Below are 55910 nucleotides of genomic sequence, written 5' to 3'. Positions count from 1 at the left end.
GCGCCGATGGGCGCCCTGGTCGACGAGGCGCAGACCGCGCGCGTGCTCGACTACATCGGCAAGGGCCGGGCCGAGGGCGCGCGCCTGGTCATCGGCGGCGAGCGGCTGCAGACGGTGGCCGGCGGCTGCTACGTGGCGCCGACCATCTTCGACGAGGTGGCGCACGGCAGCACGATCGCCCGCGAGGAGATCTTCGGACCGGTGCTGAGCGTGATCGCCTTCGATACCGAGGAGGAGGCGCTGCGCATCGCCAACGACACCGACTACGGCCTGGCCGCCGGCCTGTTCACGCGGGACATTTCCCGGGCGCACCGGGTGGCGAGGAAGCTGCGGGCCGGCAGCGTCTGGGTCAACTACTGGGACGGCGGCGACATGACCGCGCCCTTCGGCGGCTACAAGCAAAGCGGCAACGGCCGCGACAAGTCGCTGCACGCCTTCGACAAATACACCGAAATCAAGGCCACCTGGATCAACCTGGGCTGATCGCTGCGGGCGACAGCCTCGGTGGAGGCGGAGTGCCTGCAGCGCAGGCACTCACCAGAGCGCGTCGCGCAGCTTGTACCAGGCCATGGCAGCGACGAGCAGGGGCGTGCGGAAGGTGCGGCCGCCGGGGAAGTCGTGGTGGCGGATGCGCGCGAAGGCGTCCAGGCGGCCGGCCTGCCCGCGGATGGCCTCGGCGATGACCCGCCCCGCCAGGCCGGTGGTGGCGACGCCGTGCCCGCTGAACCCCTGGGCGAAATAGATGTTGTTCCCGAGCCGCCCCCAATGCGGCGCCCGGTTCCGGCTGATGTCGATCAGGCCACCCCAGATGTGCTCGAAACGCACCCCCTTGAGCTGCGGGAACACCCGCGCCATCCGCCGCATCATCACCCCCGGCAGGTTCGGCGGCGGCAGCGTGGAATAGCTGGCGCGGCCGCCGAACAGCAGCCGGTGGTCGGCGCTGAAGCGGAAATAGTCCAGCGCCCAGTTGATGTCGGCCACCGCCATGTCGTTGCGGATGAGCTGGCGCGCCAGTTCCTCGCCCAGCGGCGGCGTCGCCCCGACATAGGTGCCCACCGGCATGATCTTGTCGTCCAGCTCCGGCGCGATGCCATGGACGATGGCATTGCCGGCCAGCACCACGAAATCGGCCTGCACCTCGCCGTGGGCGGTGCGCAGCACCGGCTTGGCCCCGCGTTCCAGCTTCGTCACCTCGGTCCGCTCGAAGAGCAGGGCGCCGGCACGCTCGGCGGCGGCGGCAATGCCGAGGGTGTAGTTGAGCGGATGCAGGTGGCCCGAGCGCGGGTCGTAGAGGCCGCCCAGGTAGCGCGGGCTGTCCAGCACCTCGCGCAGCTGCTCGCGGTCCCACCACTGCAGCGGGTAGCCGTAGTTCTCCTCCAGGTCGCGCTGCCAGGCCTTGAGCTCGGTGATGTGCCGCGGCTTGATGGCGACGTGGGCGTGGCCGTCACGCCAGTCGGCGGCGATGCCATGGCGGGCGATGCGCTGGCGCACCAGGTCGACGGCCTCGATGGACCAGTCGAACATGCGCCTGGCGTCCTCGCGCCCCACCAGGGCCTCGATCTTCGCCTGGTCGCAGCTGTAGCCGAAGATCACCTGGCCGCCGTTGCGGCCGCTGGCGCCCCAGCCGATCCGCCGCGCTTCCAGCAGCACCACCCTGAGGCCGGCCTCGGCCAGCTCCAGGGCGGCGCTCAGGCCGGTCAGGCCACCGCCAAGGATGGCGACGTCGGCCGTGACCCGGCCTTCCAGCCGCGGCCGCTCCGGCGCCGGGACGGCGCTGCGGGCATACCAGGAATCGACGTGTTCGTCCGGCCTGCGCAGCGCCATGCCTCAGACCTGCCGCAGGTACCAGTCGATCTCGAGGGTGGTGACCTCGGTGTTGAAGCTGCGCATTTCCTTCAGCTTCTGCTGGCCGTAGATGTGGCGGAACTCGCTGCCGAAGTGGCGGGCGACGAAGTCGCTGGCCATGAAGTCGCGGATGGTGTCGCGCCAGTACAGCTCGCGGTGTTCGCTCTGCTCGTAGGCGTTGCCGACCGTCGGCGCGCCCGGATCGCCCGGGTGCTCCAGGCCGTCCAGGATGCCGGCCAGCACCGCCGCCGTGACCAGGTAGGGGTTGGCATCGGCGCCGGCGATGCGGTGCTCGATGCGCAGGTTGGCCGGGTCCGAATGCGGGATGCGCACGGCCACGGTGCGGTTGTTGAAGCCCCAGGCATCGTTCAGCGGCACGAAGGCGTTGAGCACGAAGCGCCGGTAGCTGTTCGCGTGCGGGGCGAACATCAGCATGCAGTCCTTGCTGGAGCGCTGCAGGCCGGCGATGGCGCGGCGCAGGGTCTCGGCCGGCGCGTCCGGGCTGCAGGCGAAGACATTGTTGCCGGCCTCGTCCAGCAGGCTGACATGGATGTGGGCGCCGCTGCCGGCCTGGTCCACGAAGGGCTTGGCCATGAAGCTGGCCAGCATGCCCTGGCGCTCGGCCACGGCCTTGATGACCCGCTTGAGCATGATGGCGTCGTCGCAGGCGCGCAGGGCGTCCTTGCGGTGGCGCAGGTTGATCTCGAACTGGCCGGGCGCGTATTCGGCCACGGCGGTGTCGGCCGGAATGTCCTGCAGCCGGCAGGCCTCGGAAACGGCATCGGTGAAGGCCTGATAGTCGTTCAGGTCCTCCATGTAGTAGACCTGCGTGGTGCGGTTGCGCTGGCCGGTGCGCGGGTTGATCGAGGTCTGCGGCCGGCCGTCGGGACCGAGCCGGGCGTCCAGCAGGTAGAACTCCAGCTCGACCGCCACCACCGGGGTCAGGCCGCGTTCGGCGAAGCGGGCCAGCACGCGCTTGAGCACTTCGCGCGGGTTGGCGGCGAACAGGCCGCCCTTGCCGTCTTCCATCTGCAGCAGCAGCTGGGCCATGGGCCGTTCCTGCCAGGGGACGGGACGCAGGCTGCCGGGCACCGGCCGGCAGATCCGGTCCTCGTCGCCGATGTCGTAGCCCAGGCCGGTTTCCTCGACCGTATTGCCGGTGATGTCGGTGGCGATCAGCGACATCGGCAGGCAGACGCCGTCACGGTAGACCTTGGCCAGCGTGTCGCCGGTGACGCGCTTGCCGCGCAGCAGGCCGTTCATGTCGGGCAGCAGCAGGTCGACGTGCTCCAGGGGCTGCAGGCGGTCGAGCAGGGCCGCGTCTTCGGCGGGCAGGGCGAGCTGGGTCATGGTGGCGGGTCCCTCGGGGCTGGCCGGAGTCTAGCACTGGCCTTGCGGCTGTAAAAAATACTCATCATCGGGTCGGGCGCGGGGGCAGGGCAGGCGGCCCGGAACTGGCGAAATCGGCCATTTTTCAGGCCCGAAGGGGCAGGGAGGGGCGGCGGGGTGTTCAGGGACGTCAAACGTGCGTTGATAAAATCAAACGCCGGGAGTAAGGTCGGGCGACTCCCCGCGAGGCCTTTATGCGTCGGACCCCGGTAGTCGGCCTGCCTTCGGACCGAAAGCAGATCGGACCCCACCCCTTCCAGGCGGTGGGCGAGAAGTATGTACGCGCCGTCGTGGACGGCGCCGGCTGCCTGCCGGTGTTGTTGCCCTCGCTGAATCCGCCCCTGGACCTGGAACAGTTGCTGGATGAGCTGGACGGCCTGCTGCTGACCGGCGCCTACAGCAATATCGAGCCGCACCACTACAGCGACGAGCCGAGCTGGGAAGGCAACGAGCACGACCCCGCCCGCGACGCCAACGCCCTGTCCCTGGTGAAGCTGGCCATCCGCAAGCAGGTGCCGGTGCTGGCCCTGTGCCGCGGCCTGCAGGAGGTGAACGTGGCCCTGGGCGGCAGCCTGCACCAGAAGCTCCACGAGATCTCCGGCTTTGACGAGCACCGCGAGGACAAGCGCGAGCCGCTGGGCGTGCAGTACGCGCCCTCGCATCCGGTGCGGCTGGCCGAGGGCGGGCTGCTGGCGCGCATCGCCGGGCAGCGCGAGGTGATGGTCAACTCCCTGCATGGGCAGGGCATCCGCGACCTGGGCAAGGGCCTGGTGGTGGAGGCCACGGCGCCCGACGGGCTGATCGAGGCGGTGCGGCTCGAGGATCCCGGGCCATTCCTGCTGGCGGTGCAATGGCATCCGGAGTGGCGGGTCACCGAGAATCCCTTCTACTTCGGCATCTTCCAGGCCTTCGCGGTCGCCTGTCGCGAACGCGCCCAGCAACGGAACCCCTAGTCATGGCCAGCAGGAAACGAGCGGCGCCGGCAAGCGCCGAACAGAAGGAAAGCACACTGCTCCGATGGTTGAAGGAGCGCCGCATCACCGAGGTCGAGTGCCTGGTGCCGGACTTCACCGGCAACGCCCGCGGCAAGATCATCCCGGCCGCCAAGTTCAGCCACGACTTCGGCACCCGCCTTCCGGAAGGCATCTTCGCCACCACCGTCACCGGCGACTATCCGGACGAATACGACGACCTGGTCAGCCCCTCCGATTCCGACATGGCCCTGCGCCCGGATCCGGAGACGGTGCGGATGGTGCCCTGGGCCACCGACCCCACCGCCCAGATCATCCACGACTGCTACACCAAGGATGGCCGGCCGCACGAGCTGGCCCCGCGCAATGTGTTGCGCCGGGTGCTGCGCCTGTACGAGGACCTCGGCCTGCGGCCGGTGATGGCGCCCGAGCTGGAGTTCTTCCTCGTCCAGCGCAACACCGACCCGGATTTTCCCCTGCAGCCGCCAGCCGGGCGCAACGGCAGGCCGGAAACCGCCCGTCAGTCCTATTCCATAGACGCGGTCAACGAATTCGACCCGATCCTGGACCTGATGTACGACTACTGCGAGGCCATGGAGCTGGACGTGGACACCCTGGTTCACGAGTCCGGTGCCGCCCAGCTGGAGGTCAATTTCATCCATGCCGACCCGCTGTCGCGCGCCGACCAGGTGTTCCTGTTCAAGCGGACCATGCGCGAGGCGGCGATGCGGCACGGCATCTACGCCACCTTTCTGGCCAAACCGATGGAGAACGAGCCGGGCAGCTCGATGCACATCCACCAGAGCCTGGTGGACGCCGGCAGCGGCCGCAACGTCTTCGCCGGCGGCAAGAACCGCCGCTACAGCGAAATCTTCCTGCACTACATCGGCGGCCTGCAGAAATACGTGCCGGCGGCCATGGCCTTTTTCGGGCCGAACGTGAACTCCTACCGGCGCCTGGCCTTCGGGGAGGTCTCGCCGAAGAACGTGCACTGGGGGTTCGACAATCGTACCTGTGGCTTGCGGGTGCCGCTGGACGACGCCGAGAACACCCGGGTGGAAAGCCGATTCGCCGGCTCGGACGTCAACCCCTACCTGGCCCTGGCGGCAACCCTTGCCTGCGGCTACCTGGGCATCAGGGAGCGTATCGAGCCGACCGAGCCCCTGGTCGGCAGCGCCCACGACAAGGGCTATGGCCTGCCGCGCTCGCTCGAACAGGCCCTGGAGGAGCTGCGCGCCTGCAAGCCCCTGCGCGACCTGCTCGGCGAGCGCTTCGTGCGCGCCTACACGGCGGTCAAGACCAAGGAGCACGAGACTTACCTGCGCGTGATCAGCAGCTGGGAGCGCGAGTTCCTGCTGCTCAACGTCTGAGAACCGGAGAGGCCATGGATTCGATAGACACCCGTACCCTGCAGCAGCTGGATGCCGCCCACCACCTGCATCCGTTCAACGACAATGCAGCCCTGGCCAGGCGCGGCACCCGCATCCTGGTGCGCGGCGAGGGCTGTTACGTCTGGGACGCCGAAGGCAACAAGCTGCTGGATGCCTTTGCCGGCCTGTGGTGCGTGAACATCGGCTACGGCCGCCGGGAGCTGGGCGAGGCGGCAAGGCGGCAGATGGACCGGCTTGCCTACTACAACACCTTTTTCCACTGCACCACTGAGCCGACGGTACACCTGGCGACCAAGTTGGCGGAACTGTGTCCGGGAGACCTCGACCACGCCTTCTTCACCAACTCCGGCTCCGAGGCCAACGACACGATCCTGCGTCTGGTCCGGCACTTCTGGGCGGTGCAGGACAAACCGGAAAAGAGCATCTTCATCGGCCGGCACAACGGCTATCACGGTTCCACCGTCGCCGGCGCCAGCCTGGGCGGCATGAAGGGCATGCACAAGCAGGGCGGGCTGCCCATACCGGGCATCGTGCACATCGACCCGCCGTACTGGTTCGGCGACGGCGGCGACCTGTCCGAGGAGGAGTACGGCCGGGTCTGCGCCAAGCGCCTGGAGGACAAGATTCTCGAGCTGGGTCCCGACAGGGTGGCCGCCTTCATCGGTGAACCGATCATGGGCGCGATCGGCGTGTACATTCCGCCGCGCAACTACTGGCAGGAGGTCGAGCGGATCTGCCGGCGTTACGACGTCCTGCTGGTCGCCGACGAAGTGATCTGCGGCTTCGGCCGCACCGGCCGCTGGTTCGCCAGTGAGTACTACGGTTTCCAGCCCGACGTGATGACCCTGGCCAAGGGCATCACCTCCGGCTACATCCCGCTGGGCGCGGTGATGTTCAACGACCGGGTCGCCGAGGTGCTGGCCACCAAGGGCGGCGAGTTGGCCCACGGCTATACCTATTCGGGGCATCCGGTCTGCGCGGCGGTGGCGCTGGAGAACATCCGTATCCTGGAGCAGGAGCGGATCGTCGACCGCGCCGGCGAGGAGATCGCCCCCTACCTGGCCGAACGCTGGCGCGCCCTGGGCGAACACCCGCTTGTTGGCGAGGCCCGCATCGCCGGCATGGTCGGTGCCCTGGAGCTGGTGCCGGCCAAGCCGAAAAGGGAGTTTTTCCCGGACCGGGGCAGGGTGGGCCAGCTGTGCCGGGACATCGCCCTGCGCAACGGCCTGATCCTGCGTGCCACCAACGACACCATGCTGCTTTCGCCGCCGCTGGTGCTCGAACGGGAGCAGGTGGACGAGCTGGCCGAAAAGGCCTGGAAGTCCCTGGACATGACGGCGAGGGAGCTGGGCATGGCCGTGGGTTGACCGGCTCCGGCCCCGGCTGCCGGGGTGGGCGCCTGTATGTACTATGCAGTTCGGGAAGCAAGCCGTCTCAACGTCAATCGCTTGGGGGGAACACCGATGAAACTCAGGATGTCCGCTTTGCTGCTTGCCCTGGCCGCCGCCGGATGCGCCCGGGAAGAACCCGCCGACCAGGCCGCCGATGCCGGTGCCCAGGCCGCACCGTCCAGGGTGCTCAACGTCTACAACTGGTCCGACTACATCGGCGAGGACACCATCGCCAATTTCGAGAAGGAAACCGGCATCAAGGTCACCTACGACGTGTTCGACTCCAACGAAGTGCTGGAGGCGAAGCTGATGGCCGGCAACACCGGCTACGACATAGTCGTGCCGTCGCTGACCTTCCTGGCCCGCCAGGTGCAGGCCGGGGTCTTCATGGAGCTGGACAAGTCACGCCTGAGCAACTACGGCAATCTCGACCCGGCCATGCTTGCCCAGCTGGCCCGCAACGACCCCGGCAACGCCCATTCCATTCCCTACCTCTGGGGCACCACCGGCATCGGCTACAACGTGCAGAAGGTGCGCGAGATCCTGGGAGAGGACGCCCCGGTTGACAGCTGGGCGCTGGTGTTCGAGCCGGCCAATCTGGCCAAGCTCAAGGCCTGCGGCGTTGCCTTCCTCGACACGCCGTCGGAGATCATCCCGCCGGTGCTGCAGTACCTGGGCGAGGAGCCCAACAGCTTCGACGAGGCGGTGATACAGAAGGCCGCCGACAGGCTCATGGAGCTGCGCCCGCACATCACCTATTTCCACAGTTCACAGTTCATCAACGACCTGGCCAACGGCGACATCTGCGTGGCGGTGGGCTGGTCCGGCGACATCATCCAGGCGCAGTCCCGCGCCGCCGAGGCGGCTGAGGCCAACCCGGACAAGCCGGCGGTCGAGGTGGCCTACTCCATCCCCAAGGAGGGCGCGCCGATGTGGTTCGACATGCTGGCGATCCCCAAGGACGCCAGGAACGTCGACAACGCCTATCTGTTCCTCGACTACCTGATGCGCCCGGACGTGATGGCGGGGATCCAGAACTACGTGATGTACGCCAGCGCCAACAGCGCGGCGCTGCCGCTGGTGGACGAGGAGGTGCTGAACGACCCGGGCATCTATCCGGATCCGGAGACGCAGGCCAAGCTGTTCACCCTGGCGGTGCTGCCGCCCGAGGTCGATCGGCTGTTCAACCGGCACTGGACGGCGATCAAGACCGGAAAGTGACCGACCCATGGCGCCGGGCGGGCTGCGGCCCGCCCCGCCTCGTCCAGGACAGCAGATGGCATCGAACGGTAACGGCGCCGCCGGCGCATCGAAGAACGAACGGCTCGGAGCGGAGGATTACCTGCGCATCGAGGCGGTACGCAAGGAATTCGACGGCTTCGTGGCCGTGGACGACGTCAGCCTGAAGATTCGGCAGGGCGAGATATTCGCATTGCTGGGCGCCTCCGGCTGCGGCAAGTCCACCCTGTTGCGCTGTCTGGCCGGTTTCGAGAAGCCGACCCGGGGGCGGATCGTCCTGGATGGCCAGGAAATGGATGGTCTGCCGCCCTACCAGCGGCCGATCAACATGATGTTCCAGTCCTATGCCCTGTTCCCGCACATGACCGTGGAGCAGAACATCGCCTTCGGTCTGAAGCAGGACGGCATGGCCAAGGCCGACGTGGCCAGGAAAGTCGAGGAGATGCTCGCCCTGGTGCAGATGGGCAAGTACGCCCGGCGCAAGCCGCATCAGCTCAGCGGCGGTCAGCAGCAGCGCGTGGCCCTTGCCCGCTCCTTGGCCAAGGGGCCGAAGCTGTTGTTGCTTGACGAACCCATGGGTGCCCTGGACAAGAAGCTGCGCTCGCAGATGCAGCTCGAGTTGGTCAACATCATCGAGCGCCTGGGCGTGACCTGCGTGATGGTCACCCACGACCAGGAAGAGGCCATGACCATGGCGCACCGGATCGCCATCATGGATGCCGGCTGGATCCGCCAGGTCGGCACGCCGGACGAGATTTACGAGCAACCCAACTGCCGTTTCACCGCCGAGTTCATCGGCTCGGTGAACCTGCTGGAAGGCCGGATCGAGGACGACGAGAAGGACTTCATCACCATTCGGGTGCCGGCGCTGGAGCACCTGGCCTACATCGGCCACGGCGTCACCGGCTTCGAGGGCCAGGAAGTGGCGCTGGCGCTGCGTCCGGAAAAGATCCACGTCTCGAAGGAGGAACCTGCGCAACCGCACAACAAGGCCCGCGGTTCGATCGAGGAGATCGCCTATTTCGGCAGTCATTCGGTCTTCCATGTCCGCCTGCCGAGCGGCATTCGCCTGATGGCTAACATGATCAACAGCCGGCGCTGGGCCAGCGAGCAGTTCACCTGGAACGACCAGGTCTGGCTGAGCTGGGACGACGAGGCAGGCGTGGTGCTGACCTCATGAGGCTGCTTCGCTCGATCCGCAAGCGTCTGCCTGGACCGCGCTGGCTGGTGATCGCGGTGCCCTACCTGTGGATGCTGTTGTTCTTCGCCATTCCGTTCCTGATCGCCCTGAAGATCAGCTTCGCCAGCGCCGCCATCGCCCAGCCGCCGTACACGCCGCTGCTGGCCTGGGAGGGCGACCTGCTGGAGCTGCGCCTGAACCTGGGCAACTACCTGTACCTGGTGCGCGACAGCCTGTACCTGAACGCCTATCTGAGCTCGCTCAAGATAGCGGTGATCTCGACGGTGTTGTGCCTGCTGGTTGGCTACCCGCTGGCCTACGGCATCGCCAGGATGGATCCGGCCAGCCGCAACGTCGCCCTGATGCTGGTGATCCTGCCGTCCTGGACCTCGTTCCTGATCCGCATCTACGCCTGGATCGGCATCCTCAAGAACAATGGTTTGATCAACAACGCGCTGATGGGCTTGGGCCTGATCGAGCAGCCACTGCCGATCCTGCATACCCCGGTGGCAGTCTACATCGGCATCGTCTATGCCTACCTGCCGTTCATGGTGTTGCCCCTGTATGCCAACCTGGTCAAGCACGATCATCGGCTGATCGAGGCGGCCAGCGACCTGGGCGCACCGCCGTGGAAGGCCTTCCTGACCATCACCCTGCCGCTTTCCAAGGCCGGCATCATCGCCGGTTCGATGCTGGTGCTGATCCCGGTGGTGGGCGAGTTCGTCATCCCCGAACTGCTCGGCGGACCGGACACGCTGATGATCGGCCGGGTGCTGTGGCAGGAGTTCTTCAACAACCGCGACTGGCCGGTGGCGTCGGCGGTGGCGACGGTGATGCTGGTGCTGCTGCTGGTGCCGATCATGATCTTCCACCGCTACCAGAGCAAGGAACTGGAGTCGAGGCTGACATGAGCGGCGCGCGCACATCACGCCTGACCAAACTGCTGCTGGCCGCGGGCTTCGTTTTCCTGTACGCCCCCATCCTCAGCCTGATGATCTACTCGTTCAACGAGTCGCGCCTGGTCACGGTCTGGTCGGGCTTTTCCGTGAAGTGGTACTACGAGTTGTTCCAGGACAAGCAGTTGGTCTCGGCGGCGTGGGTCAGTGTCCAGGTGGCGTTCTGGACCGCCTGCGCCGCGGTGGTGTTGGCCACGCTGGCGGCCATGGCCATGACCAGGATGCGGAACTTCCCTGGCAAGACCCTGTTCGGCGGCCTGATCACCGCGCCGCTGGTGATGCCGGAGGTGATCACCGGCTTGTCCATCCTGCTGCTGTTCGTGTCCATGGGGCCGGTGATCGGCATCGGCGAGCAGCGCGGGATGCTGACCATCTGGATCGCCCACGTCACCTTCACCATGGCCTACGTGACGGTGGTGATCAGCTCCCGCCTCGGCGAGCTGGACCGCTCGCTGGAGGAAGCGGCCATGGATCTTGGCGCGAACCGGCTCAAGGTGTTCTTCGTCATCACCTTGCCGATCATCGCTCCGGCCCTGGTGGCGGGATGGCTGCTGGCCTTCACCCTCAGCCTTGACGACCTGGTGATCGCCAGTTTTGCTTCCGGTCCCGCCTCGACCACATTGCCGATGAAGGTGTTCAGTTCGGTGCGCCTGGGTGTCAGCCCCAAGATCAACGCCCTGGCGACCCTGATGATCCTGGTGGTGATGCTGGCGGCCCTGATCGGCTGGTGGCTGATGAGCCGGGAGGAGAAACGCCGCCAGCGCGACATGCAGCTGGCGCTGCAGGAGGGTTGAGGCATGACCGTCGAAAACCGGAACCCCTGGACCGGAGAGGTGTATCGCTACTCGATGATGTCCCCGGCAGCGATCGAGGAAAGGCTGGCGGCTGCCGAGCGCGCCTTTCCCGTCTGGTCGGGCCTGAGCCTGGAGGCCAGGGGCGCATGTCTTCGCAAGGTTGCGGCCGGGCTGCGCCAGCGCAAGTCCGAGCTGGCGCACGTGGTCACGGCCGAGATGGGCAAACTGCACAAGGAAGCGCTGGCCGAGGTGGAGAAGTGCGCCGCGGCCTGCGACTACTACGCGGACAATGCCGCCCGCTACCTGCGGGAAGAGGACATCGCCACCGAGGCACGGCGCAGCTACGTCGCCTACGAGCCGATCGGCTGCGTGTTGGCGATCATGCCCTGGAACTTCCCGATCTGGCAGGTGTTCCGCTTCCTGGCCCCGACCTTGATGGCTGGCAACGTCGCCGTCCTGAAACACGCCACCAACGTGCCGCGCTGCGCTGACGCCATCGCCGCGGTACTGCGCGAAGCCGACCTGCCGGATGGCGTTTTCGGCGTGTTGCACATGGACAACGAACAAGCCGCGGCGGTGATCGGCGACCCGCGGATCAAGGCGGTCACCCTGACCGGCAGCGAGCGGGCGGGACGTTCGGTGGCGGCGACCGCGGGCCGGCATCTGAAAAAATGCGTGCTCGAGCTGGGCGGCTCGGATCCTTTCGTCGTGCTCGAGGACGCCGACCTGGACGAGACGGTGAAGGCGGCGGTGGCTTCGCGTTACGGCAACGCCGGCCAGACCTGCATCGCCGCCAAGCGCTTCATCCTGGTGGCGGGCATCGTCGAGCGCTTCACCGAGCGGTTCCTGGCCGAGGCCGGCAAACTGCTGCCGGGCGACCCGGAAGCCCGCGGCAGCAATCTGGCGCCGATGGCTCGGGCCGACCTGCGCGATGGCCTGCATCGGCAGGTGAGCGAAAGCCTGGCTAGGGGCGCTCGCCTGCTGCTGGGCGGCAAGCCCGGCGAAAAGGACACCGTCTACCCGGCGACGGTGTTGGCGGGTGTGGCTCCGGGCATGCCGGCCTGGGAAGAAGAACTATTCGGCCCGGTGGCAAGCCTGATCCGGGTGCGCGACGAAGACGAGGCCATGGAGGTCGCCAACGCCACCAGCTTCGGCCTCGGCGCCAGCGTCTGGACCGCCGACCCGGCCCGTGGCGAGGCGTTTGCCCGGCGCTTCGCGGCCGGCGCCTGTTTCGTCAACGCGCAGGTGCGCAGCGACGTCCGCCTGCCGTTCGGCGGCACCCGGAACTCGGGCTTCGGCCGCGAACTCGCCGGCCACGGTATCCACGAGTTCACCAACATCAAGACGCTCTACGTGGCCTGATCCTTTGCTGCCGGCCCGGCCGGCGGCGGTCGGTCGGCGAGGGGCATGGGCGCGATGCGCATGAGCAGCGAGCGCAGGGTGGCGGGGTCGCCGAGGGCCCTGTCCAGGGCGGCGTGGGCCTCGCACCAGAGCGGGTAGGCGCGGCTGAGCAGGGCATGGCCCTCGCCGCTCAGGCGCAGGCGGCGTTTGCGGCGGTCGCCGGCATCGGCCAGGACTTCGATCAGGCCGCGACGCTCCAGCGGCTTGACCAGGGCCGTCAGGGTGGTGCGATCCATGGCCAGGAACGGGGCCAACTGGCCGATGGTGGGCGGCTCGGGCCTGTTCAGCGACATCAGCAGGGAGAACTGGCCGTTGGTCAGGCCCAGTGGCCGGAACACCTCGTCGAAATGCCGGGCCAAGGCCCGTGCCGCCCGTTGCACGTGCAGACAGACGCAGGCCTGGGCGACCTCGAGCGTCTTGTCGCGCGGGAAGGCGGGTGTTGACATGGGGCTTATTATGTTGATATCAACTTAAAAAGTCCAGCCGGTCCGACCGGCAGGGTCCACAGCAAAGACAACGGGAGGGATGCGGCATGGCCTACGTCGACGGTTTCCTGATGCCGGTGAAGAAGGACAGGGTGGAGGATTACAAGAGGATGGCGCGCCTGGCCGAGCAGGTCTGGCGCGAGTACGGCGCCATCGGCTACGTCGAGTGCCTGCCCGACGACGTGCCCTACGGCGAGCTGACCTCGTTTCCGCGGGCGGTGCAGCTGCAGGAGGACGAGCTGGTGGTGTTCTCCTGGGTGGTCTACCCCTCGCGTGAGAAGCGCGACGAGGCCAACCGGAAGGTGATGAACGACCCGCGCTTCAAGGAATGGGAGAACGACATGCCCTTCGATCCGAAGCGCATGATCTGGGGCGGATTCGTTCCCTTCGTCGGGCTGTGAACATGAGCCGGATCAAGACCATCGTCCCGCACCTGTGGTTCGACCGCCAGGCGAGGGAAGCGGCGGAGTTCTATTGCTCCGTCTTTCCCGGATCGGGGCTGGACCACATCGGCCAGGTCCGCGACACGCCCTCGGGCGATTGCGAGGTGGTGAGCTTCCGCCTCGGCGGGCAGCCGTTCATGGCCATCTCCGCCGGCCCGCTGTTCCGCTTCAGTCCGGCGATCTCCTTCATCGTCAACTACGATCCCGGCCGCGACCCGCAGGCGCGGGCCTCGCTGGACGCCGCCTGGGCGGCGTTGAGCGAGGGCGGCGAGGTGCTGATGCCCTTGGACGCCTATCCGTTCAGCAAGCGCTATGGCTGGGTACAGGACCGCCATGGCCTGTCCTGGCAGCTGATCCTTTCCGACCCGGAGGGTGAGCCGAGGCCGTTCATGACGCCGGCGCTACTGTTCACCGGCGAGGTCTGCGGCAGGGCCGAGGAGGCGGGAGCCTTCTACCGGTCGGTGTTCGATGGCTCGCGCGAAGGCCAGTTGCTGCGTTGGCCGGCCGGCATGGCGCCTGAGCGCGAGGGCACGGTGATGTTCAGCGATTTCCGTCTCGGCGATACCTGGTTCGCGGCCATGGACAGCGGCCGCGAGCATCGCTTCGGCTTCAACGAAGCGGTTTCCTTCATGGTCCGCTGCGAAAATCAGGCGGAAATCGATCGCTACTGGTCCCGGCTTTCGGCCGTACCCGAAGCCGAGCAGTGCGGCTGGTGCAAGGACCGCTTCGGGATCTCCTGGCAGGTCGTGCCGGCCGTGCTCGACCGGATGATGCGCAGCGGCGAGCGCGAACGCGTCGATCGCATCACCCGTGCGTTCCTGGAGATGAGGAAGTTCGACCTGGCGGCGCTGCAACGGGCCTTCGATGGCGCGGCCTGAACTGGGCGTATGCCTGCTGGCGATGCTGGCCTGGGCCGCCTGCGCCCGGGCCGATGACGGCGAGCGATGCATTGGAGCGGAAGGAATGGCGGAGACACGCGTCCACGCCGGTCATGCGGCGATCAACGGCGTCAACCTGTACTACGAGGACCATGGCCCGCGGGAGGGCATGCCGCTGGTTCTGCTCAACGGCGGCGGCTCGACCATCGAGACCACCTGGGGACGGGCGCTGCCGCTGCTGGCGCGTACGCGCCGGGTGATCGCCCTGGACGAGGAAGGGCATGGGCGCAGTTCCTTCCGGGACGGGCCGTCCAGTTTCGAGGCTTCGGCGGATGATGTGGCGGCGCTGCTGGAGCACCTGCAGGTGGAGCGGGCCGACCTGATGGGCTTCAGCAATGGCGCCAGCATCGCCCTGCAGGTCGCCATCCGGCATCCGCGGCGGGTGCGGCGGCTGGTCTTCGCCTCGTCCATGACCCGGCGCGACGGCGCCCCGGCGGCATTCTGGGCGTTCATGGATGGTGCCAGCCTCGATAACATGCCCGACCCCCTGAAGCAGGCCTTCTTGGCGCACAATCCGGACCCGGAGGCGTTGCGGCGCATGCACGACCGCGATGCGGAGCGCATGCGGCATTTCCGCGACGTGCCCGACGAGCAGGTGCGGGCGGTGCAGGCCCCGGTGCTGGTGCTGGCCGGTGATCGCGACATCGTCACGCCGGAACACGCGGCCGAGCTGGCGCGGCTGTTTCCCCGCGGCCGGCTGATGATCCTGCCGGGCGGCCACGGCGAATACCTGGGCGAGCAGCTGACCACGCTGCCGGGCTCGTGTTACCCGCAGCGGACCCTGCCCCTGGTCCTGCAGTTCCTCGACGAAGCCGGGGAGAAGCATTGATGGCGGTGGTCCAGCCGCCCTCCAACATGGATGGCCAGCCGGAAGTAGCGCTGGCCTGACCGGAAGGAAGCGCAAATGTCCGTTACCGAAGAAGCCGCCAAGCCGGTGGAACCGACCGAGCTCGCCGCGGAAACCACCCGGCATACGATCTGGAGCGACCTGCGCCAGGCCTTGCGCGGCACGGCCGCCGACTACACCAGGATCCCGCTGCGTCGGGCCGTTTTCCTGCTGGCCGTGCCCATGGTGCTGGAGCTGGTGCTGGAGTCCACCTTTGCGGTGGTGGACATCTTCTTCGTGGCCAAACTCGGCGCTTCGGCCGTGGCCACGGTCGGCCTGACCGAGACCTACCTTTTCCTGCTGTATTCGGTGGCCATGGGCCTGTCCATGGCGGTCACCGCCATCGTCGCCCGCCGTGTCGGTGAAAAGCATGGCCAAGAGGCGGCGCTGTCGGCTGTGCAGGCCATCGTGCTGGCGGTGCTGATCTCGCTGCCGGTGACGCTGGTGGGTATCGTCTGGGCCAAGGACCTGCTGCGGTTGATGGGCGGCGATGCCTGGGTTATCGAGCAGGGCTACCGCTACATGCAGTGGATGCTCGGCGGCAATGCCGTGATCATGCTGCTGTTCGTGATCAATGCCGTTTTCCGTGGCGCCGGCGACGCCGCCGTGGCGATGCGGGTGCTGTGGCTGGCCAACGCCCTGAACATCATCCTCGACCCCATCCTGATCTTCGGCCTCGGCCCGATTCCGGCCATGGGCATCGAGGGCGCGGCCATCGCCACCAATCTCGGCCGCGGCGCCGGCGTGCTGATGCAACTGTGGATTCTGGTGCGCGGCAGCGAGCACCTGCGGGTGCTGCGTTCCAGCCTGCGCCTTCACGGCGCCACCCTGCTGAATATCGCCCGCACCTCGCTGGGCGGCATCGGCCAGATGATCGTGGCCATGATGGCCTGGGTGTTCCTGATGCGGATCCTGGCCAGCGTCTCCACCGAGGCGGTGGCCGGCGCCACCATCGCCATCCGGGTGATGATGTTCACCATGATGCCGACCTGGGGCATGTCCAATGCCGCCGCCACCCTGGTGGGCCAGAACCTCGGTGCCGACGAACCCGGTCGCGCCGAGGCCTCGGTCTGGCGGATCGGCTGGATGAACATGGCCTATCTGCTGCTCATCGCCTTGGGTTTCTTCCTCTGGCACGACCCGATCATCGGGCTGTTCACCGACGAGGCGCAGGTGATCGGCATCGGCGGCGAGTGGTTGCGCATCCTGTCCTACTCGCTGTTCGTCTACGGCTGGTGGATGGTTTCGGTGCAGGCTTTCAACGGCGCCGGCGACACCATGACGCCTACCTGGATCAACCTGGTCTTCTTCTGGCTGATCCAGATCCCGCTGTGCTGGTTCCTGGCCCTGCCGCTGGGCTGGGCGCACAGCGGCGTGTTCTGGGGCGTGTTCGTGTCCGAGACCGCCGTCGGCCTGTTCACCCTGTGGCTGTTCAGCCGCGGCGGCTGGAAGAAGGTGCGGGTGTGAGCCCGCGGGCGAGGCTGGCGCGGCCGCCCATGGGGCGGCGGCACTCTCGCCGCCGCATCCGGGTACCGGCCGACTCGTGTAGCCGGACCGCCCTTGCGCGGTCCGATCGGCCACTATCCTTGGGGCAGACGATCCGCTGGCGACCCCGACGTAACGAAAAAGCCCCGGCCATGACGGGCCGGGGCTTGCGGTTGGTGGAGGTGGCGGGAGTCGAACCCGCGTCCGAGAGCACTCCGTCTCCGGTACTACATGCTTAGCGCGATGTTCTGTCTCGTCGTGCCGGCAACACATCGCGCGAAGCGCACCGGCAGACACACCCGCTTCATCTCGCCGGCGGTTGACGGGTCGCCGCCGCCGGCCATCCCGTGATGATGACCCTACATCCACGAGCACGGGCACAAGTGGGTTCGGGGCTAGGCCTTAGGCGGCCAGAGCGTAGTTGTCGTCGTTGGCAACTATGAGTTTGCCGCTGGATTAACGAGGAAAGCTGCCCCCTCGGCATGCACCGGCCGACTTCGCAACCCCCGTCGAAGCCAGGACACCCCCGGTTCGTGAAGATCGTTCGGTTGGACCGACGCAGCGATTATGGGGGCGGGGCGGGGCGGGCTCAAGCGCGGCCGCCGGCGCCGTTCAGGGAGGCGTGGCGGCCTTGAGTCCCTTGCCCGGCTCAGGCGTCCCTGTTGTGCCGGCGCATGACCCGCTGCCTGTCGCGCTCCCAGTCGCGGTCCCTGGCGGCCTGGCGCTTGTCGTGCGCCTGCTTGCCCTTGGCCAGGGCCAACTCCAGCTTCACCTTGTTGCCGCTCCAGTAGGCGGCGGTGGGGATCAGGGTGTAGCCGTCGCGCTGCACCTTTCCCATCAGCTTGTCTATCTCGTGCCGGTGCAGCAGCAGCTTGCGGGTGCGGCGATCGTCGGCGATCACGTGGGTGGAGGCCTGGATCAGCGGGGTGATCTGCGCGCCCAGCAGGAAGATTTCGCCGTCCTTGACCAGGGCGTAGGCATCGCTCAGGTTCATGCGGCCTGCCCGGATGGCCTTGAGCTCCCAGCCCTGCAGGGCGATGCCGGCCTCGTGGCGCGACTCGAGATGGTACTCATGCCGCGCTTGCCGGTTCAGGGCGATGGTCTTGCGGGCCTGGCCCTGGCCGGCTGCGGTATCCTTGGCGCTGTTTTTCTTCTTGGACATGTCCCTTTCCTTGGCGGGCATTGTCGCCCATCGCGGGCCGGCCGGGCGAGGGTTGGATTCGGCCCCATGACGAGCATTCACCGCCACGCGCTGGTCCGGCATTCGGCCCGGCGCATGTACGACCTGGTCAACGACGTGGCGTCCTACCCGGTCCGGTTCGGCTGGTGCGAAGGCTCGCAGGTGCTCGAGCAGGGCGAGGCGCACATGCTGGCGCGGCTGGACCTGCGCATGGGTGGCCTGCGCACCAGCTTCACCACCCGCAACACCCTCGAGGCGCCGATCCGGATCGGCATGGAGCTGGTCGAGGGCCCGTTCCGGCGGTTCACCGGCGCCTGGAGTTTCCACAGCCTGGCCGAGGACGCCTGCAAGGTCAGCCTGCAGCTGGACTTCGAGGTGGCCGGCAAGATGCTCGGCTCGGCCCTGGCCCTGGGCTTTCAGGGCCTGGCCGACCGGATGGTGGACGACTTCCGCCGCGAGGCCGACCGCGCATGAGCGAGGGCCTGATGCGCGTGGAAGTGGTGTACGCGCTGCCTTCGCGCTGCTGGCGGTTCCCGTTGGCCTTGCCGACTGGCGCCACCGTGGCCGACGCCCTGGCCGCCGCCGACCCGGGCCGGCACATTCCCGGTCTGGTCCCGGACCCCGCGCGGCTGGCTGTATTCGGCCGTCCGGCCGCGCCGGACACGGTGTTGCACCCGGGCGACCGGGTCGAGATCCTGCGGCCGCTGCTGGCCGATCCGAAGCTTGCCCGGCGGCGCCGGGCCGGCCAGGCCTGAGCCGGCGAGGTGCGTTGCCGCGGCGGCGCGCCTTCCCGTGCCGGTTCGGCGGCGGTCGCCGTTCAGCGCCGCTGCTTGCCCTTGTCGCGCGGCAGGTTGCCGAAGCGACGCATCTCGGCGGCCAGTTCCTTGTCGGCCTCCGGAAAGTACTCGCCCTCCCAGCGCACCAAGCTGTCGCCCTCGAACCAGAGGGTGAGGTTCTTGATTTCGGTGTCGCCGTGGCCGCGGCGGGCGGTGGCGATGTAGTCCCAGCGCGATTGGTGGAAGGGGTCGGCCAGCGGCGGCGATCCCAGCAGGCTGAACACCTGCACCTTGCTCAGTCCGACCTGCAATTGCTCGACGTTGCGCGTTTCCAGCAGGTTGCCCTGGAACACGGGCTGGCGGTAGACCAGGCCGCAGCCGGAAACCAGCGCGGCGGTGAGGATCACGGGCAGGGCAAGACGCATCGGCAAAGGTCCGGGTCGTAACGGGCGGGGTGCGATCGGCCCGATGATACACTACGGGCCGCCGTCGCCGGCGGCGGCGAGGGGACGTGAATCAGGGAGCGCATTCAGGAGGCGACATGGAATCCCAGGACCTGCGCAAGGCCGGCCTCAAGGTCACCCACCCCCGGATGCGGATCCTCGAGCTGCTGGAAACCGCCAGCCCCAAGCACCTCACCGCCGAGGACATCTACCGCCTGCTGATGGAGGCCGGCGATGACATCGGCCTGGCCACCGTCTACCGGGTGCTCACCCAGTTCGAGGCTGCCGGTCTGGTGCTCAAGCACCATTTCGAGAGCGGCCAGGCCGTCTACGAGCTCGACCGCGGCCAGCACCATGACCACATGGTGGACGTGGACACCGGCAAGGTGGTCGAGTTCACCAGTCCCGAGATCGAACGGCTGCAGCAGGAAATCGCCGCCCGCCACGGCTACGAGATCGAGGACCATTCCCTGGTCCTGTACGTACGCAAGAGGCGCAAGTAGGGCGTTCAGCCGCGCCGGGCCCGGCTCAGCAGTTGTTTCGCATTGGCCCGCACCTCACGGGTGATCTCCACGCCGCCGAGCATGCGCGCCAGTTCCTCGATCCGGCCGGCCTCGTCCAGGGCCGCGACCTGGCTGTGGGTGCTGTCGCCGGCCACCGACTTGCTGACCTGGAAGTGGTGATGGCCCTGGGCAGCGACCTGGGGCAGGTGGGTCACGCACAGCACCTGGCGTTCGGCACCCAGTGTCCGCAACTTCTGGCCCACCACCTCGGCGACGGCGCCGCCGATGCCGGTGTCCACCTCGTCGAAGACCATGGTCGGCACCGAGTCCAGGCCGAGGGCGGCGACCTCGATGGCCAGGCTGATCCGGGCCAGTTCGCCGCCGGAAGCGACCTTGCGCATGGGACGTGGCGGCTGACCCGGGTTGGCCGAGACCAGGAACTCGCAGCGCTCGCCGCCCTGGGGTGAGGGCCGGCCGTCCTCGAGCGGCTCCAGGGCGACCTCGAAACGGCCGCCGGCCATGCCGAGTTCGGCCATGAGCGAGGCCACTGCCGCGCCCAGGGCCTCGGCCGCCTTGTGTCGGGCCTTGCCGAGTTCAGCGGCGGCCCGGCGCCAGTCGGCCATGGCCGCGGTCGCCTCCCGGGCCAGGTGTTCCGCGCGTTCGCCGGCACCGGCCAGGCCCTGGTGTTCGGCCCGCAGCGCCTCGCGGCGGGCCGCCAGGCCAGCCAGGGGTACCCGGTGCTTGCGGGCCAGGTCGTGCAGGCGGGCCAGGCGGTCCTCGAGTGCGCGCAGCCGCTCGGGGTCCAGGTCCAGTCCGTCGCGCACGCGTTCCAGGCCGCTCGCGGCCTCGGCCACCTGGATGCCTGCCGATTCCACCAGCGCCAGCACCTCGGCCAGGCGCGGCTCGTCGCCGGCCAGCCGGCCCAGGTCGGCGGCGACCTGGTGCAGCAGCCGGGCCACCGAAGGCCCCTCGTCCCCGGCCAGCCTGGCCAGGGCATGGCCGCAGCCTTCCAGCAGGCCGGCGGCATTGGCCTGGCGGCGGTGGGCGGCGCCCAGTTCCTCCAGGGCCTCGGCTTCGAGCCGTTCGGCGTCCAGTTCGGCCAACTGGTGCTCCAGCCAGGCCAGCCGATCGGCGACGTCGCCGGCCTGGTCCAGTTGCTGACGTTCGCGTTCCAGCGCGCTCCAGCGCCGGGCGGCCTCCTGTACGGTTGCCAGCAGTGCCTCGTGCCGGCCGAAGGCGTCCAGCAGGGCCAGTTGCTGGCCGCGGTCGAGCAGGGCCTGGTGCTCGTGCTGCCCGTGGATCTCGACCAGGCGGCCGCCAAGCTCCGCCAACTGGCCCAGGGTGGCCGGCCGGCCATTGATCCAGGCGCGCGAACCGCCGTCGGCACGGATCACCCGGCGCAGTTGGCAGCCTTCGCCGTCGTCCAGTTCGTTCTCGCGCAGCCAGGACAGGGCCTCGGGGGCGTCGTCCAGGCGGAATTCGGCGGTCAGCTCGGCACGTTCGGCGCCGTGGCGGACGATGCCTGCATCGGCGCGGGCGCCGGTCAGCCACATCAGGGCATCCACCAGCAGCGACTTGCCGGCGCCGGTTTCGCCCGAGACCACGGTCATGCCCGGCCCGAAGGCCAGTTCGGCCCGGCTGACGACGGCGAAATCGCGCAGGGAAAGATGGACGAGCATGGGCGGGCGATTGTGCCTGAAAGGCGCCAGCCTTGGCTGCCCCCGTCGGCGGCGCCGTCGGTCGCCGGCGGGCCTGCGGGTAGGGGAAAACCGGCTTGCACCGGGGCCCTCCCGGCCTTATCTATGGCGTCATGAGCCCCAGCCTCGACCCGCGCGCCCGTCGTCTGCTGCGCACCCTGATTTCCCAGCACATCCGGGACGGGGAGCCGGTGGGTTCGCGCACCCTGGCCAAGCGTTCGGGCCTGGACGTCAGCCCGGCCACCATCCGCAACATCATGGCCGACCTAGAGGAGATCGGCCTGGTGGCGGCGCCGCACACCTCGGCCGGCCGCGTACCCACCGTCCAGGGCTATCGGGTGTTCGTGGACAGCCTGCTGCAGGTGCAGCCGCTGCAAGACGAGGAGCTGAGCCGGCTGCGCGCCAGCCTGCCGGCCGGGGCAGGTACACAGGCCCTGCTGGCCAACACATCCGAACTGCTTTCGGCCATGAGCCAGTTCGTGGGCGTGGTCACCGTGCCCTCGCGCGACCGTTTCGCGTTCCGGCGCATCGAATTCCTGCCGCTGGAGGACAGCCGGGTGCTGGTGGTGCTGGTGTTCGCCGACAACGAGGTGCAGAACCGGGTGATCCAGCCGCGCCGGCCCTTCACCGCCGAGGAACTGGAACGCACCGCCAACTACCTCAATGCCCACTTCGCCGGCCGACCCCTGGCCGATGTCCGGCCGCAGTTGCTGCGGGAGCTGCGCGAAACCCGCAGCGAGATGGAGCGACTGCTGTCGGTGGCGGTGGAACTGTCAGAGCAGGCCCTGGGCTCGGCCCAGGCCAGTGCCGAGGACATGCTGCTGGCCGGCCAGACCCGGCTGATGGGTGTGCAGGACCTGTCCGACCTGGACCGTCTGCGCGAGCTGTTCGAGGTCTTCGCCCGCAAGCGCGAGATTTTGCAATTGCTGGACCGGACCCTGCAGGCGCCAGGCGTGCGGGTGTTCATCGGCGAGGAGACCGGCCTGGCGCCGCTCGATGGTTGCACAGTGGTCACCGCGCCCTATGGCAGCGAGGGCAAGGTGCTGGGCGTGCTGGGGGTGATCGGACCCACCCGCATGGCCTACGAGCGGGTCATCCCCATGGTCAAGGCCACGGCCGATCTGCTCGGCGCCGCCTTGAATCCCGGGTCCAAGGCCCCATAAGCCGGGTGAACCCGCCGCCGGCGGGCCCCAGCACGGAAAATCATGCACAACGACACCAAGGCACCGGGCGCCGGACCCGCGCCCGATCAGACTCCTGCGAACCCTGAAACCGCCGAGCCGACCGGCGCCGTCGGCACCAACGTGGCAGGGACGGCCCGTCAGGCCGATGCCGACGGCGGCACTGCCGTCGAGGCCCTGGACACGTCCGAAGCCGGACTGGCCGGGGAGTTGGAAAGACTGCGCGCTGCCCTGGCCGCCGTGCGCGAGGAAAGCCTGCGCGAGCGCGCCGAGCTGGAAAACCAGCGCAAGCGTCTGAGCCGCGAGATCGAACAGGCGCGGCGCTTCGCCAATGAACGCCTGCTGGCCGACCTGCTGCCCGTGTTCGACAGCCTGGATGCCGGCCTCGCCGCCCTGGGCGAGCAGACCGGTCCGGTGCGGGACGGCCTCGAGGCCACCCGGCGGCAGTTGCTGAAGGTCGGCGCCGACCATGGCCTGGGCGTGATCGACCCGGCGGGAGAAGCCTTCGATCCGGCCTGGCATCAGGCCGTGAGCCAGGTGCCCGCCGCCGCCGGCACGGTCCCGGGCACCGTGGTGCAGGTGTTCCAGAAGGGCTACGTGCTCAACGAGCGCTTGCTGCGCCCGGCCATGGTAGTCGTGGCTGCGGAATGAGCGGCCGGACTTGAAGCCCGGTCCGGCGCCCTTACATCAGGACCAGCCGCGGCCGATGGCCGCCAACAGAAACGAGACATCACGGAGCCAAGCAATGGGCAAGATCATCGGCATCGACCTCGGTACGACCAACAGCTGTGTCGCCATCATGGAGGGCGGCAATGTCAAGGTCATCGAGAACTCCGAGGGTGATCGCACCACGCCTTCGATCGTCGCCTTCACCAAGGATGGCGAAGTGATCGTTGGCGCCTCGGCCAAGCGCCAGGCGGTCACCAATCCCAAAAACACTTTCTTCGCGGTCAAGCGGCTGATCGGCCGCAAGTTCAGCGACGCCGAGGTCAAGAAGGATCTCGATCTGGTGCCCTATGCCATCGTCGAGCATGACAACGGCGACGCCTGGGTGCAGACCGCCGACGGCAAGCGCATGGCGCCGCCGGAGATCTCGGCCCGAGTGCTGGAGAAGATGAAGAAGACCGCCGAGGCCTACCTGGGCGAGCCGGTTACCGCTGCCGTCATCACCGTACCGGCCTACTTCAACGACAGCCAGCGTCAGGCCACCAAGGACGCTGGCCGCATTGCCGGCCTGGAGGTCAAGCGCATCATCAACGAGCCGACCGCGGCCGCGCTGGCCTACGGCCTGGACAAGAAGGGAGGCGACCGCAAGGTGGCCGTGTACGACCTGGGTGGCGGCACCTTCGACGTATCTATCATCGAAATCGCCGAAGTGGACGGCGAGAAGCAGTTCGAGGTGCTGGCCACCAACGGCGACACCTTCCTGGGCGGCGAGGACTTCGACAAGCGGGTCATCGACTATCTGGTCGAGGAGTTCCAGAAGGAGCAGGGCATCGACCTGCGCAAGGATCCGCTGGCCCTGCAGCGCCTGAAGGACGCCGCCGAGCGTGCAAAGATCGAGCTGTCGAGTTCGCAGCAGACCGAGGTCAATCTGCCGTACATCACGGCTGACGCGTCCGGTCCCAAGCACCTGAACATCAAGCTGACCCGGGCCAAGCTGGAGGCGCTGGTGGACGACCTGATCAAGCGCACCATCGAGCCCTGCCGCACCGCGCTCAATGACGCCGGCCTGCGCGCCTCGGAGATCTCCGAGGTGATCCTGGTCGGTGGTCAGACCCGCATGCCGAAGGTGCAGCAGGCGGTGGCCGAGTTCTTCGGCAAGGAGCCGCGCAAGGACGTCAACCCGGACGAGGCCGTCGCCATCGGCGCCGCTATCCAGGGCGGTGTACTGGCCGGCGATGTCAAGGACGTGCTGCTGCTGGATGTCACCCCGCTGAGCCTGGGTATCGAAACCTTGGGTGGCGTGATGACCAAGATCATCGAGAAGAACACCACGATCCCGACCAAGGCCTCGCAGGTGTTCTCCACTGCCGAGGACAACCAGTCGGCGGTGACGGTGCACGTGCTGCAGGGCGAACGCGAACAGGCCCGTTTCAACAAGTCGCTGGCCAAATTCGACCTGACCGGCATCGAGCCGGCGCCGCGCGGCATGCCGCAGATCGAGGTCAGCTTCGACATCGACGCCAACGGCATCCTGCATGTCTCGGCCAAGGACAAGAAGACCGGGAAGGAGCAGAAGGTCGAGATCAAGGCCGGCTCGGGCCTGAGCGAGGAGGAGATCCAGCGCATGGTCGCCGATGCCGAGGCGCACCGCGAGGAAGACCGGAAGTTCCACGAGCTGGTCGCCGCCCGTAACGCTGCCGACGGCCTGATCCATGCCACCCGCACCGCCGTCAAGGAACATGGCAGCAAGGTGCCGGGCGAGCAGCTGGCCGCCATCGAGTCGGCCCTGTCCGAGCTCGAGACGGCGATGAAGGGCGACGACAAGACCCAGATCGAGGCCAAGACCCAGGCCCTGCAGCAGGCCGCCCAGTCGCTGTACGCGGCCGCCGCGGCCGCCGAACGGGGGCCGGCTGACGAAGCCGCAGGCGAGGCCGGCGGCAAGGCCGAGGACGTGGTGGACGCCGAGTTCACCGAGGTCAAGGACAAGGACAAGTAAAGGCTTGGCCGCGCGCCGGATGCGCGCGGCGGTGACTGCCCGCGTCCCGGCGGCACGGAGGTGTCGCCTGGCGCGGGCAGTGGCGTGAACGAGCCCGGGAAGACTCGATGAGCAAGCGCGACTACTACGAAGTGCTGGGCGTGGCCCGCAACGCCTCCGAAGAGGAGATCAAGAAGGCCTACCGGCGCGCCGCGCAGAAATACCATCCCGACCGAAACCCGGGCGATGCCGACGCGGAACGGCGCTTCAAGGAGGCCAAGGAGGCCTACGAAGTGCTGTCCGATGGCGGAAAGCGGCGGATCTACGACCAGCACGGCCACGCCGCCTTCGAGCACGGCATGGGCGGGCACGGCCCCGGTCCCGGCTTTGCCGACGTCAACGACATTTTCGGCGACATTTTCGGCGACATCTTCGGCGGCGGCCGCCAGCGCGGTGGACCGCGCCGTGGCGCCGACCTGCGCTACGTGGTCGAACTCGACCTCGAGGAGGCCGTGTTCGGGGCCGAGAAGCGCATCGAAGTGCCGACCCTGGCCGCTTGCGGGCCCTGCGGTGGAACCGGTTCCGAGGATGGCAGGCTGCACCCTTGCCGCACCTGTGGCGGGCGCGGCCAGGTGCGCATGCAGCGCGGCATCTTCGCCGTGCAGCAGACCTGCCCGGCCTGCGGCGGCCGCGGCCAGACGGTCAGCAAGCCCTGCGGCCAGTGCAACGGCAACGGCCGGGTCCGCGAGGACAAGGTGTTGCAAGTGAAGATTCCGGCAGGCGTGGATACCGGCGACCGGATCCGCCTGGCAGGCGAGGGCGAGGCCGGCCTGGCCGGCGCGCCGCCCGGTGACCTGTACGTCGAGGTTTCGGTGCGCGAGCACCCGATCTTCCAGCGTGACGGCGACGACCTGTACTGCGAGGTGCCGGTCCGCTTCTCCCAGGTGGCGCTGGGCGCGGACATCGTGGTGCCGACCCTGGACGGCGAGGTGTTGATCAAGATCCCCAAGGAAACCCAGACCGGCAAACTGTTCCGCCTGCGCGGCAAGGGGGTGCGCTCGGTGCGCAGCCATTCCCCCGGCGACCTGCTGTGCCGGGTCGTGGTGGAGACGCCGGTGAACCTGACCGCCCGGCAACGGCAGTTGCTGGAGGAGTTCGAGGCCACCTTCGAGGGCGACAAGGCCGCCCGGCATTCACCCCGGTCCAGCAGCTTCCTGGACGGGGTGAAGGCATTCTGGGAGCGGATGACCTCCTGAGCGCCCGGCACGGATCGCGCCGGGTCCGGGCCACTAGGGCCGCCCGTACAGCCTGCCGGTGGCGCCGCTTTCGGCGTAGCCGTCCAGCAGCGTGCCCACGCTGGCTTCCAGCCGCTCCAGGCGGCTGGCGGCGTTGGGGTGGGTGGAGAACAGCAGGGCGAGGTTGCGGTCTTCCGGCTTGGCGGCGTCCAGTGTGTGCAGCACGCCGACCAGGCCGAAGGGGTTGTAGCCGCCACGCGCGGCCAGGACCATGCCGGCAAGATCGGCGTCGTATTCGTCCTGCCTGTCCAGGCCCTTGACCAGCACTTCGGTGCCGGCCTTGAAGGCGCGTTCGCCGAAGCGGCGGGTCAGCTCGTTGTCGCTGCGCTGGCTCAGTTCTCCGGCCAGGGCCACGGTCCATTCGCGGCCCATGGCCTTCCGGATCGCCTTGACTTGGTCCTTCTCGACTACGTGCGAAATCTCGTGGCCGAGCACGCCGGCCAGCTCCGATTCGTCGCGCAGGCGCTCGTACAGACCACGGGTGACCAGGACGATGCCGCCGGGCAGGGCGAAGGCATTGACGTCGTCGCTGTCCATCACGCCGAAGCGCCAGGGCAGGTTGGGGCGCTCAGACTGCAGGGCCAGCCACAGGCCGACCCGGTTGACGTAACGCTGCAGGGCAGGGTCGTCCACCAGCGGCGCGGCACCGAGCAGTTGCGCGGCAATGCCCTCGCCCAGTTCGATCTCCTCCTGCTCGGAGATCTCCTCGCTGGCCTCGGCGGCACGCTTGCCGAAGTCCAGCAGCTTGCCGGCCTCGCCGAGCCGGCCGAAAGCGCCGGCCGGGCCGGCCAGGGCCAGGGCCAGCAGGGCGGTCGTCAGCGTTTTCATGGCGTTCATCGGTTCCTCCCGCGCGGCTTGCGCGACTCGAGGTAAGCCACCTGCCGCGCTTCCAGGCCGGCTTCGGCGGCATGCGTCCGGGCCTCGTCCGGGGCGGCGGCGAACTGCGCCAGCCGGGCCGCTTCGCCGGCATTCGGATTGGCCCGGCGCAGATCCTCGGCACCCAGCCCCTTCACGCCGGTGCTGGCATCGGCGCTGGTGGAGCCGGTGCGGAAAACCGAGGCCAGGGCCTGGCCGCCGCCACGGCTGGTCTCGCCCGATCCGGTGCGCAGGTTCAGGATACGCACCCAGCCGGACTGGCCGGCCGTGGTGGTGACGCCGGCCCAGGCGCCCTGGCGGGCAGTGATCTCGACGCTGTCCTTGGCCGCCAGTTTGGCCAGGATGTCGGCGCCGGCCTGGGGTTCGGCGCGCAATTCGGTGGCCTTGAGCACGGTGCCTGTCTCGGCGCCGGCCGCCGCGACGGCCAGGGCCAGGACCACGCCCAGGGCCAGCGGCAGCGTTCCCGGGCGGAATGTTCGTTTACGCATCGCCATGATGGTGTCCTCCCTGTTTGTCGGCCACCGCGCTCAGTATGCCGCGGGCTCGCGCTGCGGTTCATACAGGTCCACGGGCCGTTCCCTGCCCTTGACCCGGAACTGTCCGCGGTGGACGAAGACGAAACGTCCTCCGGCGGCCTCGCAGGCCAGCTTGGTGGCTGCCGACACCAGTACCCGGGCCACCCCCTTGGTGCTGCCCTCGATCCGGCTGGCCAGATTCACGGTATCGCCGATGGCGGTGTACTCCATTCGGGCCTCGCTGCCAAGGAAGCCGACCACGGCCGGGCCGCTGTGGATGCCTATGCCGATGTCGAACTCGCCCAGGCCCGGGTCCAGGGCCTGCAACTCGCGCCGGAACCCGTCCAGGACCTGGGTCATCTCCAGCGCCGCCGCCACCGCTTGCCGGGCATGGCCGGGCGCCTCGGTGGGGGCGTTCCAGAAGGCCATGATGGCGTCGCCGATGAACTTGTCCAGGGTGCCGCCGTGCCGGAAGATGACTTCCACCTGGCGGCTGAAGTAGCGGTTCAGCAGGTCCACCACCGCTTCGGGGCTGCGGTTCTCGGACAGGGTGGTGAAACCGCGGATGTCGGAGAACAGCACCGAGATCTCGCGCGTCTCGGGCTTGCGCTCGCGGTCGAGTTCGCCGCTGCGCACCAGGCTGTCCACCACCCGCGGGTCGAGGAAGCGGCCGAACAGGCCGACCGTGGCCTCGCGCTCCCGCCGCTCCAGCCATTGCGATTCCACCGTCAGCAGGCCGAAACCCAGCCAGGCCAGCGACAGGGCGGCCCCGACCGGCGCATACAGGTGTTGGTCCAGTGCCAGTTGCGAGGCTGCCAGCGCCGCCAGGCTGGCCGCCGTCAGGGTCAGGCCGCAGCGCACCGGGCTTACTCGGCGATGGAAGGCCATCCCCAGGCCGGCCAGCAGGGCCAGAAGCAGGGGCCAGCGCACCGGCAGGTCGCGCAGCCAGTCCCCGCCGCGCAGATTGGCGATGGCGGTGGTGAGTACGTAGACGCCCGGGGTCAATCCGGCCAGCGGGGTGGGCCGCATGTCGTGCAGGCCGGATGCGGTGGCGCCGACGAGGATGATGTTGTCGCGCAGCGTCGGCGCCAGCACGGGCGCGTCCGTGCCCAGGTCGTGCAGCAGGTCGGCATAGGAGATCGTCCGCGGCGGGCGGCCGTACCAGTTCATCCGCACCCGCTCGAGCTCGGGCAGAGGGGTGCCGCTGCCGCGGGCTACCGCGGCGGCCAGGCCGGGCAGGCGCCAGCCGGCCACCGGCTGGAACAGGCGGGCATGCCGGCCGATGCCGTCGCTGTCGGCCTCGAAGTTGATCAGTCCGCCCTGCCAGTTCTTCGGCTCCAGCACCAGGGGCATCAGCAGGGTGGCGCCGGCTTCGGGGTCGGCGTCCGGCCCGGCTTCGGCGCCGAAGGAAGGCGGCAGGGCCGCCAGCGGCGCCGTCCGGCCGGCGGAAAGGCGCATCGAGGCGAAGTAGAGGTTGTCCATGCTGGCGGCGATCTCGCGCAGCACGGCATCGCTGTCCGGCCGGAAGGCGTCGGCCTCGTTGAACAGGATGTCGAACACCACCGCCTTCGGACGCCAGCGTGCCAGGCCGTCGAGCAACTCGCCGTGGATGGCCCGGGGCCACGGCCAGGTGCCGGCGATGTCGTTCAGATCCTCGAGGCTCTTCTGGTCGATCGCCACCACCACGATGTCGGCGGGCGGCTCCCGGCCTGCGGCGTGCCAGCGCAGCTGCAGATCGCCCAGGCGATGGTCGAGCCTGTCCAGCCAACCGCTGAGCTGCAGGGCCAGCGCGACCAGGGCCAGGACCAGCAGGGGCAGGCGGATCGGCGCGTGCTTGGCTCGGGGCATGCAGCGGTGCGGAGTGGCGGCCTGCCGGCAGTGTAGCGTTTGCCAGCGGCCGGCGGATTCCGATAGCTTGCCGGCATGCCGAACTCACCCGTCCGACTCCTGATCCACGGCGCCAGCGGGCGCATGGGCCGGGCCCTGCTGCGGCTGGCGGCGGAGCACGGCGATCTGCGCGTCGTCGCCGGCATCAGCCGCTCCGGCCGGACGCCGCCCGAACTTTCCGGCTTGCCCATGCTCCCGGCCGCGCACATGGGCGAGGCACCGGCTTTCGACCTGATGCTGGATTTCAGCCTGGCGGAGGCCTTCGATTCGGCCGTGGCGCTGTGCCGCAGCCGCAGCGCCGGCCTGGTCAGCGGCACTACCGGCCTTTCCGCGACGCAGAAGCAGGCCCTGGACACGCTGGCACAGCAGGTGCCGGTGTTGTGGTCGGCCAACTTCAGCGCCGGCGTGGCTGTGCTCTCGGAGCTGGTACGGCAGGCGGCGGCGGCGCTGCCGGAGTGGGATGTGGACATTGTCGAGTCCCATCACGTGCACAAGAAGGACGCGCCCTCTGGCACGGCCCTTGCCTTGGGCGCGGCGGTGGAGCGGGGCGGGGGCCGGCCACCGGCCTATTCCAGCCTGCGCGCCGGCGACATCGTCGGCGAGCACCTGGTGCAGTTCACCGGTCCCGGTGAGCGCCTGGAGCTGACGCACAGGGCCGGCAGCCGCGACATCTTCGCCCGTGGCGCGCTCGAGGCCGCCCGCCGGCTGGCCGGCCGTCCGCCAGGGAGCTACCGCTTCGCCGAGCTGCTGCTGGGCCTGGCCCGCTGAGCTTGCCGCCGGTGAGGGCCTGGTCAAGGTTTCCCATTGGCGGCGATTGCCGCTAGACTTCCCGCTCGCCTGAACCCCGCCCGCACGGACCGCCTCACGGCAGGCCCGCGGGCGGCCGCACACCCGGCGAACCGGGTTCCCCCAGCCCAAGGCGACCGCCCGTGACCCAACCCGCAATCCTTGCGCTCGAAGACGGCACCGTGTTCGAGGGCGTTTCCGTCGGCGCGCCCGGTTTCCGCGTCGGCGAGGTGGTGTTCAACACCGCCATGACCGGTTACCAGGAAATCCTCACCGACCCGTCGTATGCGCGGCAGCTGGTCACCCTGACGTATCCGCACATCGGCAATACCGGTTGCACGTCCGAAGACGACGAGGCGACCCAGGTATGGGCATCGGGCCTGATCGTTCGCGACGTGCCGCGCCGGCCCAGCAACTGGCGCAGCCAGGCCAGCCTGCCAGAGTGGCTGACCGCACGCGGGGTGGTGGCGATCGCCGGCCTGGATACCAGGCGTCTGACCCGGCTGCTGCGCGACCGTGGTGCCCAGAACGGCTGCCTGGCGGCCGGCGACGGCATCGACCGCGACCAGGCCATCGAAGCGGCGCGCAAGTTCCCGGGGCTCAAGGGCATGGACCTGGCCAGGGAAGTCAGTACCCGCGAGCGCTATGTCTGGAGCGAGGGCCGGCTGGACCTGGACAGCGGCGAGTTCGTCCGCGTCGAGCCGCGCCTCCATGTGGTGGCCTACGACTTCGGCGTCAAGCGCAACATCCTGCGCATGCTGGCCGAGCGCGGCTGCCGCGTCACCGTGGTGCCGGCGCAGACCCCGGCTGCGCAGGTTCTGGCCGAGAAGCCGGATGGGGTGTTCCTGTCCAACGGTCCGGGTGATCCTGAGCCCTGCGGCTATGCCATCGCCGCCATCCGGGAATTCCTGGCGGCGAAGCTGCCCATATTCGGCATCTGCCTGGGGCACCAGCTGCTGGGTCTGGCCGCCGGCGCCCGCACCGTGAAGATGAAGTTCGGTCACCACGGCGCCAACCACCCGGTCCAGGATCTGGACAGCAAGCGGGTGATGATCACCAGCCAGAATCATGGCTTCGCGGTGGACGAGGCGACCTTGCCGGCGAACGTGCGGGTTACCCACCGTTCGCTGTTCGACGGTTCCAACCAGGGCATCGAGCTCACCGATGCCCCGGCCTTCGGCTTCCAGGGACACCCGGAAGCCAGCCCAGGTCCGCATGACGTGGCCGGGCTGTTCGACCGATTCGTGGACATGATGTCGGCCGCGCGAACGGCCTGAGGGATGCCTTTCACCAATGGGGAAAGATGGGGAGAGCGTAATGAAGCGACTGTTGCAAAGCCTGTTCCTGCTTGCGGCGCTTGCCGCCCAGATGGCCCTGGCCGGACCGGAACGTTTGCCGGTGGGGGATTTCTTCAAGGACCCCGAGTTCACCTCGGTGTCGCTGTCGCCGACCGGCGAGTACATCACCGTGTCGGTACCGCAGGGCGACCGTACCGTCCTGGCGGCCTTCAAGGTTGACGGCATGAAGTTGGTGGGGAAGTGGGACTACGGCGCCAAGCGCCATATCGAACGCGTGTTCTGGGTGAACGACGAGCGCTTCCTCATGTTCGTATCGCGCAAGCTCGGTCGATTCGACTTCAGGGTCGGCACGCCGGACGTGTACGCCAGTAACGTGGACGGCACCCAGCGCGCCGACATGCCGAACCTGGGCTTCTACCAGATCGTGGACGTGACCTGGGACGATCCGCGCACGATTCTCGTGCAGCGGTCGATCGATTCGGCCTTCCTTTCCAAGTACGACGTCTACGACGGCCGCGTCACCACGGTGGCCACGGCGCCGCTACGCTTTGGCAACTTCATCGTCAACGCCAAGGGCGAGCCACGTTACGTCGTCGGCCAGGATGAGAAGAACAACCTGATCACCATGCGCCGCGACGGTGATGCCTGGATCCAGGTGCACAGGGATGAGATGGGCGGCGACCGTCGCGTCCCGCTCGGTTTCGACGGCGGCGACGAGAGCAAGGTGGTGTTCGAGGTCAGTCGCGGCGGCAAGCCCGCCACGGTGGTGCTGGTGAACCCGGAAACCGGCGAAGAGACCCCGCTCAGCCGGAATCCCAACGTGGAGCCCGGGGGCTTCCTGCAGTCCAGCGGGGACAATCCCGAACTGCTGGCCATCCGCTATTTCGACGGTCTGCCTTCCTACGACTTCGTCAAGAAGGATCACCCCGAGTCCAAGGTGTACGCCGGTCTCATCAACGCCTTCCCGGATCGCTCGGTCAGCTTTGCCGGCATCAGCAAGGACGGGCGTCTGGTGTTGCTGCGTACCTTCAGCGACCGTGATCCCGGCAGCTACTTCCTGTTCGACCGGAAGACCAATCAGGCGAAGTACCTGTTGTCCGCCATGAGCTGGATCGACCCGGAGAAGATGGCCAGCATGCAGCCGTTCTCGTTCAAGGCTCGGGATGGCCGCACGATTCACGGGTACATCACCTTGCCGCCGGACAGCGACGGCGGGCCCCTGCCGATGATCCTGCACCCGCATGGAGGCCCGCATGGGCCCCGCGACATGTGGGGGTTCAATCCGGAGGTGCAGTTCCTGGCCAACCGCGGCTACGCGGTGCTGCAGGTCAACTTCCGCGGCTCCGGCGGCTACGGTTCCGAGTTCGAACGCGCTGGCTACCGCAACTGGGGCACGGCCATGATCGACGACATGACCGATGCCGTGGATTGGGCCATCGCCCGGGGCATCGCCGACAAGGACCGCATCTGCACCTACGGCGCCTCCTACGGCGGTTATGCCGCCCTGCAGTCGGTGGTTCGCAATCCGGACAAGTACCGCTGCACGATCGGTTACGTCGGCGTCTACAGTCTGCCGCTGATGTTCAAGGACGGTGACATTCCGGATAGCGAGAGCGGCCGCAACTATCTCGAGCGCGTGCTGCCGGTCGACCTGGCCGAACAGCAGCGCCAGTCGCCGGCCTTCAACGTGGACAGGATCCGCATCCCGGTGATGCTGGTGCATGGCGGCAAGGACGAGCGCGTGCCGATGTCGCAGTACCGGCTGCTGAAGAAGAACCTCGAACAGGCCGGGCGTCCGCCTGAGGTCACCGTCGTGGAAGACAAGGAAGGCCACGGCTTCTACGACTACGACAACCAGGTCGAGCTCTATACCGCCATGGAGGCCTTCCTGGACAAGCACATCGGCGGCAAATCCAACTGACGAGCAGCACATGCCCAAGCGCACCGACCTCAAGTCCATCCTCATCATCGGCGCCGGCCCGATCGTCATCGGCCAGGCCTGCGAGTTCGATTATTCGGGCGCGCAGGCCTGCAAGGCCCTGCGCGAGGAGGGCTACCGGGTCATCCTGGTGAACTCCAACCCGGCGACGATCATGACCGACCCGGAAATGGCGGATGCGGTCTACATCGAGCCGATCAACGCGGCCACGGTGGAGCGGATCATCGCCAGGGAGAAGCCGGATGCGCTGTTGCCGACCATGGGCGGCCAGACCGCGCTCAACTGCGCCTTGGAGCTGGCCGACAAGGGTGTGCTCGAGAAGCATGGCGTCGAACTGATCGGCGCCTCGCGCGAGGCCATCCGCATGGCCGAAGACCGGGAGCTGTTCCGTCGGGCCATGGCCGAGATCGGCCTCGAGTGCCCCCGTGCCGAGATCGCCCGCAGTTTCGAGCAGGCGGTGGAGATCCAGGCGCGGGTCGGCTTCCCGACCATCATCCGGCCCAGCTTCACCCTCGGCGGCAGCGGCGGGGGCATCGCCTACAACCGCGAGGAGTTCGAGGAAATCGTCAAGCGCGGCCTCGATCTGTCCCCCGTGCACGAAGTGCTGGTCGAGGAGTCGGTGCTGGGCTGGAAGGAGTTCGAGATGGAAGTGGTCCGCGACCGGGCGGACAACTGCATCATCGTCTGCTCTATCGAGAACCTGGATCCGATGGGCGTGCACACCGGCGATTCGATCACGGTGGCCCCGGCCCAGACCTTGACCGACAAGGAGTACCAGCGCCTGCGTGATGCCTCGATCGCCGTGCTGCGCAAGATCGGTGTGGACACCGGCGGTTCCAACGTGCAGTTCGGTGTCAACAGCCGCACCGGCCGGGTCGTGGTGATCGAGATGAACCCGCGCGTGTCGCGGTCGTCGGCCTTGGCATCCAAGGCCACCGGCTTCCCGATCGCCAAGGTGGCGGCCAAGCTGGCGGTGGGTTATACCCTGGACGAGCTGCGCAACGAGATCACCGGCGGTCTGACCCCGGCTTCGTTCGAACCGGCCATCGACTACGTCGTCACCAAGATTCCGCGTTTCGCCTTCGAGAAGTTCCCGGCCACCGACCCGCGCCTGACCACGCAGATGAAATCGGTGGGCGAGGTGATGGCGATCGGCCGTTGCTTCCAGGAATCGCTGCAGAAGGCCCTGCGCGGTCTGGAGACCGGCAAGGCCGGCCTGGATCCCACCGGCTGCGCGGAGCAGGGCGAGGAAGGCATGCTGCGCATCCGCCGCGAGCTCAAGGAGCCCGGGCCGGAGCGTCTGTTCCAGGTTGCCGAGGCTTTCCGAGCCGGCATGAGCGTTGACGACGTGCACGGGCTGAGCTGGATCGACCCCTGGTTCCTCGATCAGATCGAGGAACTGGTGGCGGTGGAGAAGGAGGTGGCCGCCGCCGGTCTGGCAGCGCTGGACGGCGGCCGGCTGCGCAGGCTCAAGCGCATGGGCTTCTCCGATGCCCGCCTGGCTCGCTTGACCGGTACCGACGAATCCGCTATCCGTGCCCTGCGGCGCGCCTTCGGCGTGCGTCCCGTCTACAAGCGGGTAGACAGCTGCGCCGCCGAGTTCGCCACCACCACCGCCTACATGTACTCCACCTACGAGGACGAGTGCGAGGCGGCGCCGAGCGACCGGCGCAAGATCATGGTGCTGGGCGGCGGCCCCAACCGCATCGGCCAGGGCATAGAGTTCGACTACTGCTGCGTGCATGCTGCCTTGGCCCTGCGCGAGGACGGCTTCGAGACCATCATGGTCAACTGCAACCCGGAAACGGTGTCCACCGACTACGACACCTCGGACCGGCTGTACTTCGAGCCGCTGACCCTGGAGGACGTGCTCGAGATCGTCGAACTGGAGAAGCCGGAAGGGGTGATCGTCCAGTACGGCGGCCAGACCCCGCTGAAGTTGGCGCGCGCGCTCGAGGCGGCCGGCGTGCCGATCATCGGGACCAGCCCGGACAGCATCGACCTGGCCGAGGACCGCGAACGGTTCCAGAAGCTGGTCGAGCAGCTGGGCCTGACCCAGCCACCCAACCGTACCGCCCGCAACGCCGACCAGGCCGTGGCCCTGGCCAACGAAATCGGCTACCCGCTGGTGGTGAGGCCGAGCTACGTGCTGGGCGGCAGGGCGATGGAAATCGTCTATTCCGATGCCGACCTGGCCCGCTACATCCGTGAGGCGGTGCAGGTGTCCAACGATTCGCCGGTGCTGCTGGACCGGTTCCTCGACAATGCCGTCGAAGTGGATGTGGACGTCATCGCCGACAGGGAAGGCCGGGTACTGATCGGCGGCATCATGGAACACATCGAGGAGGCCGGCGTACATTCCGGCGATTCCTCCTGTTCGCTGCCGCCCTATTCGCTGCCGGCAGAGGTGCAGGATCGCTTGCGCGAACAGGTGACGCGCCTGGCCCAGGCCCTGAACGTGGTCGGCCTGATGAACACCCAGTTCGCCATCGTCTTCGACGAGCAGGGCAGGGACACCATCTACTTGCTGGAAGTGAACCCGCGCGCCTCGCGGACGGTGCCCTTCGTCTCCAAGGCGATCGGCCTGCCGCTGGCCAAGATCGCCGCCCGCTGCATGGCCGGTCGCACCCTGGCCGAGCAGGGCGCCACGCGGGAAATCGTCCCGGGCTATTACTCGGTCAAGGAGGCGGTGTTCCCGTTTGCCAAGTTCCAGAACGTGGACCCCATCCTCGGTCCGGAAATGCGCTCGACCGGCGAGGTGATGGGCGTCGGCCGCAGTTTCACCGAGGCTTTCGGGCGGGCCGAGGAGGCGGCGAACATCAAGGCGCCGGTACCGGGCAAGGCCTTCCTGTCGGTGCGTGATCCGGACAAGAAGCGGCTGCTGCCGGTCGCCCGTGACCTGCTGGCGCGCGGCTTCAGCCTGGTGGCGACCGACGGCACCGCCCGGTTTCTGCGCGAGCATGGCGTCGAGTGCGAGCGCATCAACAAGGTGATCGAGGGTCGCCCGCACATCGTCGACCTGATCAAGAACGGCGAGATCAGCTACATCGTCAACACCACCGAAGGCAAGCAGGCCATCGCCGACTCGTTCTCGATCCGCCGCGAAGCGCTGCAGCACCGGGTCACCTATTCCACGACGATCCCCGGCGCCCGTGCCCTGATCCGCGGACTGGATTGCCGGGACGATCCGCGGGTGTGGTCGCTGCAGGAGATGCACAAGGAGCTTCACGGATGAGGGTGCCGCTGACCACCAAGGGCGCCGCCCGTCTGCGCGAGGAACTGGAGCGGCTGAAATCGGTCGAGCGGCCGGCGATCATCAATGCCATTGCCGAGGCCAGGGCGCACGGCGATCTCAAGGAGAATGCCGAGTACCATGCCGCCCGCGAGCAGCAGGGATTCGTCGAGGGCAGAATCAAGGAGCTGGAATACGTGCTTTCGCACGCCCAGCTGATCGACGTCGCCCACCTCAACGCCGGCAGCCGGGTGGTGTTCGGGGCGACCGTGGATCTGGTGGACTGCGATACCGGGGAGGAGGTGACCTACCAGATCGTTGGTGACCTGGAAGCCGACATCAAGCAAGGACTGATCTCGGTGTCCTCGCCGGTGGCGCGGGCGCTGATCGGCAAGCACGAGGGCGACACGGTCACCATCCAGGCACCCGCTGGTCCGCGCGATTACGAAATCGTCGCCGTCCGCTACGTGGCCTGAGGCCGACATGTCCGGCGCGCCCGCGCTGACCACGCTGCTGCTGCCGCCCCGGTCCCGTTTCGCCGGGCAGGCCCTGCCTCCGGCGCTGGCACGCAGACTTGGGAGGGGTGATCGCCTGGACGACCGCCAGAGCGGAGGCGTGGCGCAGTTGCAACGCCACTTCGAACTTCTGCCGCGCGGCTGCTGGCCGATGGCTGCCATTACCCGCGCCCGCGATGCCGACGATGCCCATCTGCATGCCTGGCTGCGCGCCGATCCGGCCTGTGCGCGTCCCGACATGACCGGTGTCCGTGTCTTGGCGATCGGCGAACTGGGACTTTCCGCGGACGAGGCGGAAGCCTTGCTGCAGCCCTTGCGGCCGCTGTTCGGCGACGCCGGCTTCCGGATATCCGCGCCCGTGCCCTCACGCTGGTACCTGTCGCTTCCGCTCGAAGCGCGCCTTCCGGCCTTCTCTCATCCCGAGGACGGGCTCGGCGGCGACCTGTTCGAGTACCTGCCGGACGGCCCCGAGGGCAGGCGCTGGCGGGCCCTGCTCAACGAGGCCCAGGTGATTCTGCACAACCACCCGGTGAACCTGGCCCGCGCCGAGGCCGGCCGGCCGGTCGCCAACAGCCTGTGGTTCTGGGGCGGCGGCCGGCTGCCCGACCGCGTGCGTAGCCCGCACACCGGAGTGGCGAGCCGCGAGTCCGAGCTCCTGTCCCTGGCAGCTCTGGCGGAACTGCCGGTCGGTGCCGGCCCGCAAGCCAGCCTGATCGACCTGCGCGGCCTGCGGGAGCTGGCGGCGCTGTCGGTGGCGATGGAAGACGCGCTCGGCCGGAGTCCGGAGGTCTGCCTGGACTTCGCCGATGGGGCGGCCTGGCGGATCCGCCCGGGCCAGGGCTGGCGCTGGTGGCGCCGGCGACAGGCCGCTCTGGCATGAACAGGCTACGCCTGCGTCGCAGGCCGGTGCCGGCATCCGGCCCATGGCCGGCGTCGGTGCCGCCTGCACTGCGCCGGGTTTGCGCTGCCCGCGGCGTCCTTGGGCCCGAGGACGCCGAACTGAGGCTGGCGCGCCTGGCGCCGCCGGAGGGCCTGAGCGGCATGGCTTCGGCGGTGGAGCTGTTGCGGGCGGCCATTGCCGAGGACCGGCATATCGTCGTGGTCGGAGATTTCGATTGCGACGGCGCCACTGGCACCGCTGTCGCGGTGCGCGGGCTGCGTATGCTTGGCGCGCGGCGGGTGTCCTACCGCGTGCCGCATCGGCTGATGCACGGCTACGGCCTGTCGCTGGCACTGGTGGACGACCTGCGGCGTTTGCGACCCGATCTGGTGCTGACCGTGGACAGCGGCATCGCCTGCCACGCCGGCATCGCGGCGGCTCGGGCCGAAGGCTGGCGGGTGCTGGTGAGCGACCATCATTTACCCGCTTCCTCGCTGCCCGAGGCGGACGCAATCGTCAATCCCAACCTGCCCGGGGATGCCTTCCCCAGCAAGGCACTGGCCGGTGTGGGTGTCGTGTTCTATCTGCTGCTGGCCCTGCGTCAGCGGCTGCGCGCGGACGGTGCCTTCGCCCGGCGGCTGCCGGAACCGGACCTGGGAGAACTGCTGGACCTGGTGGCCGTGGGTACGGTGGCGGACCTGGTGCCGCTGGACTACAACAACCGCCTGCTGGTGGCGGCGGGCCTGCGCCGCCTGCGCGAAGGCCGGTGCCGGCCCGGCCTGCGGGCCCTGGTCGAGCTGGCGGGCCGGGAACCGGCCCTGTTGTCCGCCGGCGACATCGGTTTCGGCCTGGCGCCACGCCTGAACGCCGCCGGCCGGCTGGACGACATGAGCCTGGGCATCGAATGCCTGCTGTGCGACGAGCCGGAGCGGGCCCGTGAGCTGGCCCTGATGCTCGACGGCATCAACGCCGAGCGACGCGAACTGCAGGCGCAGATGCTCGAGCAGGCCGAGCGGCTGGCCGCAGCGACGGTGGAGGGGCAGGGCGGGCTGCCCGACCTGGTCTGCGTGCACGACCCGGCCTGGCATGCCGGGGTGGTCGGCCTGGTCGCTTCGAAACTCAAGGATCGCTGGCATCGGCCGGTGATCGCCTTCGCCGGCGAGGAAGAAGGCGAAGGAATGCTGAAGGGTTCGGCGCGCTCGATTCCCGGTCTGCACATCCGGGACGCCCTGGCGGCGGTGGATGCGCGCCATCCCGGCCTGATCGGCCGTTTCGGCGGACACGCCATGGCCGCGGGCCTGAGCCTGGCGCCGGAGCAGCTGGCGGCCTTCGCCGAGGCCATGCGTGTCGAGGTCGGCCGGCGCCTGAGCGAGGAACAGCGGCTGTGCGAGCTCTGGACCGACGGCGAGCTGGCGCCGGAGGAGATCGAGCGCGGCCTGGCCGAGCGTTTACGCCTGGCCGGGCCCTGGGGCCAAGGCTTCCCCGAGCCGGTGTTCGAGGGCGAGTTCGAGCTGCTGGAGGCACGCGAGGTCGGTCGCGGCCACCTGCGCATGCGCCTGCGTCATGCCGACGGCGGGCCGGTGCTGGGCGGCATCCAGTTCGGCGGCTGGACCGGCGAAAGGCCGCCCGGGCGCCTGCGCCTGGCCTACGAGCTGGACCTGGACGACTGGGGCGGCCGCCGCGGCGTACAGCTGCGGGTGCGTCACCTGGAGCCTGCGCCGATGGTATGATTCGCGGCCTTTCGAGCCACTCGTCACCGCGGATCAGCATGGAACTCAATCCCATCCGCCAGCGGATCGCCGACCTCCGGGAACGGCTGGATTCGCTCAGGGGGTATCTTTGACTTCGACCGCAAGGTCGAACGTCTCGAGGAAGTGAACCGGGAGCTGGAGAGCCCTGATGTCTGGAACGACCCCGAACGGGCCCAGGCACTGGGTCGTGAGCGTTCCGCGCTGGAAAAGGTGGTGGTCGGCATCCGCAGCCTGACCGAGAACCTGGCTGGCGCCGGTGAGCTGCTCGAGCTGGCGGAAATGGAGAACGACGAGGACACCGTCGCCGCGGTGGCTGCCGACGTCAACCGTTACGAGCGCGATGTCGCCCAGCTGGAGTTCCGCCGGATGTTCTCCGGCAAGATGGACTCGGCCAATGCCTTCGTGGACATCCAGGCCGGCGCCGGCGGCACCGAGGCCCAGGACTGGGCCGAGATGCTGCTGCGCATGTACCTGCGCTGGTGCGAATCGCGCGGCTGGAAGACCGAGCTGCTGGAAGTGAGCGGCGGCGAAGTCGCCGGCATCAAGTCGGCCACCTTCCGGGTCGAGGGCGAATACGCCTACGGCTGGCTCAAGACCGAAACGGGCGTGCACCGCCTGGTGCGCAAGTCTCCTTTCGATTCGGACAACCGCCGGCATACCAGCTTCACCTCGGTTTTCGTCAGTCCCGAGGTGGACGACGACATAGACATCGAGATCAACCCGGCCGACCTGAAGACCGACGTCTACCGTTCCTCCGGCGCCGGCGGCCAGCACGTCAACAAGACCGAGTCGGCGGTACGCATCACCCACGTGCCCAGCGGCATCGTGGTGGCCTGCCAGACCGAACGTAGTCAGCATGCCAACCGCGACCGCGCCATGAAGATGCTGGCGGCCAAGCTGTACGAGCTGGAAATGCAGAAGCGCAATGCCGAGCGCGATGCCTTGGAAGCCAGCAAGTCCGACATCGGCTGGGGCAGCCAGATCCGCAACTACGTGCTCGACCAGAGCCGGATCAAGGACCTGCGCACCGGCGTCGAGCGCAGCGACACCCAGAAGGTGCTCGATGGCGACCTGGACGAGTTCATCGAGGCCAGCCTGAAGGCCGGCCTGGATGCCGGCGCCAAGCGCGCCGACGCCTGAGCCATCCCCCGACCACGCCGCACCGCCAGCGAGTCCGCCATGACCGATACGCCCGCTTCCCCGCCTGCCGCCGACGAGAACATGCTGATCGCCGAGCGCCGGTCGAAACTGGCGGCGCTGCGCGGCAAGGGCGTCGCCTTCCCGAACGATTTCCGCCGCTGCGACTATGCCGGCGACCTGCAGGCCGAGTACGCCGATGCCGAACGCTGGGACGCGCCGGCGCTGGAGGCGTCGGGGCGCCGGGTGGCCGTGGCCGGACGGCTGATGGCCAAGCGGGTGATGGGCAAGGCTGCCTTCGCCCATCTCCAGGACATGAGCGGGCGCATCCAGGTGTTCCTGCAGGCCAACGTGCTGGGCGAGGCCTACGAGGCCTTCAAGGGCTGGGACATCGGCGACATCGTCGGGGTCGTGGGCGGCATGACCCGGACGAAGACCGGCGAGCTGTCGGTCCGCGCCGAGCGCCTGCGCCTGCTGACCAAGTCGCTGCGGCCGCTGCCGGACAAGTTCCACGGCCTGGCTGACGTCGAGCAGCGCTACCGCATGCGCTACGTGGACCTGGTGATGAATCCGGAGGCGCGTGAGGTGTTCGTCAAGCGCTCCCGCATCGTCGCCGAGATCCGCCGCTGGCTGGATGCCCGGCGTTTCCTCGAAGTGGAGACGCCGATGATGCATTACATCCCGGGCGGTGCCACGGCGCGGCCCTTCGTCACCCACCACAATGCGCTGGACATCGACCTGTACCTGCGTGTGGCGCCCGAGCTCTACCTCAAGCGCCTGGTGGTCGGCGGCCTGGAGCGGGTGTACGAGATCAACCGCAACTTCCGCAACGAGGGTGTGTCCACCCGGCACAACCCCGAGTTCACGATGCTGGAGCTGTACGAGGCCTACGCCACCTACACGGACGTGATGGACCTGACCGAGGCCATGATCCGCGACGTGGCGGCGACGGTCTGCGGAGGCACGCGGATGCACTGGGAGGGCCGTGACATAGACCTGGGCCCGGCCTTCCGGCGCTGGCGCCTGGAGGAGGCGGTGCGCGAGCACAACCCACAGATCAGCGAGGCCGACTGCCGCGACCGCGAGGCCCTGGCCCGGCATTGCGTCAGCCTGGGTATCCACGTCAAGCCGGCTTACGGTTGGGGCAAACTGCTGCTGGAGATCTTCGAGAAGACCGTCGAGGCCGGGCTGCTGCAGCCGACCTTCATTACCCATTACCCGGTGGAAGTCTCGCCGCTGGCCCGAGAGTCCGACAGCGAGCCCGGCATCACCGATCGTTTCGAGCTGTTCATCGGTGGCAAGGAGATGGCCAATGGCTTTTCCGAGCTCAACGATCCCGAGGACCAGAAGCGGCGGTTCCTGGACCAGGTGGCGGCCAAGGAAGGCGGCGACGACGAGGCCATGCACTACGACGCCGACTACATCCGTGCGCTCGAGTACGGCCTGCCGCCGACCGGCGGGCTCGGTGTCGGCATTGACAGGCTGGTCATGCTGCTGACCGGCTCGGCCTCGATCCGGGACGTGTTGCTGTTTCCGTACATGCGGCCGGAAACCTGAACCGCCCTCTTCAGGCCTTGGGCAGGAAGCATCGCTAACCGCTTGCCGGTAAAGGCGGAGCAGGGGTAGGCTCCGGGTCAGAGCCCGCCCCCCGGGGCTGCGCGCATACGCGCCGGAGAACCGCATGAATGTCCTCATCGTCGACGATCAGCCCTCGCAGCGGACCATGTTCCGCCACCTGCTGGAGGACATCAGCCCGGAGGTGAAGGTGACCGACTTCGGCGATCCGGTCGAGGCCCTGTTGTGGTCGCAGCGCAACCAGCCCGATCTGCTGCTGCTGGACTACCGCATGCCCAAGCTGGACGGGCTGGAGTTCGCCCGCCGCTTCCGCCGGCCGCTGTCGCACCGGGACGTTCCGATCGTGCTGATTACCGTCGTCGGCGACGAGCCGATCCGCAACGCCGCCCTCGAGGCCGGGGTCATCGATTTTCTGGTCAAGCCCGTGCGGCCCCGGGAACTGCGCTCGCGCTGCCGGAATCTGCTGGCATTGCGCCAGCAGCAGCAGAACCTGAAGTCGCGGGCGCACGAGTTGGAACGGCAGCTGCTGGCCCGCATGCACGAGTTGGACGAGCGCGAGCGGGAGATCCTGAATCGCCTTGCCAGGGCCACGGGCCACCGGGATGGCAATGCGCCGGGCCATCTGGAACGGATAGGGCGTTACTCTGCCCTGATCGCCGAGGCGCTTGGCCTGGGTGAGGACGAGGTGAAGATGATCGAGCTGGCGGCGCCGCTGCACGACATCGGCAAGATCGGCATCTCGGATGCCATTCTGCTGAAACCCGGGCCGTTGGACGAGCGGGAGCTGAAGGAAGTACGTCGGTATCCCCGTCTTGGCTACGAGATACTGAGCGACAGTAGCAGCAAGTTCGTCCAGGTCGGCGCCACGATAGCGCTCCGTCACCACGAACGCTGGGATGGGACCGGCTATCCCGACGGCCTGGCCGGCGAGGACATTCCGCTGCCCGCACGAATCGTCGCCGTCTCCCAGGTGTTCGAGGCGCTGACGACGGACCGGCCCTACCGGCCGTCCTGGACGCTTCAGGCCGCCTTCGACCATCTCCGCGAACAGTCAGGCAAACAGTTCGATCCGGCGGTGGTGGCGGCTGCCCTGTCCAGAAGGGAACGGATGGAGGAAGTCTTCCGTTACTTCTCCCCGAGTCGTCCGCGCGGCTGAGTCGGGACGGGCCTGCATCCGCTGGCGCCTGCATGATTCGCGCATTCGCCAATCGCCCTGACAGCGAGCACGGCCAGGCGCTGACGCGTTTCGCCGTGACCATGGTCATCCTGGTCTACCTGTTGGGGGTGACTTACGGTTCGGAGGTCGACAACGAGCCGTTGAGGCTGGTTTTCCTCTTCTTCGCCATCGAAGGGGTAGTGGGTCTCGGCATCCTGATCGCCATTGTGCTCAATCCGGGCGTGTCGCACGTGCGCCGGGTCATCGGCATGTTGTCGGATTACGCGATGATGGGTGCCGCCATGCACGTGCTGGGCGAATCGCTCGCCCCGGTGTATGTCGTGCTGATGTGGGTAACCATCGGAAACGGCCTGCGCTTCGGTGAACGTTATCTGATCGCGGCAATCCTGATGGCCAGCGCCAGTTTTCTGGCTGTCATCCTCACTACGCCTTACTGGCAGCAGAACCAGATGCTGGCCTGGGGCCTTCTCTTGGGGCTCAGCGCGATTCCGGCGTATCTCACTTCGCTGCTGCGCGCGCTGACCAGGGCAACCGCCGAAGCCAAGCGCGCCAGCGAGGCCAAGACCCGGTTCCTGGCCAACATGAGTCATGAGTTCCGCACGCCGCTCAACGGCATAGTCGGCATGTCGCAACTCCTGAGCACGACCCACCTCAGCCAGGAGCAGCGCGAGTGCACGGAAGTCATCCAGACCTCGGCCCGGGCCCTGCTGGCCCTGGTCGAGGATGTGCTGGACATCTCGGCGATCGAGGCCGGAAAACTCAAGTTGATGGTGGAAGACTTCCGCCTGCGCGAGTTGATCCGGGGAGTCCAGGTGATGCTCCAGCCTTCCGCGGCCGAGAAGGGGCTCGCTTTCGTGGTCACCGTGTCCGACCGCGTTCCGGATGCCTTGCACGGGGATGCCGGGCATCTGCGTCAGATCCTGGTCAACCTGCTCAACAACGCGATCAAGTTCACCGACGTCGGCAAGGTGGCACTCGAAGTGGCGATTGCGCCGCCGCGCAAGCGGGAGGTGTCGGAGCGGGCTGCCGAGTCGGCGCCAGAGATCATGCTCAGGTTTTCGGTGCGGGATACCGGCATCGGTATCCCGCAGGAGGCGCAGAAGCGATTGTTCGAGGCCTTCGAACAGGTGGACTCGGGCAGAACCCGCCGCTACGGCGGCACCGGCCTTGGCACCACTATCGCCAAGGGTCTGGCGGAAACCATGGGGGGGCGTCTGGGCTTCGAGAGCGAAGAGGGGGCAGGCTCGCATTTCTGGGTGGAGCTTCCCTACCGGTTGGCGGAAGGCAGCACCTTGCCGGCGGAGGCCGAGGGCGCCAACGTCATTGCCTTCGACGACCCGTTCGTCAGGCATCGGGCCCGGGTCAAACCGCTGCGGCTTCTCATTGCCGACGATCATCAGGCCAACCGGATGGTGTTGCGTCGTCTGCTGGAGAAGGCCGGGCATGCGGTCGAGGAAGTGGATACCGGAGACGCGGTGCTGAACCTGATGGCGGAGCGTGATTTCGATGCGGTCATCATTGATCTGCACATGCCCGGCATCAGCGGCCTGGACATCCTGCGGGAAGTCCGGGTGATGGAAGCGGGCAGCGGTCACCGCACGCCGTTCATGGTGCTCACCGCCGATGTCACGCCGGAGGCCATCCAGGCATGCGAACAGGCCGGGGCAAGGGCATTTCTGCCCAAGCCGGTGGTGGCGGCGCGGTTGCTCGAGTCGCTGGCGGAGATGGCGCTGGGGAGCAGTGACGACGCGTCCTCGGCGGGTGCGTCGCAGGTCGGCGGCGCGACGGCCGTGGTGCTGGACGACAGTGTGCTCGGCGAACTCGCGGAGTTGAACCTGGGCAAGGATTTTGTCAGGAACTTCGTGCAGCAGTGCCTGCGCGACGGGCTACGCTGCCTGAACTCGCTGGAGCAGTGCGCGGCGATGTCCGACTGGGACGGATTCCGCGACCAGTGTCATGCCCTCAAGGGCGTGGCGGGCAATCTGGGCATGTCTCGGGTCGCCGCCATGGGCGGCGAAGTCATGCGGCTGCCGAACTGGCAGCTGGCCAAGGAGTGGCGCGCCCGGGAGCGCGCGTTGCGGGAACAGTTCGAGCTCGCGCGCGAGGCCCTGGCCCGACTGCCCTCCCGGTCGGGAGGGCAGTGCTCGGACGATGCCTCGGGCTGAGCGCCCAGGCCAAGGCCAGGTCAGAGCGATGCGGCCAGGCTGGTGGCGGCCGCGGCCTCGCCGGCGCGGCGCTCCTGGGCCCTGACCAGCCTTTCCATGGTGCGCAGCGAACGCTCGCCCAACTGCATGGCGGTGTCCACCCAGATCTCGGTGATCCGCATGAGTTCTTCCAGCGAAGCCGGACGGGCGTAGTCGCGGACCTGCTGCAGCGCCAGCCTGGCATGCGGCGAGCGCCGGTGCTGCCGGAGCAGGTCCTGGACCGCCTGCACGCCCTGGCCCCTGGGAACGACCAGGTCCACGATACCCATGGCGTACATCTGCTCAGCGGTATACACGTTTCCGTCCAGCATGAGCTTCTCCGCCTGCACCGGACTGACCCGTCGGCAAAGGAAGGTGTACGCGCCCATGCCGGGGAACAGGTCGAACAGCACCTCGGGGAAGCCGAGAGCGGCCCCCTCCTCGGCGACCAGCGTCTGGCAGGAAAGCGCCAGTTCGAGTCCGCCGCCCAAGGCGTCGCCCTGGACCAGGGCAATGGTGTTTACCCGCCCGCCCAGCTGGGTGTGCAGGTGGTAGACGCCTTCGACGCACATCCGCGCATAGGCCAGCAGGGAAGCACGATCGCGCTCGCGGATCAGCCGTGCAAACAGCTCGAGGTCGCCGCCGAGGTTGAACGCGGAAGCGTCCGAGCAGATGACCAGGTGGTCCAGACCGGGTTCCCGGCCGTCTATCGCGGTCTGCCGGCTGCGCTGGCTGACATTGGCCAGGTAGTCGCGCATCTCCTTCATCAGGTCCAGGCTGAAGCAGGGGCGTCCGGGCGCCGCACCCTGTGCGCGGTGGGCGTGCATGTACATCCAGCTGGTACGGGTGGTCGGGTCTTCCTGGCAGCGTATGGTGCGGTAGCTGTAGGGGCGGTTGGGCAGTTCTACGACAGGGCTCATGGTCGTGTCCTCGGCGCTGAGGGGACTAGATGCCGCCGGCATCGGCCGTACGGCTGCGGGGAAACGTTGGCGGCTGGCCAACGCTTCCGATTCTAGACCCGGTTCCGCCCCGCTTGTAAACCGGCCGTGGTTCTGCTAGGCCCGTGGCAGCTGCCTCAGGCCTGGGCGGCCGCCTCCCTGAGCTCCCGACGCAGGATCTTGCCCACGTTCGACTTGGGAAGCTCGGTCCTGAACTCGACGAACTTGGGCTGCTTGTAGCCGGTGAGCTTGTCCCGGCAGAACGCCTTTACGTCCTCGGCGGTGAGGTTGCCATCGCGCCGGACGATCACCACCTTGACCGCTTCGCCCGAGCGCTCGTCCGGCACGCCCACCGCGGCGACCTCCAGCACGCCCGGCATCAGGGCGATGACGTCTTCCACCTCGTTCGGATAGACGTTGAACCCGGACACCAGGATCATGTCCTTCTTCCTGTCCACGATATAGAAGAAGCCCTTCTCGTCCATCTTGGCCATGTCGCCGGTGTGCAGCCAGCCTTCGGAGTCGATGACCTTGGCGGTTTCCTCCGGGCGGTTCCAGTAGCCGGCCATCACCTGCGGGCCCTTGATGCACAGCTCGCCCACCTCTCCGGCCGGAAGCTTCTCTCCGTTCTCACCCTTGATGCAGGCGTCGGTGGACGAGATCGGCAAGCCGATCGACCCGTTGTAATCGGGCAAGTCCATCGGGTTGATACAGGCGGCAGGAGAGGTTTCCGTCAGGCCGTAGGCCTCGACCAGTGTGCAGCCGGTCACCTTTTTCCAGCGTTCAGCCACGGCCCTCTGCACCGCCATTCCGCCACCGAGCGTGAGATGGAGTCCCGAGAAGTCGACCTTTTCGAAGCCAGGCGTATTCAGCAAGCCGTTGAACAAGGTGTTGACACCGGTGATGGCGGTGAACCTGATCTTGCGCAGCTCGGCGACGAAGCCCTTCATGTCGCGCGGATTGGTGATCAGGTGGTTCAGGCCGCCGAACTTCATGAACACCAGGCAGTTCGCGGTGAGCGCGAAGATGTGGTAGAGCGGCAGCGCGGTGACGATGGTTTCCTCGCCCATCCTGGCATTCGTGCCTATCCAGACCGACGCCTGCTGCATGTTCGCCACCAGATTGCGGTGGGTGAGCATGGCGCCCTTGGCCACGCCGGTGGTGCCGCCGGTGTACTGCAGGAAGGCGATGTCATGGCCGCGGATGTCCAGGGCCGGAAGTTCGTGCCGCTCGCCCAGGTGCAGCGCCTCGTTGAACCGGATCGAGCCCGGCAGGGAATACTCGGGTACCTGCCGGCGCACGTGCCTGAGCACGAAATTGACCACGGGGCCCCTGGGGAATCCCAGCATGTCGCCTACGCCGGTCACCAGTACCTGCTGCAGCCGGGTGTCGGCCAGCACCTGCTGCACCACGTGGGCGAAGTTCTCCAGTACGACGATGGCGGCCGCGCCGGAATCCACCAGCTGGTGCTTCAGCTCGCGGGCGGTATACATCGGATTGGTGTTGACCACGGTCAGGCCGGCTCGCAGCACTCCGAAGATGGCGATCGGATACTGCAGGATGTTCGGCATCATCAGGGCGACCCTGTCACCCTTCTTGAGTTTCAGCTCGTGCAGCAGGTAGCTGGCGAAACGGGCACTCAAGCGGTCAACGTCGGCATAGCTGAGCCGCTTGCCGAAGTTGGAAAAAGCCGGGCGTTCGGCGTACTGGCGGCAGGTTTCCTCGAGCACGGCTACGATGGACGGGTACTTGTCCACATCCACTTCCGCCGGAATGCCCGGCGGGTAGCTGGCCAGCCAAGGACGCTCAGAGACCATGCAAACCCCCACGACGAATGTTTTCCGCGGCCCGCACCCTTGCCCGCCATACGGCGGGGCATCGAGTTCGAGTGTTTGCTCGATTGGACCACAGCCCCCCGGGGCAGGCAAGGCGCGGGCTGCCCGGTTCGCGGGCTTGCTGCTGGGCTTGCTGGTGAGCCTGGCGGGCTGCAGCCGGGAACCGCCCGAGCAGGCGCTCCGGGCGACCATCGCCGCCATGGAGGCCGCCGCCGAGGCCCGCGACAGCGAGGCCTTGCTCGAGCGGCTGTCCGAGGATTTCGTCGGCCCCGACGGCATGGACCGGGAGCGCTTGCGTCGCTACCTGGCCCTGATCTGGCTGCGCAACCGTGAGGTCGGGGTTGGCCTTGGGCCGATCCAGGTGGAACTGGTTGGTCTGGGCGCGCGCGCCGAGTTCACGGCCACGACCCGCGGCGGCGGCGGGCTGGTTCCCGACCGTGTATACCGCGTGAAGACCGGCTGGAGGATGGAGGCCGGACAATGGCGCCTGCTGTCCGCCGAGTGGGAGCCGGTGCTGTGAGAGCACGGCCGACCACCGGTGGAATGTGAGCGTACGGCCGGCCACCAGCGGAGGATGACGCGCGAGGGCGGGGAGCCGTACCTCGGCGCACCATGCGTCCCGGGAGAGCCGCCGCCCGGGACGCCGGCGTCCGCTCAGGCCGCCTTGCGTGCCGCCAGCTGCCGCAGCACGTAGTGCAGGATGCCGCCGTGGCGGTAGTACTCCACTTCCTTGGGCGTCAGCAGCAGAACCTGGACCTGGAAACGGATTTCGGTGCCGTCCGGACGCCGGGCCACGACGGTGGCCTGCCTGGCCGTACCATCCTGCAGGCCGGTGACGTCGATCACCTCGTCGCCCTTCAGGCCCAGGCTCTGGGCGTTCTGCCCGGGCAGGAATTGCAGCGGCAGCACACCCATGCCAACCAGGTTGGAGCGGTGGATACGTTCGAAACTCTCGGCGATCACCGCCTTCACGCCCAGCAGCTTGGTGCCCTTGGCCGCCCAGTCACGGCTCGAGCCGGTGCCGTACTCCTTGCCGGCCAGCACCACCAGCGGAACGCCCTCCGCCTTGTAACGCATGCAGGCGTCGTAGATCGGCAGCTTCTCCCCCGTCGGGTAGTGGATGGTATTGCCGCCTTCCTCGCCGCCCAGCATCAGGTTCTTGATGCGGATGTTGGCGAAGGTGCCGCGCACCATCACGTCGTCGTTGCCGCGGCGCGAGCCGTAGCTGTTGAAGTCGGCCGGCTGCACACCGCGCGACTGCAGGAACTTGCCGGCGGGCGAGCTGGCCTTGATGCTGCCGGCCGGGCTGATGTGGTCGGTGGTGATGGAGTCGCCGAAGATGCCCATGATGCGGGCGCCGTTGATGTCGGCGATCGAGCCCACTTCCATCGTCATGCCCTCGAAGTAGGGCGGATGCTTGATGTAGGTGGAGCTGCCGTCCCAGGCGTAGATGGCGCCGTCCGGCGAGGCGATCTGGTTCCAGCGGCTGTCGCCGGCGAAGACGTTCTGGTAGTTCTGCTTGAACATCTCCGGGCCGATGGTGCTGGCGATGAAGTCGCCGATTTCCTTGTTGCTCGGCCAGATGTCGCGCAGGTAGACCGGCTGGCCGTCGCTGCCGATGCCCAGCGGCTCGCTGCTGAGGTCGATGTCGACCGTGCCGGCGATGGCGTAGGCGACCACCAGCGGCGGCGAGGCCAGGTAGTTCATCTTGACCTCGGCGTGGACGCGGCCCTCGAAGTTGCGGTTGCCCGACAGCACCGAGGCGACCACCAGGTCGCCCTGGGCGATGCCGGCGCTGACCTCGGTGGGCAGCGGGCCGGAGTTGCCGATGCAGGTGGTGCAGCCGTAGCCGACCACGTAGAAGCCGAGCTTCTCCAGGTCGGCCAGCACGCCGGCCTTCTTCAGGTAGTCGGTGACCACCAGCGAGCCGGGGGCGAGCGAGGTCTTGACCCAGGGCGCGGGCTTGAGGCCCTTGGCCACGGCGTTGCGGGCCAGCAGGCCGGCGCCCAGCATCACCGCCGGGTTGGAGGTGTTGGTGCAGGAGGTGATCGCGGCGATCACCACGGCGCCGTCCTTGAGGGTGACCTTCTGGCCGTTGATCTCGATCTCGGCCATGCCCTTGGGCAGCACTTCGTTGTTGCCGATGGCGGTGCCGCCGCCCTCGTTCTCCAGGCGGCGCTCCTCGGAGGTCTTGCCGTTGCGGTGGGCGACCAGCGGACCGAGGTTGTCACGGTAGTTCTGCTTGACGTCGGTCAGCAGCACGCGGTCCTGCGGGCGCTTCGGGCCGGCCAGCGAGGGCTTGACCTCGCCCATGTCCAGCTGCAGCACGGAGCTGTACTCGGCGTCCGCCTGGCCCGGGTTGCGCCACAGGCCCTGGGCCTTGGCATAGGCCTCGACCAGGGCGATCTGCTCTTCGCTGCGGCCGGACAGGCGCAGGTAGTTCAGCGACTCGTTGTCGATCGGGAAGATGCCGCAGGTGGCGCCATACTCGGGGGCCATGTTGGCGATGGTGGCGCGGTCGGCCAGCGGCAGGTGGTCGAGGCCGTCGCCGAAGAACTCGACGAACTTGCCCACCACGCCGTGCTTGCGCAGCATCTGGGTGACGGTCAGCACCAGGTCGGTGGCGGTGGCGCCCTCCGGCAGCTTGCCGGTCAGCTTGAAGCCGACCACCTGCGGAATCAGCATCGAGCTGGGCTGGCCCAGCATGGCCGCCTCGGCCTCGATGCCGCCGACGCCCCAGCCCAGCACGCCGATGCCGTTGATCATCGTCGTGTGCGAGTCGGTGCCGAAGACGGTGTCCGGGTAGGCGATGACCTGGCCGTCCTTCTCGGCGGTCATCACCACCCGGGCCAGGTGCTCGAGGTTGACCTGGTGGACGATGCCGGTGTTCGGCGGCACCACCTTGAAGTTGTCGAAGGCCTTCTGGCCCCAGCGCAGGAAGCTGTAGCGCTCGCGGTTGCGCTCGAACTCGATCTTGCCGTTGAGGTCCAGGGCCTCGGGCTTGCCGAACACGTCCACCTGCACCGAGTGGTCGATCACCAGCTCAGAGGGGATCAGCGGGTTGATCTGCTTGGCGTCGCCTCCCAGCTTCACCACCGCGTCGCGCATCGCCGCCAGGTCCACCACGCAGGGCACACCGGTGAAGTCCTGCAGGACGACGCGGGCGGGCATGAAGGCGATCTCGGTGTCCGGCTCCTTCTTCGCGTCCCAGTTGGCGACCGCTTCGATGTGCTCCTTGCCCACCGTCACGCCATCCTCGCAGCGCAGCAGGTTCTCCAGCAGGATCTTCATCGAGTAGGGCAGGCGCGCCAGGTTGAAGCGCTGGCCCAGCTTCGGAAGGCTGAAGTAGGCGTAGGTCTTGCCGTTGACGGTCAACTGGTCGCGGGTGGCGAAGGAGTCGCTCATGGACAGGCTCCGGGCATGGATCGGGGAAGGGCTGGGAGGTGTCGCGCGGGGTCGCCGCGTGAGCCCGGTATTATGCCCGAAGTGACGCCGTTCTGCCGCTCAGGCGGACTGCTGCAGCCATTCCCTTGCGGCGGAAACAAGGTCCCGGCGCCGTAGCAGGAAGTCCCAGTAACTGCCGCCCAGTTGCCGCCACAACACCGCTGCGCGCAGCGCGGCCAGGAGGGTGGCGCGCACTTCGCCCACCAGCTCCGGCTGGCCCAGGTAGACGGGGTTGCCCTGCACGAGCACGCGCGGACCGATCGGGGTGATCTGCCGCACGTAGAGTTCTCCCAGCCGTTGCAGCACGGTCGGATGGGTCGGACCAAAGTGCTCGCGCTGGCGGGCAATGTCCTCCAGCGCGTCGCGGACCGCCTGCGGCGCGCTGCGGTGGGCGACGAATCGGCGCTCCAGGTGCAGCACGGTCATGGCCATGCGGGTCAGGGCGGGGTCGCGGCCGGTTCCGCCCTCGAGCTGGTTCAGCAGCCGGCGCAGGCCAGGCGCCAGCGCCGCCGCCCCGCCGAACACCGCCTCGGCCGATTCGGCGTCGAAGCGGAACAGGGCATCGATGACCGTGGCCAGCGGCGCCGTCTGGGCCTGCCCGGTCTGGGCCATCTGCTGCACCAGTTGCACGGCCTGCATCAGGCCGGCGAGGGCGAGGGCACGATCCTTCATGGACTTCCTGCGGTTCCGGGTTCGGGGGCGTCGGTGCCGGCGATGACGGCGCCGCCCAGGCATTCCTCGCCGCGGTAGAGGACCAGGGACTGGCCCGGCGTCACCGCCCGCTGCGGGGAGGCGAAGGCTACGGAAAGCCGGCCATCGGCGTCCAGCCGCACCTGGCAATCCTGGTCGGGCTGGCGGTAGCGGGTCTTGGCCGTGCAGGTGAAGGTTTCGCCCGGCGGCGCCCCGGCCACCCAGTGCGCCGGCTCGGTCCAGGCCCGCCGCGACATCAGCCAGGGGCTGTCCTCGCCCTGGTCGACGTAGACGATGTTGCGGGCCACGTCCTTGCCGACCACGTACCAGGGCGCCTGCGGCCGGCCGCGCAGGCCGCCCAGGCCGAGGCCGCCGCGCTGGCCGAGGGTGTAGTACCAGCAGCCGGCGTGTTCGCCCAGGGCCTGGCCGCGCACGTCGCGGATCTCGCCCGGCTGCGCCGGGATCCAGCGCGAGAGGAATTCGCGGAAGTCCCGCTCGCCGATGAAGCAGATGCCGGTGGAGTCCTTCTTGGCCGCCGTCGGCAGGCCGGCCTCGGCGGCCAGGCGGCGGACCTCGGCCTTGGGCAGGTGGCCGATCGGAAACAGGGTGGCGGCCAGCTGCTCCTGGCCCAGCTGGTGCAGGAAGTAGCTCTGGTCCTTGCCCGCATCGACGCCGCGCAGCAGGCGCCAGCGGCCGTCCAGGCAGTCCACCCGGGCATAGTGGCCGGTGGCGATGCGCCCGGCGCCCAGGGCCCGGGCCTCGTCCAGGAAGGTGCGGAACTTGATCTCCCGGTTGCACAGCACGTCGGGATTGGGCGTCCGTCCCGCCCGGTACTCGGCCAGGAAGTGCTCGAACACGCCGGCCCAATACTCCTTGGCGAAGTTGCGGGCGAAGAAGGGGATGCCCAGCAGGCCGGCCACCCGCAGGGCGTCGCGACGGTCTTCCTCGGCCCGGCAGCCGCTGTCGTCCTGCTCGTCCCAGTTCTGCATGAACAGGCCGGCAACGGACCGGCCCTGGCGCTTGAGGAGCAGGGCGGCCACCGAGGAGTCGACGCCGCCGGACAGGCCGACGATGACCTCAGGGCCGCTCATGGGCAGTGGGTCAGGGCGTCCAGGGGCAGCCGGCGCCCCGCCAGGTAATCTTCGACCACCCGCCAGACCAGCGGGCTGCGATGCCGGGTCCGCCGGGCAGCGAGCTCGGCCGGACTGAGCCAGAGCGCCCGGACGATACCTTCGTCCAGGGGCCGGTCGGGGTGGTGCCGGACCGGTTCGGCGGCGAAGGCCAGTCGCAGGAAATGCCGGCCGTCCCGCGGCGAGGTCCACTGGTAGGCGCCGACGAAGGCAGTCAGGGCCACTTCCCAGCCGGTCTCCTCGAGGGTTTCGCGCAGGGCGGCGGCCGGCAGCGTCTCCTCCGGCTCGAGATGGCCGGCCGGCTGGTTCAGCACCTGCTGGCCGGACACCGTCTCTTCCACCACCAGCAACCGCCCGTCGCGCACCACCACGGTGGCGACGGTGACGTCCGGCTGCCAGAAGCGGCCCTGGCGATAGCTCAAAGCTGGTCTCCGCCCACCAGGTCCAGTTCCAGCTCGTCGGCGATGGAGGCGGCCGCGTCGATGGACTCGTCCAGCACGTCGGCGCTGGCATCGGCGTCGATCTTGATCACGTACACGGCCGTGTTGCCCTGCTTGACCCAGCCACCCAGCTTGCGGGCGTGGCTGTCCTCGAGCAGGCGGTTGGCCACCGAGGCGGGGAAGCTGTCGATCTGGGACTGGTAGCCCGGCGACCAGATCTCCCGGACCCGCTGGTGGTTGGTCTCTTCCACCACCGACCGGACCCAGACCAGTTGCGTGCGTTCGTCGTCTATGCGCACGACGATCTGGAAATCGCCGTCATCGTCGATGGTGTAGGGCGTGCCCTTGGCGTCCAGTTTGGCCTGCACGCCGCGATCGGCCTCGGCGGCCAGGGCGGGGCCGGCCAGGCAGAAGGCAAGGGCCGGAACGAGGAGGCGGGCGAGGCGGCGCGAAGCGGTGTGCATGGGAACCCCTTGGGTAGGGCCGGGCAGGTCCGGCCGGGGCATTGTCCCGCCAAGCCGCACCGGCCGTCCATCGCCGCCCTATAATCCGGCCATGGCCAACGAGTCCCGTCCCGAACGCGACCACGGTGAATGCCTGACGGTGCAAACCGTCCGGCCCGAAGTCAGCCGGCCGCCGTTGTACCAGGTGGTCCTGCTCAACGACGACTTCACCCCCATGGACTTCGTTGTCGAAGTCCTGCAGCTTTTTTTCGCCATGAACCGGGAGAAGGCCACCCAGGTCATGCTCCATGTGCATACCCGCGGCAAGGGCGTTTGCGGCGTCTACACGCGGGAGGTGGCTGAATCCAAGGTAAGCCAGGTCAACGACTTTTCCCGGCAGCACCAGCACCCCTTGTTGTGCACGATGGAAAAGGCCTAGGCTGGCCCCATATCGGGGCAAACCCCAAGGGAGTCCCCCATGTTCAGCAAGGACCTCGAGTACACCATCGGCCAGTGCTACAAGCAGGCCCGCGAAGCCCGCCATGAGTTCATGACGGTCGAGCACCTGCTGCTGGCCCTGCTGGACAATCCTTCCGCCGCCGGGGTGCTCAAGGCCTGCGGCGCCGACCAGCCGCGGCTGGCCACCGGCCTGCGCCAGATCATCGCCGACACGGTGCCGGTGCTGCCGCCGGACGACCCGCGCGACACCCAGCCCACCCTGGGTTTCCA

At 68.2% G+C, this 55910-nt stretch carries 50 protein-coding genes and 1 other RNA gene (2 of these 51 only partly in view); 34 read left to right on the top strand and 17 right to left on the bottom strand.

All coding sequences use genetic code 11. The features are described from left to right. A protein-coding gene (locus F0415_RS00800) for an aldehyde dehydrogenase (RefSeq protein ID WP_149859292.1) crosses the window boundary here: on the top strand, positions 1-483 show its 3' end. Its footprint begins 1017 nt before the window's first position; only the last 483 of its 1500 coding nucleotides appear in the window; its start codon lies off the left edge, out of view; the stop codon is at positions 481-483. Between the two features lie 51 nt (positions 484-534). Here the strand turns inward: F0415_RS00800 and F0415_RS00795 are convergent, their stop codons facing one another. Continuing rightward, complete coding sequence (locus F0415_RS00795; protein ID WP_149859291.1) at positions 535-1824, bottom strand: NAD(P)/FAD-dependent oxidoreductase; 1290 nt, start codon at positions 1822-1824, stop codon at positions 535-537. A gap of 3 nt (positions 1825-1827) precedes the next feature. Then, the gene (locus F0415_RS00790) at positions 1828-3195 is read right to left on the bottom strand and encodes a glutamine synthetase family protein (protein WP_149859290.1); all 1368 of its coding nucleotides are present in this window, start codon (positions 3193-3195) and stop codon (positions 1828-1830) included. A 233-nt stretch (positions 3196-3428) separates the two neighbouring features. On the opposite strand from F0415_RS00790, the gene F0415_RS00785 reads away from it, so the two are divergent. The 8 genes from F0415_RS00785 (at position 3429) to F0415_RS00750 (ending at position 12518) form a co-directional block, all read left to right on the top strand. Then, positions 3429-4187: a gamma-glutamyl-gamma-aminobutyrate hydrolase family protein gene (locus F0415_RS00785; protein ID WP_149859289.1), complete on the top strand. Its 759-nt coding sequence runs from the start codon at positions 3429-3431 to the stop codon at positions 4185-4187. Between the two features lie 2 nt (positions 4188-4189). Next, positions 4190-5575, top strand: a complete 1386-nt coding sequence (locus F0415_RS00780; RefSeq protein ID WP_149859288.1) for a glutamine synthetase family protein — start codon at positions 4190-4192, stop codon at positions 5573-5575. Positions 5576-5589: 14 nt separating this feature from the next. Continuing rightward, on the top strand, positions 5590-6963 hold the full coding sequence (locus F0415_RS00775; protein WP_149859287.1) for an aspartate aminotransferase family protein: 1374 nt from the start codon (positions 5590-5592) through the stop codon (positions 6961-6963). A 96-nt stretch (positions 6964-7059) separates the two neighbouring features. Then, on the top strand, positions 7060-8208 hold the full coding sequence (locus F0415_RS00770; RefSeq protein ID WP_149859286.1) for an extracellular solute-binding protein: 1149 nt from the start codon (positions 7060-7062) through the stop codon (positions 8206-8208). Positions 8209-8263: 55 nt separating this feature from the next. Next, the gene (locus F0415_RS00765) at positions 8264-9406 is read left to right on the top strand and encodes an ABC transporter ATP-binding protein (protein ID WP_149859285.1); all 1143 of its coding nucleotides are present in this window, start codon (positions 8264-8266) and stop codon (positions 9404-9406) included. Beyond that, on the top strand, positions 9403-10317 hold the full coding sequence (locus F0415_RS00760; RefSeq protein ID WP_149859284.1) for an ABC transporter permease subunit: 915 nt from the start codon (positions 9403-9405) through the stop codon (positions 10315-10317). The genes F0415_RS00765 and F0415_RS00760 overlap by 4 nt, the downstream gene beginning before the upstream one ends. Beyond that, entirely contained in the window at positions 10314-11156 is an 843-nt protein-coding gene (locus tag F0415_RS00755; protein WP_149859283.1) for an ABC transporter permease subunit, read from the top strand. The genes F0415_RS00760 and F0415_RS00755 overlap by 4 nt, the downstream gene beginning before the upstream one ends. A 3-nt stretch (positions 11157-11159) precedes the next feature. Further along, a complete protein-coding gene (locus F0415_RS00750; protein ID WP_149859282.1) occupies positions 11160-12518 on the top strand; it encodes an NAD-dependent succinate-semialdehyde dehydrogenase in 1359 nt (452 codons plus the stop codon). On the opposite strand, the gene F0415_RS00745 is transcribed toward F0415_RS00750, so the two are convergent. Beyond that, entirely contained in the window at positions 12506-13003 is a 498-nt protein-coding gene (locus F0415_RS00745) for a MarR family winged helix-turn-helix transcriptional regulator (RefSeq protein ID WP_149859281.1), read from the bottom strand. The genes F0415_RS00750 and F0415_RS00745 overlap by 13 nt on opposite strands. 86 nt (positions 13004-13089) lie before the next feature. On the opposite strand from F0415_RS00745, the gene F0415_RS00740 reads away from it, so the two are divergent. From F0415_RS00740 to F0415_RS00725, 4 genes are all read left to right on the top strand, one after another. Then, the gene (locus F0415_RS00740; RefSeq protein WP_149859280.1) at positions 13090-13443 is read left to right on the top strand and encodes a DUF1428 domain-containing protein; all 354 of its coding nucleotides are present in this window, start codon (positions 13090-13092) and stop codon (positions 13441-13443) included. A 2-nt stretch (positions 13444-13445) separates the two neighbouring features. Next, positions 13446-14363, top strand: coding sequence for a VOC family protein (locus F0415_RS00735; RefSeq protein ID WP_188310246.1), 918 nt, complete (start codon positions 13446-13448; stop codon positions 14361-14363). A gap of 85 nt (positions 14364-14448) precedes the next feature. Further along, entirely contained in the window at positions 14449-15252 is an 804-nt protein-coding gene (locus F0415_RS00730; RefSeq protein ID WP_210244143.1) for an alpha/beta fold hydrolase, read from the top strand. A gap of 75 nt (positions 15253-15327) precedes the next feature. Beyond that, a complete protein-coding gene (locus tag F0415_RS00725; RefSeq protein ID WP_149859278.1) occupies positions 15328-16776 on the top strand; it encodes an MATE family efflux transporter in 1449 nt (482 codons plus the stop codon). Positions 16777-16968: 192 nt separating this feature from the next. Here the strand turns inward: F0415_RS00725 and ssrA are convergent. Beyond that, positions 16969-17322: a transfer-messenger RNA gene (ssrA, locus tag F0415_RS00720) on the bottom strand. A 121-nt stretch (positions 17323-17443) separates the two neighbouring features. Beyond that, positions 17444-17956, bottom strand: coding sequence for an SsrA-binding protein SmpB (gene smpB, locus F0415_RS00715; RefSeq protein WP_149859277.1), 513 nt, complete (start codon positions 17954-17956; stop codon positions 17444-17446). 66 nt (positions 17957-18022) lie between these two features. Between smpB and F0415_RS00710 the strand changes: the two genes are divergently transcribed. Continuing rightward, positions 18023-18448, top strand: a complete 426-nt coding sequence (locus tag F0415_RS00710; protein WP_149859276.1) for a type II toxin-antitoxin system RatA family toxin — start codon at positions 18023-18025, stop codon at positions 18446-18448. After that, a complete protein-coding gene (locus tag F0415_RS00705; protein ID WP_425457796.1) occupies positions 18445-18729 on the top strand; it encodes an RnfH family protein in 285 nt (94 codons plus the stop codon). The genes F0415_RS00710 and F0415_RS00705 overlap by 4 nt, the downstream gene beginning before the upstream one ends. 62 nt (positions 18730-18791) lie before the next feature. On the opposite strand, the gene F0415_RS00700 is transcribed toward F0415_RS00705, so the two are convergent. Beyond that, positions 18792-19175, bottom strand: coding sequence for an outer membrane protein assembly factor BamE (locus F0415_RS00700; RefSeq protein ID WP_149859275.1), 384 nt, complete (start codon positions 19173-19175; stop codon positions 18792-18794). 116 nt (positions 19176-19291) lie between these two features. Between F0415_RS00700 and fur the strand changes: the two genes are divergently transcribed. Further along, positions 19292-19696, top strand: a complete 405-nt coding sequence (gene fur / locus F0415_RS00695) for a ferric iron uptake transcriptional regulator (protein ID WP_149859274.1) — start codon at positions 19292-19294, stop codon at positions 19694-19696. Between the two features lie 5 nt (positions 19697-19701). Here fur and recN read toward each other — a convergent pair whose 3' ends face one another. Further along, on the bottom strand, positions 19702-21375 hold the full coding sequence (gene recN / locus F0415_RS00690) for a DNA repair protein RecN (protein WP_149859273.1): 1674 nt from the start codon (positions 21373-21375) through the stop codon (positions 19702-19704). Positions 21376-21506: 131 nt separating this feature from the next. On the opposite strand from recN, the gene hrcA reads away from it, so the two are divergent. The 4 genes from hrcA to dnaJ all read left to right on the top strand — a co-directional run bounded on the left by hrcA (position 21507) and on the right by dnaJ (position 26471). Beyond that, entirely contained in the window at positions 21507-22556 is a 1050-nt protein-coding gene (hrcA, locus tag F0415_RS00685; RefSeq protein WP_188310245.1) for a heat-inducible transcriptional repressor HrcA, read from the top strand. A 42-nt stretch (positions 22557-22598) separates the two neighbouring features. Beyond that, on the top strand, positions 22599-23225 hold the full coding sequence (gene grpE, locus F0415_RS00680; RefSeq protein ID WP_149859272.1) for a nucleotide exchange factor GrpE: 627 nt from the start codon (positions 22599-22601) through the stop codon (positions 23223-23225). A gap of 55 nt (positions 23226-23280) precedes the next feature. Next, positions 23281-25236, top strand: a complete 1956-nt coding sequence (dnaK, locus tag F0415_RS00675; RefSeq protein WP_281286563.1) for a molecular chaperone DnaK — start codon at positions 23281-23283, stop codon at positions 25234-25236. Positions 25237-25343: 107 nt separating this feature from the next. Continuing rightward, positions 25344-26471: a molecular chaperone DnaJ gene (gene dnaJ, locus F0415_RS00670; RefSeq protein WP_149859269.1), complete on the top strand. Its 1128-nt coding sequence runs from the start codon at positions 25344-25346 to the stop codon at positions 26469-26471. A 33-nt stretch (positions 26472-26504) separates the two neighbouring features. On the opposite strand, the gene F0415_RS00665 is transcribed toward dnaJ, so the two are convergent. The 3 genes from F0415_RS00665 to F0415_RS00655 are packed head-to-tail and all read right to left on the bottom strand — an operon-like array spanning position 26505 to position 29749. Continuing rightward, positions 26505-27347, bottom strand: coding sequence for a M48 family metalloprotease (locus tag F0415_RS00665; RefSeq protein WP_149859268.1), 843 nt, complete (start codon positions 27345-27347; stop codon positions 26505-26507). After that, positions 27344-27880 carry an SH3 domain-containing protein gene (locus tag F0415_RS00660; protein WP_149859267.1) on the bottom strand — a complete coding sequence of 179 codons (537 nt, stop codon included), beginning with the start codon at positions 27878-27880 and terminating at the stop codon, positions 27344-27346. Before F0415_RS00660 ends, F0415_RS00665 begins: the two co-directional genes overlap by 4 nt. 33 nt (positions 27881-27913) lie before the next feature. Next, complete coding sequence (locus F0415_RS00655; RefSeq protein WP_149859266.1) at positions 27914-29749, bottom strand: adenylate/guanylate cyclase domain-containing protein; 1836 nt, start codon at positions 29747-29749, stop codon at positions 27914-27916. A 75-nt stretch (positions 29750-29824) separates the two neighbouring features. On the opposite strand from F0415_RS00655, the gene dapB reads away from it, so the two are divergent. The 11 genes from dapB (at position 29825) to F0415_RS00600 (ending at position 46243) form a co-directional block, all read left to right on the top strand. Further along, positions 29825-30556, top strand: a complete 732-nt coding sequence (dapB, locus tag F0415_RS00650; RefSeq protein WP_149859265.1) for a 4-hydroxy-tetrahydrodipicolinate reductase — start codon at positions 29825-29827, stop codon at positions 30554-30556. A gap of 161 nt (positions 30557-30717) precedes the next feature. Next, positions 30718-31851 carry a glutamine-hydrolyzing carbamoyl-phosphate synthase small subunit gene (carA, locus tag F0415_RS00645; protein ID WP_149859263.1) on the top strand — a complete coding sequence of 378 codons (1134 nt, stop codon included), beginning with the start codon at positions 30718-30720 and terminating at the stop codon, positions 31849-31851. 40 nt (positions 31852-31891) lie between these two features. Next, positions 31892-33793, top strand: coding sequence for an alpha/beta hydrolase family protein (locus F0415_RS00640; protein WP_188310243.1), 1902 nt, complete (start codon positions 31892-31894; stop codon positions 33791-33793). A gap of 10 nt (positions 33794-33803) precedes the next feature. Then, positions 33804-37046, top strand: coding sequence for a carbamoyl-phosphate synthase large subunit (gene carB, locus F0415_RS00635; protein WP_149859261.1), 3243 nt, complete (start codon positions 33804-33806; stop codon positions 37044-37046). Continuing rightward, complete coding sequence (greA, locus tag F0415_RS00630) at positions 37043-37519, top strand: transcription elongation factor GreA (protein ID WP_188310242.1); 477 nt, start codon at positions 37043-37045, stop codon at positions 37517-37519. The genes carB and greA overlap by 4 nt, the downstream gene beginning before the upstream one ends. Before the next feature lie 7 nt (positions 37520-37526). Next, the gene (locus tag F0415_RS00625; RefSeq protein ID WP_149859260.1) at positions 37527-38438 is read left to right on the top strand and encodes a phosphoglycerate mutase; all 912 of its coding nucleotides are present in this window, start codon (positions 37527-37529) and stop codon (positions 38436-38438) included. Further along, entirely contained in the window at positions 38435-40168 is a 1734-nt protein-coding gene (gene recJ, locus F0415_RS00620; protein WP_149859259.1) for a single-stranded-DNA-specific exonuclease RecJ, read from the top strand. Before F0415_RS00625 ends, recJ begins: the two co-directional genes overlap by 4 nt. A gap of 38 nt (positions 40169-40206) precedes the next feature. Further along, positions 40207-41329 (top strand): peptide chain release factor 2 gene (gene prfB / locus F0415_RS00615; protein ID WP_149859258.1). Its coding sequence is split into 2 segments (ribosomal slippage): positions 40207-40278 and positions 40280-41329, totalling 1122 coding nucleotides; the frame shifts between segments, so codons are not numbered across the junction. Positions 41330-41368: 39 nt separating this feature from the next. Continuing rightward, complete coding sequence (gene lysS / locus F0415_RS00610) at positions 41369-42883, top strand: lysine--tRNA ligase (protein WP_149859257.1); 1515 nt, start codon at positions 41369-41371, stop codon at positions 42881-42883. A 124-nt stretch (positions 42884-43007) separates the two neighbouring features. Continuing rightward, positions 43008-44057, top strand: a complete 1050-nt coding sequence (locus F0415_RS00605; protein ID WP_149859256.1) for an HD domain-containing phosphohydrolase — start codon at positions 43008-43010, stop codon at positions 44055-44057. 32 nt (positions 44058-44089) lie between these two features. Further along, entirely contained in the window at positions 44090-46243 is a 2154-nt protein-coding gene (locus F0415_RS00600; RefSeq protein ID WP_149859255.1) for an ATP-binding protein, read from the top strand. Between the two features lie 20 nt (positions 46244-46263). Here F0415_RS00600 and F0415_RS00595 read toward each other — a convergent pair whose 3' ends face one another. Together F0415_RS00595 and F0415_RS00590 are read right to left on the bottom strand one after the other, a co-directional pair. Next, positions 46264-47181: a crotonase/enoyl-CoA hydratase family protein gene (locus tag F0415_RS00595; RefSeq protein WP_149859254.1), complete on the bottom strand. Its 918-nt coding sequence runs from the start codon at positions 47179-47181 to the stop codon at positions 46264-46266. A 155-nt stretch (positions 47182-47336) separates the two neighbouring features. Next, positions 47337-49016: an AMP-binding protein gene (locus tag F0415_RS00590; protein WP_149859253.1), complete on the bottom strand. Its 1680-nt coding sequence runs from the start codon at positions 49014-49016 to the stop codon at positions 47337-47339. 136 nt (positions 49017-49152) lie between these two features. Between F0415_RS00590 and F0415_RS00585 the strand changes: the two genes are divergently transcribed. Continuing rightward, the gene (locus tag F0415_RS00585; RefSeq protein WP_149859252.1) at positions 49153-49554 is read left to right on the top strand and encodes a nuclear transport factor 2 family protein; all 402 of its coding nucleotides are present in this window, start codon (positions 49153-49155) and stop codon (positions 49552-49554) included. Positions 49555-49688: 134 nt separating this feature from the next. Here the strand turns inward: F0415_RS00585 and acnA are convergent, their stop codons facing one another. The 5 genes from acnA to F0415_RS00560 all read right to left on the bottom strand — a co-directional run bounded on the left by acnA (position 49689) and on the right by F0415_RS00560 (position 55202). Next, positions 49689-52439: an aconitate hydratase AcnA gene (acnA, locus tag F0415_RS00580; protein ID WP_149859251.1), complete on the bottom strand. Its 2751-nt coding sequence runs from the start codon at positions 52437-52439 to the stop codon at positions 49689-49691. Positions 52440-52538: 99 nt separating this feature from the next. Next, entirely contained in the window at positions 52539-53150 is a 612-nt protein-coding gene (gene hflD / locus F0415_RS00575) for a high frequency lysogenization protein HflD (protein ID WP_149859250.1), read from the bottom strand. Continuing rightward, positions 53147-54259 carry a tRNA 2-thiouridine(34) synthase MnmA gene (gene mnmA / locus F0415_RS00570; protein ID WP_149859249.1) on the bottom strand — a complete coding sequence of 371 codons (1113 nt, stop codon included), beginning with the start codon at positions 54257-54259 and terminating at the stop codon, positions 53147-53149. The genes hflD and mnmA overlap by 4 nt, the downstream gene beginning before the upstream one ends. Continuing rightward, complete coding sequence (locus F0415_RS00565; protein ID WP_149859248.1) at positions 54256-54720, bottom strand: NUDIX hydrolase; 465 nt, start codon at positions 54718-54720, stop codon at positions 54256-54258. Before F0415_RS00565 ends, mnmA begins: the two co-directional genes overlap by 4 nt. Beyond that, complete coding sequence (locus F0415_RS00560) at positions 54717-55202, bottom strand: hypothetical protein (RefSeq protein WP_149859247.1); 486 nt, start codon at positions 55200-55202, stop codon at positions 54717-54719. The genes F0415_RS00565 and F0415_RS00560 overlap by 4 nt, the downstream gene beginning before the upstream one ends. Before the next feature lie 91 nt (positions 55203-55293). On the opposite strand from F0415_RS00560, the gene clpS reads away from it, so the two are divergent. Both clpS and clpA read left to right on the top strand, forming a co-directional pair. Beyond that, positions 55294-55620: an ATP-dependent Clp protease adapter ClpS gene (clpS, locus tag F0415_RS00555; protein ID WP_149859246.1), complete on the top strand. Its 327-nt coding sequence runs from the start codon at positions 55294-55296 to the stop codon at positions 55618-55620. A 39-nt stretch (positions 55621-55659) separates the two neighbouring features. Further along, positions 55660-55910 carry the 5' portion of an ATP-dependent Clp protease ATP-binding subunit ClpA gene (gene clpA, locus F0415_RS00550; RefSeq protein ID WP_149859245.1) on the top strand. 2026 nt of this gene lie beyond the right edge of the window, so the window shows 251 of its 2277 coding nt (coding positions 1-251); its start codon is at positions 55660-55662; its stop codon lies off the right edge, out of view.

This window comes from Arenimonas fontis (assembly GCF_008386465.1).
Lineage (GTDB): Bacteria > Pseudomonadota > Gammaproteobacteria > Xanthomonadales > Xanthomonadaceae > Arenimonas > Arenimonas fontis.
The sequence above is the reverse complement of the archived record's forward strand: the minus strand, read 5'-3'. Positions and strand labels throughout refer to the sequence as shown.

What these genes read in the sequence shown, in the direction of transcription:
- F0415_RS00625 (WP_149859260.1), top strand. Translation starts at nt 37,527, where the DNA reads ATGTCCGGCGCGCCCGCGCTGACCACGCTGCTGCTGCCGCCCCGGTCC.
- F0415_RS00760 (WP_149859284.1), top strand. Translation starts at nt 9,403, where the DNA reads ATGAGGCTGCTTCGCTCGATCCGCAAGCGTCTGCCTGGACCGCGCTGG.
- F0415_RS00605 (WP_149859256.1), top strand. Translation starts at nt 43,008, where the DNA reads ATGAATGTCCTCATCGTCGACGATCAGCCCTCGCAGCGGACCATGTTC.
- recJ (WP_149859259.1), top strand. Translation starts at nt 38,435, where the DNA reads ATGAACAGGCTACGCCTGCGTCGCAGGCCGGTGCCGGCATCCGGCCCA.
- carB (WP_149859261.1), top strand. Translation starts at nt 33,804, where the DNA reads ATGCCCAAGCGCACCGACCTCAAGTCCATCCTCATCATCGGCGCCGGC.
- F0415_RS00740 (WP_149859280.1), top strand. Translation starts at nt 13,090, where the DNA reads ATGGCCTACGTCGACGGTTTCCTGATGCCGGTGAAGAAGGACAGGGTG.
- F0415_RS00705 (WP_425457796.1), top strand. Translation starts at nt 18,445, where the DNA reads ATGAGCGAGGGCCTGATGCGCGTGGAAGTGGTGTACGCGCTGCCTTCG.
- fur (WP_149859274.1), top strand. Translation starts at nt 19,292, where the DNA reads ATGGAATCCCAGGACCTGCGCAAGGCCGGCCTCAAGGTCACCCACCCC.
- smpB (WP_149859277.1), bottom strand. Translation starts at nt 17,956, where the DNA reads ATGTCCAAGAAGAAAAACAGCGCCAAGGATACCGCAGCCGGCCAGGGC.
- acnA (WP_149859251.1), bottom strand. Translation starts at nt 52,439, where the DNA reads ATGAGCGACTCCTTCGCCACCCGCGACCAGTTGACCGTCAACGGCAAG.
- grpE (WP_149859272.1), top strand. Translation starts at nt 22,599, where the DNA reads ATGCACAACGACACCAAGGCACCGGGCGCCGGACCCGCGCCCGATCAG.
- F0415_RS00665 (WP_149859268.1), bottom strand. Translation starts at nt 27,347, where the DNA reads ATGAACGCCATGAAAACGCTGACGACCGCCCTGCTGGCCCTGGCCCTG.
- F0415_RS00765 (WP_149859285.1), top strand. Translation starts at nt 8,264, where the DNA reads ATGGCATCGAACGGTAACGGCGCCGCCGGCGCATCGAAGAACGAACGG.
- F0415_RS00735 (WP_188310246.1), top strand. Translation starts at nt 13,446, where the DNA reads ATGAGCCGGATCAAGACCATCGTCCCGCACCTGTGGTTCGACCGCCAG.
- F0415_RS00655 (WP_149859266.1), bottom strand. Translation starts at nt 29,749, where the DNA reads ATGCCCCGAGCCAAGCACGCGCCGATCCGCCTGCCCCTGCTGGTCCTG.
- greA (WP_188310242.1), top strand. Translation starts at nt 37,043, where the DNA reads ATGAGGGTGCCGCTGACCACCAAGGGCGCCGCCCGTCTGCGCGAGGAA.
- F0415_RS00640 (WP_188310243.1), top strand. Translation starts at nt 31,892, where the DNA reads ATGAAGCGACTGTTGCAAAGCCTGTTCCTGCTTGCGGCGCTTGCCGCC.
- F0415_RS00790 (WP_149859290.1), bottom strand. Translation starts at nt 3,195, where the DNA reads ATGACCCAGCTCGCCCTGCCCGCCGAAGACGCGGCCCTGCTCGACCGC.
- dnaJ (WP_149859269.1), top strand. Translation starts at nt 25,344, where the DNA reads ATGAGCAAGCGCGACTACTACGAAGTGCTGGGCGTGGCCCGCAACGCC.
- F0415_RS00755 (WP_149859283.1), top strand. Translation starts at nt 10,314, where the DNA reads ATGAGCGGCGCGCGCACATCACGCCTGACCAAACTGCTGCTGGCCGCG.
- F0415_RS00590 (WP_149859253.1), bottom strand. Translation starts at nt 49,016, where the DNA reads ATGGTCTCTGAGCGTCCTTGGCTGGCCAGCTACCCGCCGGGCATTCCG.
- F0415_RS00560 (WP_149859247.1), bottom strand. Translation starts at nt 55,202, where the DNA reads ATGCACACCGCTTCGCGCCGCCTCGCCCGCCTCCTCGTTCCGGCCCTT.
- F0415_RS00795 (WP_149859291.1), bottom strand. Translation starts at nt 1,824, where the DNA reads ATGGCGCTGCGCAGGCCGGACGAACACGTCGATTCCTGGTATGCCCGC.
- F0415_RS00750 (WP_149859282.1), top strand. Translation starts at nt 11,160, where the DNA reads ATGACCGTCGAAAACCGGAACCCCTGGACCGGAGAGGTGTATCGCTAC.
- F0415_RS00600 (WP_149859255.1), top strand. Translation starts at nt 44,090, where the DNA reads ATGATTCGCGCATTCGCCAATCGCCCTGACAGCGAGCACGGCCAGGCG.
- dapB (WP_149859265.1), top strand. Translation starts at nt 29,825, where the DNA reads ATGCCGAACTCACCCGTCCGACTCCTGATCCACGGCGCCAGCGGGCGC.
- mnmA (WP_149859249.1), bottom strand. Translation starts at nt 54,259, where the DNA reads ATGAGCGGCCCTGAGGTCATCGTCGGCCTGTCCGGCGGCGTCGACTCC.
- dnaK (WP_281286563.1), top strand. Translation starts at nt 23,281, where the DNA reads ATGGCCGCCAACAGAAACGAGACATCACGGAGCCAAGCAATGGGCAAG.
- F0415_RS00725 (WP_149859278.1), top strand. Translation starts at nt 15,328, where the DNA reads ATGTCCGTTACCGAAGAAGCCGCCAAGCCGGTGGAACCGACCGAGCTC.
- F0415_RS00660 (WP_149859267.1), bottom strand. Translation starts at nt 27,880, where the DNA reads ATGGCGATGCGTAAACGAACATTCCGCCCGGGAACGCTGCCGCTGGCC.
- F0415_RS00595 (WP_149859254.1), bottom strand. Translation starts at nt 47,181, where the DNA reads ATGAGCCCTGTCGTAGAACTGCCCAACCGCCCCTACAGCTACCGCACC.
- recN (WP_149859273.1), bottom strand. Translation starts at nt 21,375, where the DNA reads ATGCTCGTCCATCTTTCCCTGCGCGATTTCGCCGTCGTCAGCCGGGCC.
- F0415_RS00770 (WP_149859286.1), top strand. Translation starts at nt 7,060, where the DNA reads ATGAAACTCAGGATGTCCGCTTTGCTGCTTGCCCTGGCCGCCGCCGGA.
- lysS (WP_149859257.1), top strand. Translation starts at nt 41,369, where the DNA reads ATGACCGATACGCCCGCTTCCCCGCCTGCCGCCGACGAGAACATGCTG.
- F0415_RS00775 (WP_149859287.1), top strand. Translation starts at nt 5,590, where the DNA reads ATGGATTCGATAGACACCCGTACCCTGCAGCAGCTGGATGCCGCCCAC.
- F0415_RS00710 (WP_149859276.1), top strand. Translation starts at nt 18,023, where the DNA reads ATGACGAGCATTCACCGCCACGCGCTGGTCCGGCATTCGGCCCGGCGC.
- hflD (WP_149859250.1), bottom strand. Translation starts at nt 53,150, where the DNA reads ATGAAGGATCGTGCCCTCGCCCTCGCCGGCCTGATGCAGGCCGTGCAA.
- clpS (WP_149859246.1), top strand. Translation starts at nt 55,294, where the DNA reads ATGGCCAACGAGTCCCGTCCCGAACGCGACCACGGTGAATGCCTGACG.
- F0415_RS00730 (WP_210244143.1), top strand. Translation starts at nt 14,449, where the DNA reads ATGGCGGAGACACGCGTCCACGCCGGTCATGCGGCGATCAACGGCGTC.
- F0415_RS00785 (WP_149859289.1), top strand. Translation starts at nt 3,429, where the DNA reads ATGCGTCGGACCCCGGTAGTCGGCCTGCCTTCGGACCGAAAGCAGATC.
- F0415_RS00700 (WP_149859275.1), bottom strand. Translation starts at nt 19,175, where the DNA reads ATGCGTCTTGCCCTGCCCGTGATCCTCACCGCCGCGCTGGTTTCCGGC.
- F0415_RS00780 (WP_149859288.1), top strand. Translation starts at nt 4,190, where the DNA reads ATGGCCAGCAGGAAACGAGCGGCGCCGGCAAGCGCCGAACAGAAGGAA.
- F0415_RS00745 (WP_149859281.1), bottom strand. Translation starts at nt 13,003, where the DNA reads ATGTCAACACCCGCCTTCCCGCGCGACAAGACGCTCGAGGTCGCCCAG.
- hrcA (WP_188310245.1), top strand. Translation starts at nt 21,507, where the DNA reads ATGAGCCCCAGCCTCGACCCGCGCGCCCGTCGTCTGCTGCGCACCCTG.